Genomic DNA, 55,752 nt, shown 5'->3' on the forward strand with positions numbered 1-55,752 from the left:
CCCCGGACCGACCGGGGTGCCCGCCGCGGCGGCCGGGGGCGAGGTCAGCTGGACCCGCCGGTCGACGCGGTCGTGCACGGCGGGAGCGTCGACGGCAGGACGGTGGCGCAGGCCGCCGTCGCCGTCGTGGTGCCGGTCGCCGTACTCGTCCCGGTGGCCGTGGTCGTCGTCGTGGCCGTCGCCGTGGTCGCGGTCGCCGTCGCGGTGGACGGTTTCACGCTGGCCGAGGACGCGGTCGCCGAGGACGACGAGGCGGAGGAGGAGGCGGTGCTCGCCGAGGAGGACGGCCCGGACGGCGAGGCGGAGGAGGTGCTGGCCGAGGCCGAGCCGGTCGACGGGCCGGTCGAGCCCGAGGTCGAACCGGAGCTGGCGCCGGACGTGGTGGCCGAGGTGCTCGCCGAGGTGGCGCCGGAGGCCGACGGCGAGGCCGGCTTCATCGGCTCGGCCGGCGGAATGCCCGGCGCGAGCTCCTTCGGCGGCGGGACCGTCCGGTCCTCCACCTTGATCTGCCCGGTCACCCGGGCGAACCAGCCGCCGGTGGAGACGTCCACCAGGACGAACTCCTTCACCGGCTGCGGCGCGGCCACCACGATGATCAGCGCGGACGGCTGGAATCCCGTCCAGGTCTTGCCGGTGTACTTGGCGTCGGCGACCAGGACCGGCGGCTTCAGCGGGTTGCCGCAACCGCAGCGCACCCGGGGCACGCCCTGGGCGTCCACCAGGACGGCCGTGCCCGCCTGGAGCACCGACTGGTAGGCGACCGAGGCGCCGCCCTTGTAGCCGTGGTTGGTCACCCGGGTGTCCACCCGCAGGTAGGCCGAGGTCAGCGAGCGCAGGTAGCCCGGTACGGCGGACTGCTCGATCCCCTGGGCGGAGGCCCAGGCCCGGCCGGTGTCCCCGGTCGAGGTCATCGCGATCAGCCGCTCCGTGTCACAGGCCGGCTTGGACATCGCCCCGGCGTAGAGCCCGGCCGACGTGCCCTGCACGCTGTGCAGGCCGGTCGCCGTGGCGCCGGCCGTCGGCTGGGCGGCGGCCGAAGTCGGCGCCGGTGCCGTCACGGCGGCCGTTTCCACCGACTGGGTGTACGGGGCCGGCCCGGTGTCGCTCGACGACTGGGCGACCACCTCGTTGGCGGTGGGGATGGCGTCGCTGGACTTGCTGCCGCTGTTGCTGTTCACGATCAGCACCGTGGCCAGCACCGCCAGCGCCAGCGTTCCCCCGGCCAGCGCCAGCTTCTTGCCCGAACGCCACCACGGCGTCGGGCGCCCGCCCGGCCCACCGCCGGACGGCCCGCTGCCGGAGGGCCCGCCCGCGCCGGAGGAACCGCCCGGGCCCGAGGGGCCACCCGGGGGATAGGACGGCGGGCCGGGGTGCCCGCCCGAGGGCGGTCCGGCGAGCGGGCCGGACGGCGGACCGGAGGGCGGGCCGGACGGGGGACCGGAAGGCGGGCCGTACGGGCCCGAGGGGCCGGGGGGCGGTTGGGAACTCATCGAGGCTCCGTTTCGCAGGCGGCCGGCGCACGGCCGGCCCAGCAGGCTCCCCCACCGGATTCCATTTCTGCCCCCGCGGGCCGGAGGCCGCAACAGCAGGTGGAGCGGCGGTCGCCCACCGCATGCAGCGCGCGGCGGCCCGTCCTAAGGTCGACCTGGAGTCAGACGCGTGGGGGGCGGCCGAGTCCACCGAGTCCCCAGGAGCCCGCATGCACCCGGAGCCCCCCACCACGGCGGCCGGACCGCCCGGTGTCCTGCGCGGCTGGCTGGACGCGCTCGCGGTCGTCCTGGCCGGGCTCGCCGCGATGGCGGTGGTCGCCGCGCTCGGCCTCTGGGCGGCCGGCGCCGACGCGCTCCCGGGCGGCGGGTTCCCGTCCGTCCTGGCCGCCACCCTGGCCCTGGCCGTCGGCGGCTCGGTCCAGCTGGACGGCGGCGCGGGGTTCTTCGCCCACGTGGACGCCGGGATCACCGCCATGCCGCTGACCGTCGGCCTGGTCGGCGCGCTGGTGATGGCCGAGGTGTTCCTGCGCCAGCTGCGCTTCCGGGCCGTCGCCCACGGCGGCGAACTGCTGGGGCGGATCGCCCGGACGGCGGCCGTCTGGGTGGTGGCGCTGGTGCTGCTCACCGTCGGCGCCCGGCACACCTTCACCGTCACCCTGGGCAACGACCTCGTCCAGCAGCTCGGCGGTGCCCTGGGCCTGACCCCCGAGGTCGGCTTCCACGCCGAGGCGGCGAGCACCATCGGCCTGGGCCTGCTCTGGCTGCTGGTGGTCCTGGCGGCCACCTTCGCGGTCTCCCGCCGGGCACCGCTGCCGCGCCACCTGGTGCCGTTCCAGCAGGCCGTCCGGCCGGCGGCGTTCGCGATGCTGCTGGTGCTGCTCGCCTACGTGGTGATCGGACTGGTCGCCGGGCTGGTCACCGCCGCCGTGCACGGCAACGCCCGGCAGACCGCGGCCGTCCTGCTGCTGGCGCTGCCCAACCTGGTCTGGCTCGCCTTCGGCGTCGGGCTCGGCGCCCAGTGGCACGGACACCTGGTCGGCGCGGTCGGCCTGCCGGTGCCCAGGCCGCTGGCCGAGGTGCTGCGCGGGACGGACGGGCAGGAGGCCACCATCAGCCTGAGCACGCTCGCCGAGCGGGACGCCCGGGCCTGGTGGCTGCTGCCGCTGGCCGCCGTGCTGATGCTCGCGGCCGGGGTCCTGACGGCGTACCGCTCGCCGCGCGGGACGGGGCTGTGGCGGCACGCCGTCCGGCTGGGAGCGGCGTCGGCCGTCGCCATGCTGCTGGTGGGCGTCTGGTCGCGGGTCTCCGCCGACTACGGCCTGTCGGTGCTCGGCGTCGGCGTCGGGGAGGGCGGCCTCGGTGATCTGCTCGGGGCCGTCCTCGGCAACACCGGCACCAACCCGCTGGCCGACCTCGGCGGCGGCACGCTCACGCTGGACCCGGTGCTCTGGATCGCCGTCCCGCTGGCGGCGGGGTGGGGCCTGGTGGCGGGCTGGCTGGGCGGGCTGCTGGCGGCGGGACTGGGCCGGCGCGGTGAGGTCACCGAGGCCACGGCCCCGCCGGGCCGGCGGTGACCGGGCGGCGGGCCGGCGGGCTCACAGGAGGTCGGCGAGCAGGACCACCGCCGGTGGCACCGCCTGGCCGAGGGCGCCGCGCCACAGCTTCGGTTCGGAGACGAACAGGGTGATCCCGCCGGCGATCATGAAGGCGCTGACGTACACGATCAGCGCCCGTCCGGTCGCCTGGTGCCCGGTGTGCAGGGCGGTCACGCCGGCGCCCAGGCCGAGCGCCAGGAACAGGTTGTAGAAGCCCACGTTGAACCGCCAGAGCCGGACCTCGGGCGCGTCCGCCGTGCTGCCGGTGAGCAGGTAGCGGACCCGGGGGTGCCCGTACAGGAAGCTCTCCAGCGGCCACGCGATCACGTGGATCGCGGCGGCGATCAGGGCGAAGAGCTGGCTGACGGCGTTCATGGGGGCTCCGCGTTCGGGAGGGCGTGCCCTCGCGCGGGCGTGCCTTCGCGAGGGCGTCGGGCGGGACGGCAGGGAGGGGCGGGAGGGAGACGGTGGGCAGCCGCCGGCGGGGCGGCCGCCGCCCCGCTCAGCGCGGCGGTGGGTGCACGACCGGGGCCGCCCAGCGCGGGGGCTCCGGGACGACCGGCGGCGCGCTGGGCGAGGCGGGCGCGGCGGGCCCGCCGACCGGGACCACCTGGGTCGGCGGCCCGCCCGACTGCCAGGGATCGGCCGGGGCCCCCGCGGTCGCGCCGCCGGCGATCGCGGCCCGCAGCTCGGTCACGAACTGCAGGCAGTCGGCGTACCGGCGCGCCGGCTCCTTGGCGAGCGCCCGGGAGATGGCGGCGTCCACGGCGGGGGAGAGGTCGGGCCGGTGGTCGCGCAGCGACGACGGCGGGTCGTTGAGGTGGGCCCAGAGCAGCGCGAGGTCGCTCTCGCGGCGGAACGGCGGTGTCGCGGCCAGCATCTCGAACACCACGCAGCCCAGGCTGTACTGGTCGCAGCGGCCGTCCACCGGGTGGCCGGAGATCTGCTCGGGCGCCGCGTAGTCCAGGGTGCCGACGATCTGGCCGACGCTGGTCAGGCCGCTGAGCGAGAGCGACTTCTTGGTCAGGCCGAAGTCGGCCAGGTAGAGGTGCTCGGGGTGCTCACTGTCCGTTCCGGCGGCGACCAGCACGTTGCCGGGCTTGACGTCGCGGTGGACCAGGTCGTGGGCGTGGGCGGCGTCCAGCGCGGAGGCGATCTGCAGCGCCAGCCGGGCCGCCCGCTCGACCGGCAGCGGGCCGTCCCGGTTCAACAGGCCGCGCAGGTCGCCGCCCTCGACGTAGCGCATAGCGATGAACAGGATGCCGTCGGCCTCGCCCGCCTGGAACACCGGGATGATGTGCGGGTGGTCGATCGCGGCGGCGGCCTCCGACTCATGCATGAAGCGCTGCCGGAACACCTCGTTGCGGGCCAGCTCGGGCGCCAGCAGCTTCATCGCGACGGTGCGGCCCAGCCGCAGGTCCTTCGCCCGGTAGACGACCGCCATGCCGCCCCGGCCGATCTCGGACTCCAGCCGGTAGCCCGCGACCTGGCTGCCGACCATGCCGGACGGCAGGCTGGGGGCGGCCTCCGACCGCTCCGGGGGCCGTACCGGGCGCCGTTCCGGAGGTCGTTCCGGGGGGCGTTCCGTCGTCTGGTCCGGGGGCCGTTCGGGGGGTCGCTCCGTCGTCTGCGCCGGGGGCCGTTCGGGGGGCCGTTGCGGGGGCCGTTCCGTCGTCTGGTCCGGGGGTCGTTCCGGGGGCCGTTCCGTCGTCTGGTCCGGGGGCCGTTCCGGGGTGCGTTCCGTCGGTTGTTCCGGGGAGTTCACGGTTCACCTGCCCAGGTCGGCTCGAACGTGCCCGGCGGCACGCCCGGGGAGCCGCCGCCCGGCGTGGGCCGCGGCCGCCCGGACGCCGCGTAGGTCTGGAGCTGGAGGCCGTCGCAGTAGCACCAGCGGTCGTGCACCGCGTCGTACAGCCAGAGCTCCTCGCCCTCGACGACGAGCCCGAGCCGCAGCCCGTGGGCCCGGTCCCGGAAGGTCTCCAGGTCGATGGTGCCGGCCGCGAGGTCCTCCAGCAGCGCGCGGTACTTGGTGAGGGCGCCGTCCGCCTCGGCCAGCGCCGGGCGCGGGTCGGCGGTCCGGGCCGGCGGGCCGGTGGCGGCCGGCGGCGTCCCGGGGAGGGCGACCAGCAGCCGGCCGTCGACCCAGGTGGACCAGCCGTTGGAGCAGAGCACCTGCGCCCAGTCGCCCCGCCGGTCGACCAGCCGGACCGGCAGCAGCGGGTCCAGCGGGGTCGAGGGCAGGGACGGGTCCGGCGCCGCCCAGGTGGCCATCCCGCTCGGCGCGGCGACGTGGGTCGGGCGGAACGCGAACTCTTCCATGGGCGGCTGCCTGTCTCCCGGCTGCTTCCGATTCCTGCGCTGCCGACTCCGTCACCGCGCCTCCGTCGCGGTTCCCGTGTCACGGTCCTCCGTCACCCGCGCTACTTCCGCATGATCGCGGGCTCCTGCCGGCGCAGCAGCGCCAGCACGACGACGCCCAGCACGGCCGAGATGCCCACCAGCAGGGCCATGCAGCGCAGCCAGTGGGCACGGACGGGCCGGAACAGCGGGTCGGCCGTGATGGCGGTCGGGAAGACGGTGTGCAGGTCGATGGTCTGGGCCATCGCGGCCAGGCCCCACCGGGACGGCACCAGCCAGGCGAACTGCTCCAGGCCGGGCACCCCGTGCAGCTTCAGCATGGCTCCGCTGAACACGATCTGCACCACCGAGAGGAGCACCAGCATCGGCATGGTGGCCTCCTCCTTGCGGACCAGCGCGGAGACCAGCAGGCCGAGCATCATCGCGGAGAAGGAGAGCAGGGCGACGGCCAGGATCAGCTCCGCCAGCGGCGGCAGCACCACCCCGCTGTGCACCCGCACCCCTGTCGGCAGGAGCGGACCGAGGTCCACCCCGGCCAGACCGACGACGGTGAGCACGGCGGCCTGACCCACCGTGATCGTGCCGAGCACCACCACCTTGGAGACCAGGTACGCCGATCTGGACAGGCCGACCACGCGTTCCCGCTGGTAGATCGGTCGTTCCTTGACGATCTCGCGGACGGCGTTGGCGGAGCCGGTGAGCAGGCCGCCGATGCAGAGCGTGAGCACGACGTTGATGGCGTTGTCGGGGGAGATCCGGGCCCCGGCCATCGCCCGGCACATCACGCCGATGATGAACGGCAGGGCGATCATCACGGTGAGGAAGAGCCGGTCGGCGGCCAGCACGGCGGTGTAGCGGCGGACCAGGGTGCCCAGCTGGGAGAACCAGCCCTGTGGCTTCTCCGGGCCGATCGGGCTGACGCCGGGCGGGGCGGCGTACCCGGGGACGGCCGGCAGCGCGCCGGCGGCCACGTACCGCTGGTACTGCGGTGAGGCGCGGAACCGGCTCTGCCAGGCGGCGTGGTCCTCGCTCTCGAACGCCTCGAAGGCCTCCGGCCACTCGGTGAAGCCGAAGAACGACAGCGCCTCGTCGGGCGGGCCGTAGTAGGCGGTGCGGCCGCCGGGGGCCAGCACCAGCAGCCGGTCGCAGACGCCCAGGCTGAGCACGCTGTGGGTGACCACGACCACCGTGCGGCCGTCGTCGGCGAGGCCGCGCAGCATCCGCATCACCGAGCGTTCCATGCCCGGGTCCAGACCGGAGGTCGGTTCGTCCAGGAAGAGCAGGGACGGCTTGGTGAGCAGTTCGAGGGCGACGCTGACGCGCTTGCGCTGGCCGCCGGAGAGGCTGGAGATCACCAGGTCGGCCCGGCTGTCCAGGCCGAGTTCGTGGATCACCTCGTCGACCCGCGCCTCCCGCTCCTCCTTGGTGGTGTCGCCGGGGAAGCGTAATTCGGCCGCGTAGGCGAGGGCGCGGCGGACGGTGAGCTGGGTGTGCAGGATGTCGTCCTGCGGCACCAGGCCGATCCGGCGGCGCAGTTCGGCGTAGTCGCGGTAGAGGTCGCGGCCGTCGTAGAGGACGGTGCCGTCGTCGGCGGGGCGCAGCCCGGTGAGGGCGTTCAGCAGGGTGGACTTGCCGGCGCCGCTCGGACCGGCCACCGCGAGCAGGGCCTTCTCGGCGAGCGGGAAGCCGACGTCGTCCAGCAGCACCCGGTGGTCGGGGCCGACCCTGACCACCAGGCCCTGGACGTTGAGCGAGATCTCGCCGGTGTCGGTGTACTCGACCAGTTCGTCGCCGGACAGGCAGAGCGCCGAGTGGCCGATGCCGACGATGTCGGCCGGCCCGACCGGGGCGCGGTCCACCGGGCGGCCGTTGAGGTAGGTGCCGTTGTGGCTGCCCAGGTCGACGATCTCGTGGCCGCCGTCGGGCAGGGTGCGCAGTTCGGCGTGGTGGCGGGAGACCACCAGGTCGTCCAGGACGAGGTCGTTGTCGCCGGCCCGGCCGATCCGGACCGTCCGGCCGGGCAGCCGGATGACGGCGCTGGGCTGCCGGAAGACGCCGGAGGCCTGCGGGGCGATCAGGGAGGGCCGCTCGGCGGCGGCCGGGGTGGGCAGGCCGGCGAAGGTCGCGGACGGCCCGTCGGCCGGGTTGCCGAACCGCAGCCTGGTCCCGGGGCCGACGTCCTCCTGCCGGATCCGGCGGCCCTCGGTGAAGGTGCCGTTGGTGGAGCCGACGTCCTCCAGCAGCCAGTGGCCCTCGCTGGCGCGCAGCACGGCGTGGTGCCAGGACACCCGGGGGTCGTCGAGGACGATCTCGCTCGTCGGGTCGCGGCCGACGTGGTACGACCGACGCGGGTCCATCAGCTGCGAGTCCGTGTCGGTGACGAGAACCAGAGGCGGCGCGGCGGGCGCGCCTGCGCGCTCTCCCATGGTTCGGATTCTAGCCCGGGCGGGTCGGCCGGGCAGGGTGAGTGGCGGCCGGGCGGCGGCGGGGCGGCGGGACGGCGCGGGTGGGGCCGCGGGGCCGCGCGGGTGGGCCGCCGGGGTGGGGACACCGTGCGGCGCGGGCCCGCCGGGAACGAAAATTGGACTGGACCACTGGATCGGCGGCGGGCCGCTGCCCTATCGTTCGGGGTGCCGCCCGGGCGTCCGGGGCCCGGCGCACGACCCCACGCGAGCCCCGGGATGGACCCATGAGCGTCTGGCCGCAGTTGCGCGACTCCCGGCTCGTCCGGGCCGGCCGGGCCCCCGGGACCGTCCTGCGCTGCGGACTGATGGACACCATGCTGGCCGACCTCGCGGTCTCGGTGGTGCTCTTCTTCGAGCAGGCTCTGGACGAGGACCGGCTCGCCGCCGGGCTCGCCCGGGCGCTGGAGCGGGTCCCGGTGTTCGCCGGCCGGCTGCGCACCGTCGACGGGGTGCTGGAGGTGGTCTGCGACGACTCCGGCGTGCCGCTCACCCGTTACGAGGTGGACGGCACCCTGGCCGGGGCGATGGGCCGGGTCACCGCGGCCGGCGCCCAGCTCGTCGACCCGGTGGACGCGCCCGCCGCGCGGACCGGCGGCCTGCCGCTGCTGACCGTGCGGCTCACCCGGCCCTCGGCCGGCGGCACCGTGCTCGGCTGCTCCTGGCACCACGCGGTCGGCGACCTGCAGAGCTTCATGCTGCTGCTGCACGCCTGGTCCGCCGCGGTGGAGGGCGAGGAACTGCCGCAGGTCGAGCTGATCGAGGATCAGGACGCCCTGCTGGAGGAGGTGTTGCCGGCCGGTGACAGCGGACGGCCGGGCTTCCGGCTGCCCGCGCCGGCCGAGGCGGCCGTCCTGGCCCGCGAGGTCGCGGCCGGACCGCGCGCCAACCGGACCGTCCAGGTCTACTTCGGCGATGCCGAACTCGACCGGATGCGCCGCGAGTTCGCCACCGCGGCCGGCCGTCGGCTCTCCACCGGCGACGCGCTCCTCGCCCATGTCGCCACGGTGATCCGCGCGTTGGACGACGACCGGGAGGAGCGCCGGGTCACCGTCCCGGTCAACGTGCGCCGCCCGCTCGGCCTGCCGCCGGGTCTGGTCGGCAACCTGCTCAGCGAGATCCACCTGCCGCAGCGGCCGCAGGACGGGCCGGCCGCGCTCGCCGCGGCCCTCCGGACCGCCGTGGAGGACTTCACCACCCGACACCTCAACCTCCGCGCCAACCTCGCCTTCCTGGAGTCGCTCGGGCGGTCCCGGCTGCGCGAGTGCGTGCCGCTCGGCTTCGACCCGGAGCGGCGGCGGTTCAGCTTCTCCAACTGGAGCCGGTTCGGCGCGTACCGGGTCTCCTTCCAGGGGCACCGGCCGGTGTTCTTCAGCCCGACCGCCAACTACCCGCTGCCATGGGTCTGCTGGACCGTCGAGGGCTTCCACGGCACCGGGCAGCTCACCACCGTCGTGCTCCCGGCCCGGCTGGCCGCCCGGCTGCGCGGCACCGCGGGCCGGGCGGCACTGCACCGCTACCGCGACCCGGCGGACGTCCTCCCGGCCGTGGCCGCCACGGTGCCGAAGGTGCTCTAGGTACGCCGAGGCCCTAGATCCGCCGAGAGGCCGGACGGGCGGCCGCCCCCTCGGCGGGCCGAGGCGCGCCGCGATCAGGCCGGGAAGGCCTCCTCGATCGCCGTCCAGAGCCGCACCCGGGCCCGCAGGGCGAGGCGGACGGTCTCCGCGCAGGCGGCCCACTTGGCGTCGTCCTCGCCGTTCAGGTCGATCAGCATCTGCATCGCCATGGGCGTGTGCTGCTCGCCGTCCACCTCGATGTGCCGGGCCAGGTAGTCCTTGAAGACGGTCAGCCGGCCGTCCGGGTCCTCGATCCTGATGACCTGGGCGAACATGTCGGGGATCAGGTCCTCGCGGCCGAAGGCGAAGGCGGCGGCGCGGCAGTGCACCGGCGCGTTCTCGATGATCTCCCAGGTGGTCGAGGTGAAGTCGACGGCCGCCTGCGGCACTCCCGCGGCCTTCAGCGCCTCCGGCACCGCGGTGCCCGTCCGCAGCAGGTCGAGGAACGCCTCGACCGGCCCCGGGTCGGCGCCGGCCTGACGCATGCCCTCGACGTACAGCTCGAAGTGGCTGGTGTAGCCCTCGCCGAGCTCGTCGCTCTCCTCGACCAGCACGATCTCGTTGATCAGCCGGCGGCTGGCGGTCGGCCCGTTCGGGACCCACGGCACGTCGACGCCGGTCAGCTCGCGCTGCAGGCTCTTCAGCAGCGACATGAAGTCCCAGACGGCGAACACGTGCCGGTCCAGGAAGGCGCGGACCCGCTCGATGCTGTTCAGGCCGCCGTAGACGGTGTGGCCGACGACCTCGCGGCGCAGCGGGTCGATCGCCTGCTGGAGGCCGGTCAGGCCGGGGTGCGAACGGTCCCAGTGGTAGCGGTTGGTGGACATGCGGGGGCTCCTCACGGGGGAAGGGGATGCCCCGGGAGGAGGGGGTTCCTCCCGGGTCGGCGGGTGCCGCGGGCTACTTCATGACGGCGCGCAGGGCGTGCCGCAGCTGCTCCCGGCCGGGCTGGAGGGCGCGGTCGAGGGCGGGGGCGAAGGGGAGCACCGCGCCGTCCGGGCGGGTGACCCGGCGGGGCGGGGCGACCAGCCGCAGCTCCTCGGCGGCGGTCGCCAGCACCTCGGCGCCGATGCCGCAGCTGCGGTTGGAGTCGTCGACGACCACCAGCCGGCCGGTGCGCTCCAGCGAGGCGGCCAGCGCCGCCCAGTCGAAGGGGTACAGGGTGCGCGGGTCGAAGACCTCGACCGAGACCTCGTCGGCGAGCTCCTCGGCGACCGCCAGCGCGTCGTGCACCAGGTGGCCGACGGCGACCAGGGTGACGTCGGTTCCGGGCCGGTGCACGCGGGCCGAGCCGAGTGGGACGGGCACCAGCTCCCAGGTGACGGTCTCGCGGACCGGCAGCGCGGCGGCCGGCGCGAACACCACGACCGGGTCCGGGTCGCGGACGGCCGAGCGGAGCAGTCCGTAGGCGTCGGTCGGGGTGGCCGGCACCACGGTCTTCACCCCGGCGTGCGCGAACAGGCTGTACGGGTGGTCCGAGTGCTGGCCCGCCCAGCCGTCCCGGGAGCCGGAGCCCGGGACGAGGCAGGTCAGCGGGACGCCCGCCTGGCCTCCGGTCATCAGCGAGAACTTGTGGGCCTGGTTGACGAGTTGCTCGAAGACCAGGAAGAGCAGCGAGGGGATCTGGAACTCCAGCACCGGGCGGCGTCCGGCCAGCGCCGCGCCGACCGCCGCCGCGGTGAAGGCCTGCTCGGAGAGCGGGGTGTCGACGATCCGCCCGGGCCCGAAGCGGTCCAGCAGCCCGAGCGTGGGGCCGGCCAGGCCGGCGCCGATGTCCTCGCCGAAGACGCAGACCGCCTCGTCCGCCGCGAGTTCGTCGGCCAGGGCCCGGTTGAGCGCCTTGGTGTAGGAGAGCCTCATGCGACCGCCCCCGCCCGCGGCTGCCGCCCGTCGGCGTACAGGTACCGGGACGCCCCGGCCGGGTCCGGGTGGGCGGAGGCGAGCGCGAACCGTTCGGCCTCCGCCAGTTCGGCGGCCACCTCGGCGTCCAGCGCGGCGCTCGCGGCTCCGCCGATCGCGGCGGCGGCGCGCGGCAGCGGGTCGCGTTCGCGCCAGGCCGCCACCTCCTCGGCGGTGCGGTAGCCGAGCTTCATCCGGCGTTCCATGGTGTGGTGGCCCTCGAAGCGGTAGGTGCGGCACTCCAGGAAGGCGGGGCCGTCGCCGGCCCGCGCCCGGGCCACGGCCTCCTCGGCCGCCGTCCGGACGGCCTCGGTGTCCATGCCGTCCACTGCCGCGGCGGGGATGCCGAAGGCGGCCGCCCGGCCGAGCGCGCCGCCGGCCACCGCCGTGCCGGCGGGCAGCGTGGTGGCGTAGCCGTTGTTCTCGCAGACGAAGACCACCGGGGCCCGCCACATCGCCGCCAGGTTGAGCGACTCCAGCAGCACGCCCTGGTTGAGCGCGCCGTCGCCGAAGAAGGAGACCACCACCCGGCCGTCGCCGGCCTGCCGGGCGGCCCAGGCGGCGCCGACCGCGATCGGCGCGCCGGCGCCGACGATGCCGTTGGCGCCCAGGATGCCCAGCGACAGGTCGGCGGCGTGCATCGAGCCGCCCCGGCCCCGGTTCAACCCGTCGACCCGGCCCGCCAGTTCGGCCAGCAGCCGGCGCGGCCCGGCGCCGCGGGCCAGCACGTGGCCGTGCCCGCGGTGGGTGGAGGTGAGCCGGTCGTCGGGACCGAGCGCGGCGCACACGCCGACCGCGACGGCCTCCTGGCCGATGTACGGGTGGATGCCGCCGGTGATCACGCCGGACTTCACCAGCCCGAGCGCCAGCTCCTCGAACCCCCGGATCAGCCGCAGCATCCGGTACCGCTGCCCGGGGGTACGGAGGGGGGCGACCGGGGTCGGGGGCGGCGTCGTCACCGGGTGCCCCGCCAGACCGTCGGGCAGAAGTCCGGGTCGGCGTAGTCGGGCCGGCCGTCGGGGGTGCGGCGGACCACCACGTCGTGGTTGTAGACCACCGGGGCGCCGTCCGGCCGGGTGGCCGGGCGGTACTCGTTGGCGCCGTCCTGGAGGTGCAGCGATACCGCGCGGCGCGGTGTGGCGGCCAGGTTGGGGCCGCTGCCGTGGTAGGTGCGGCAGTGGTGGAAGCTGACGTGCCCGCGCGGGATCAGCATCGGCACCTTGCGGACCTGCTGCCCGTTGAAGCGGGCGTTCTCGGCGAGGATCGCGTCCAGTTCGGCGCGGTCGCGCTCGGCGAAGTGCCGGGTGGAGTCCTCGCCGGAGTCCAGTTCGCGCCAGCGGTGGCTGCCGTCGACCATGGTGATGGTGCCGTTCTCCTCGCCGCAGTCGTGGAACGGCAGGAACGCGGTCAGCATCCGGTCGGAGGTCGAGGTCTGCCAGTAGTGCTTGTCGAAGTGCCACGGCACGTGGTTGCTCGGCTCCTCGGGCACCGGCGGCTTGTAGATCAGGGTGGCCTGGAAGACCCGGATCTCCTCGGCTTCGGCGAGCAGCGCGGCGACGGCGCCGAGCAGCGGCTTGCGCAGGATCGCGCCTATCGCGTCGCTCTCGTAGTGCACGTAGTCGTTGTGCCGCTGGACCCGGCCGTGGGCGGGCTCCCAGGAGGCCAGGTGCGGCGGGCGGACCGGCAGCCGGCGGTCGCGGTGGCCCTCGTAGTACTTCTCGGTGGCGGCCTGCAGGGTGTCCAGCTCCTCGTCGCCGAACAGCCGGCGGGAGAGGTACCAGCCGTGTTCGAGGTAGCCGGCCACCTCCTCGGGGGTGGGCAGCAGGGCGCGTTCGGCCTCGGTGAGCCGGAACTCGGCGGCGGTGGCCATGGGGTGGTGCCTCCTTCGGTCGGGGGGGTGGGGACGGGCGCTCAGACGGAGGCGGTGGCGTTCTGCCGCTCGACGGCCTCGTACAGGGCCTTGATGTTGGCGGTGCCGAAGGTGCCCGCGCCCTGGCGCTCGATCAGCTCCAGGAAGTACGTCCGGCGGGGGTGGGTGGAGCGGGCGAAGATCTGGAACAGCTGCCCGCCGTGGTCCTGGTCGACCAGCACGTCGAGTTCGCGCAGCGTCGCGACGGGGATGGCGGTGCCGCCGAGCCGTTCGGCCAGCGCGTCGTAGTAGGCGCCCGGGGTGCTGAGGAACTCGACGCCGCGCTCGCGGATGGTGCGCACGGCGGTGGCGATGTCGTCGGTGCGGAAGGCCAGGTGCTGGACGCCGGCGCCGTCGTGGTCGGCCAGGAAGGTGTCGATCTGGCCGGGGCGGCGGGTGGTGTCGGGCTCGATCAGGGTGAAGGTGACCTCGCCGGAGGCGCTCTGCACCACGCTGGAGTCCATCGCCTGCTCGCCGACCTCGATGTACTCGCCGAAGACGCGGTGCAGGCCGAGCGCGGCCTCGCAGAACTTCACGGCGGGGGCCAGCTCGCCGGCCGGGACGCAGATCGCGGCGTGGTCGAGGGCGTCCAGCAGGGTGCCGGCGGGCGGTGCGGCGGGCGGCTCGGGCGGCTGCGGCACGAACCGCAGGGCCAGGTCGCCGAAGCCGGCCACCAGGCCGCCGGCGCGGTCCAGCACGCGGGCGCCGTGCCGCTCGGCGCGCTCCAGCGAGGCCTGCGGGTCGGTGCAGCCGAGGGCGATGACGGCGACGCCGTCGCCGTGCCGGGCCACGTAGCGGGCCACCGGGTGGGCGGGGTCGGCGGCCGAGAGGAGGTGCAGCCGGATGCTGCCCTGGCGCAGCCGGACGACGCGCGGGGCGGCGGGCTGCGGGGCGCTCGGCCGGGAGGCGTCGGGGTGCGGGGCGTCGGGCTGCGGCGTGCCGGGCCGGGCGGGGTCGGCGTGGGCTGCCTCGGGTGGGGCCGCGTCGGGTTGGGCGGTGAAGCCGAAGTCGGCGCAGAGGCCGGCCGCGGCCCGGTCGGCGTCCGCGCAGTGGAACTCGACATGGGTGATGGACTGGATGGACAACGGGATCTCCCCGGTGGTGGTGAAGGACGAGTGGCTGGGCGCGTGGCGGGGCGCGTGGTGGGGCCGCGGGCGGCCGGACACGCCTGATCCGGACGCGGGTCGGCGGTGCGCGTGCCGCGTGGGCGCCTACCGGGCGGCCCGGGTGGACGCCGGGCCGAAGACCAGGCTGACGTTGTGGCCGCCGAAGGCGAAGGCGTTGCTCAGGGCGGCCCCCGGCGGCGTGGACCGGGCGGGGCCGCGGACGTGGTCGAGGGCGCAGGCCGGGTCGGGGTCGGTGAGGTTCACGGTCGGCGGCAGCGTCCCCCGGGCCACCGCCAGCGCGGTGACGGCCGCCTCCAACGCCCCTGCGGCGCCCAGCAGATGGCCGGTGGCGCCCTTGGTCGAGCTGACCGCCGGCCCGTGCTCGCCGAAGACGGTACGCAGGGCGGCGGTCTCGGCGACGTCGCCCAGTCTGGTGCCGGTGCCGTGCGCGTTGACGTAGCCGATGTCGGCGGGCGCCAGGCCGGCGTTGGCGAGCGCGGCGCGCATCGCGTCGGCGGCGCCCGCGCCGTCCGGGCGCGGCATGGTCGGGTGGTGGGCGTCGGTGGACGCGCCCCAGCCGGTGAGGTCGGCGTAGCCGGCCGCGCCGCGGGCGTCCGCGTGCTCGGCGCGTTCCAGCACCAGGACGGCGCTGCCCTCGCCCAGCACGAAGCCGTTGCGGCGGGCGTCGAAGGGTCGGCTGGCCTGCTCCGGATCTTCCCAACCGGACGACAGCGCACGGGCGTTGGTGAAGGCGGCGGCGATCGTCGGGTGCAGCGAGGACTCGCTGCCGCCGCACACCACCACGTCGGCGTCGCCCGCCCGGATCAGCCGCAGCCCCTCGGCGACCGCCTGGGCGCCGGCCGCGCAGGCCGTCACGATCGCCGAACTGAAGCCCCGGATGCCGTGCTTGATGGCGATCCGGGCGGTGGCCATGTTGGAGAGCATGCCGGGCAGCAGGTACGGGCTGACGCCGGGCCGGCCGCGTTCCAGCCGCCGGTGCGACTGCTGTTCGAAGGTCTCCAGACCGCCGCCGCCGGTGGCGAGCACGACGGCGGTGCGGTGCGGGTCGGCGTCCCGGCCGACCACCAGGCCGGCGTCGGCGAGGGCGTCGTCGGCGGCGGCCAGCGCGAGCAGCACGAACCGGTCCACGCAGCGGGTCTCGGTCGGCGGCAGCACCTCGCGCCCGTCCACGGCGGGCGCGAGCCCGGCGGCGGTGAGCCAGCCGTGCGCGGCGTGGCCCTCGGGCAGTGCGCGGATGCCCGAGCGGCCGGCGGTGAGCGCGTCGAAGACCTCGGCGGGCTTGCGGCCGACCGGCGTGACCAGGCCGATGCCGGTGACGACGGCGGCCGGGCGGGTGGCGACGGCCGGGCGGGCGGCGGGGGCCGTCATCGGGCGGTCGCCGGGTCGAGGTGGCGCTGCCGCAGCAGCACCTTGCGGACCTTGCCGGTCGGGCCGAGCGGGATGTCCTCGCCGGCGACCACCAGCACCCGGCGGACGGTGGCCGCGGTGGCCGCGTCGAGCGCGGCGGTGACCTCCTCGGTGCGGTCGGCCGCCGGGTCGGCGCCGGCCGCCAGGATCAGCAGCACGTCCGTCACCACCCGGGCGCCGTCGCGGACCGCGACCACCGTGCAGTCCGCCACCCCCGGGCAGGCGGCCAGCACGCGCTCCTCCGACATCGCGGTGAACAGCCGCTCGCCGTCGCCGAGTTCGACCGAGTCGACCAGCCGGTCCACGTGGTACCAGTAGCCCTCCTCGTCCCGGTACATCAGGTCGCCGGTGAGGAAGCGGCCGCGGATCCTGGTCCGGAAGGTGGTGGCCGAGTCGTTCCAGTAGCCGAGCGCCAGGGTGGGGGAGGAGGTGGCGAGTTCGCCGACCTCGCCGGGCCCGAGCGGCTCGCCGTCCGGGCCGACCACCTCGCAGTCGACGAAGGCGTGCGGGCGGCCGACGCAGCGGCCGTACCGCTCGGTGCCGGGGCCGTGCGTGATGAAGAAGTGCGAGTGGCCCATCTCGGTGGAGCCCAGGCCGTCCACGAACAGCGAGCCGGGCAGCCGGACCCGGCCCTCGCGGGTCACCGCCTCGCGGCTGCCGGCCGCGATCAGCCGGCGGATGTGCACCTCGTGCGCGCAGTCGCCGGTGTTCCACCAGAGCGCGACCGACGCGAGGTCCCGGGCGGCCAGGTCGTGGTGGGCGAGGTCGGCCCAGGTCGCGGCGAAGCCGACCACGCCGCTGGGCCGCCAGCTCTCGATGGCGTCCAGCACGCCCGCGCCGGACTGCCCGGAGAGTACGGCGAGTTCGGTGTGCGAGCTGAGTGCCAGGTTGACCGCGATCAGGGTGGCCGCGTGCGGCGCCGGCAGGGCGCTGAGCATCCGCTCCTGCCCCTGCGGGCGGGGCAACCGGAGCCGGTGGCGGATCGCCGCGTACAGGCTCGCGTGCGAGTGGACCACGGCCTTGGGCATCCCGGTGGTGCCGGAGGAGTGGGTGATCGCCACCGGGTCGCCGGACCAGTGCCGGTAGGGCGCGGGCGCGGCGTCCGGGTCACCCGCGCCCAGGGTGGCGATCTCCGGGAAGGCGGGTGCGCCGGTGTCGTGGCCGGCCAGCGCCGCCAGGTGCGCGGGGTCGGCGAGGATGCCGACCGGGCCCAGCTTGGCGATGTAGCGCGCGGCCCGCTCGCCGTCGAGGTTGGGGTTGAGCAGCGCGGGGAGGGCGCCGAGCCGGGCGAGCGCGAGGAAGGCCAGCACGTGGTCGGCGGCGTCGCTCGCGTACACCACCACCGGGTCGCGGCGGGTGACGCCGAGCGCGTGCAGCGCCGCGGCCCGGGCCCGGACGGCGCGGTCCAGCTCGCGCAGGGTGAAGGGCTGCCAGGCGGCGTGGTCGTCCACCGGGGTGTCGAAGGTCAGCAGCGGTTCGTCCAGGCCGAGGCCGAGGGCCAGCCGGCTGGTCAGGACGTTGCCGGCGCCGACGTCCGGGTCGTCCGCGAGAAGGGCGCGGATACTGCGGATGCTCATGGTGGTGGATCCCTCCCTTGGTGCAGGGCGTGCTGCGGCGGGACGCGGCGTGTGGGGCCGCTCGCGCGGGTGCGGTGACGGTGGTGCTCGGGTGACGGTGGTGCTCGGGTGATGCTGGTGCTCGGGTGACGGTGGTGCGGGGATGAGACGGGGTCGGGCGGATCAGGCGCTGGTGACCAGGACGGCGACGGCCCGGTCGGTGCCCGCACCGGTGGCGTCGGCCGCTCCCGAGGTGTCGGCCTGTTCGGCGGCACCGGCGGCACCGGCGCCATCGGAGGCGTCGGCGGCATCCGCGGCTTCGGCGGCGATGACCAGGACGTGGTCGGCGTCGCCGTCCGCGAGCAGCAGGGCGGCGTGGTCGAGGGCGTCCTGCGGCACCGAGCCCGGCCGGGCCTCGGCGGGACTGATCGCCACCACCGGGCCGGTGAGGCCCCAGCGGGCGGCGATGTGCCCGAGGACGGCGTTCGGGTTGGACTGGAAGAACAGCAGCGGCGGCACCCGCCGGCCCGAGGCCGCCGCCTCGTCGATGGCCCGGGCGGTGGCGCGGTCGCCGCCGGCGCTGGCGAGCAGCAGGGCGGTGCGGCCGGGGGCCGGAGCGGTGCCGTGGTGGGCGCGCAGACAGCGTTCGGCGACCTCGGCCACCAGCGGGTTGAAGGTGGAGGCGGCGAACCCGGGGACGGGGGGCAGCCGGTCCTGCCCGGCCCGGCCGGCGTCGGGCCAGCGGGCCTCGGCGAGGATGCGCAGTCCGGTCATCGGGCGGCCACCAGGAGGGCGGTGTTGGCACCGCCGAAGGCGGAGTTGAGGGTGAGCGCGTAACGCGGCCGGGCGGCGCGCGGGCCGTCCAGGACGAGGTCCAGGCCGACGTCCGGGTCCGGACCGAGCCAGCCGGCGTTCACCGGTAACCGGCCGTCGCGCAACGCGGCGACGGTGACGGCGAGTTCGAGCAGCGCGGAGGCCTCCAGGGCGTGGCCGTGGACGGCCTTGCTGGAGCTCACCGGCAGCCGCTCGACGTGGCCGCCGAACACCCGGCGCAGCGCACTCGCCTCGGCCCGGTCGGCCAGTGGCGAGCCGGTCCCGTTGGCGTTGACGTAGCCGATCTCGGCCGGGTCGAGGCCGGCCCGGGCGAGCGCGGCCTCGATCGCCCGCACGGCGCCCGCGCCGTCGGGTTCGGGGCGGCACACGTGGTGGGCGTCACCGGCCCGGCCCCAGCCGGCCAGCCGGGCGAGCACGGGTGCGCCGCGCCGCCCGGCCGCGGGTTCGGCCTCCACGAGGACGGCGGCGGCGGCGTCGCCGAGGAGGGTGCCGGTGCGGCCGGCGCTGAACGGGCGCAGCTCGCCGTCGCGGGCCAGCGCCCGCCCGGCGTCGAAGGCCGCGAACACGCCCGGCTCGACCAGGTGCCCGGCCGCGACCAGGACCCGGGGGTACCGGCCCGCGGCGACCAGCGCGGCGGCGTCGGCCACCGCGGTCCCGGCCGCGACGCAGGCGCCGGTGTAGACCCGGGTGACGCCGGCGGCGCCCCAGGCGGCGGTCGCACCGGCGGCGACGGCGTCGGCCACCGCGCGGGTGCGAAGGTCGCTGTGCAGGGCGAGCAGCAGGGGAAGGCCCTGGTTCCCGTCGGCCGGGAGGCCGGCCCGGTGGCAGGCCTGGTCCACGGCGGCGAGCACCGCGTCGGCGAGCGGCACCGGCTCGGGCAGCAGGGCGGCCCGGGTGGTCCGGCGAGCGGAGACGTCGAAGCGGGTCACCGGGGCGAAGGCGGCCTTGCCGTGGGCGGCCGCCTCGGCGAGCGCGTCGAACCCGGTGCCGGCCGCGCTGAGTACGCCGACGCCGGTGATCACGGGCCGGACGGCGGGCGGGGCGTGGCCGGTCATGACGGCGCGGCCCCGGGTGCCGCCGGTGCGCGTTCTGCTGCTGCGAGTGCCGCCGGTACGGGGGGCGAGGTGCTCGCGGAGGCGGTCAGGACGGCCGCGCGGAGCACCTCGGCGGCGTCGTCCACGGTCCGGACCGCCTCGAAGCGCTCGTCGTCCAGCTCCAGCTCGACGCCGTAGCGTTGCTCGAACTCGGTAACCAGCCAGGTGAGTTCGAGTGATCCGAGCTCCTCGGGGACGGAGTCGGCGGCGCGCTGCCCGAACGCCGCCAGCATCTCCAGCACCTCGGCCCGGCCGGGGAGGGCGAGACCGGTCACGCCGGGCTGCCCGAGGTGGCCGCGGTGGCGGCGACGCGTGCGGCGACGTCCGCGGTGAACTGGTCCAGCGTCATCAGCGCGGTGCTCTCCATCTCGTCGAGGTCGAACGTGATCCCGAACTCGTCCTCGACCTGCACGGAGAGGTCGGCGAGGGCGAGCGACTCCAGGTCGAGCCCCGCCGGGCCGAGGTCGGTGTCGCCGGTCACCTCGGAGACGTCGTACTGCATCTCGGTCAGCGCGGCGAGGACGAACGCGCGGATGCGGTCCTGCATGGTGTGCTCCTTGTGCCTGCGCGCAGGCGTGCGGCGCGCGGGTGGTCGGGTGGTCGGGGAAGCGCCGTCCGGACACGGCGGGAATTCCGGGTCCGGCCGAACCGGTGGCCCGGGACGGGGTGCGGCGGGTGGTCACTCCGGCCCGATCGGGAAGTCGGCCCGGGTGGTGCGGGGTGCGGCAGGGAAGTGCCGTGGTGCGGAGCGGAAGAGCCGTGGTGCGAAGGGGAAGTGCCGTGGTGCGGAGGTGAAGTGCTGGGTAGGGGAACGCAACTGTCCTGAAGACGTGGGAAGGTGTGGTGACGATCGGTTCAGCGGGCGGCCGCGCGGAGGGCGGCCGGGTCGCGCAGCAGCTTTCCGGTGGCGGTGCGCGGAAGTTGCGGCAGGAAGGCCAGCCGGCGGGGCCGCTTGTAGGCGGCCAACTGCCGGGCCAGCAGGTCCTGGACGAGCGCGCGCTCGGTGCCGTCCTCGGCGGCCAGGTACGCCTCGATGGCGCCCTCGTCGAAGACCACCACGGCCTCGCGGATCCCGGGCAGCGCGGCCAGGGTCTGCTCGACCTCGGTGAGGTCCACCTTCAATCCGCCGATCGAGACCTGCGAGTCCCGCCGGCCGAGCACGGTGACCAGCCCGGTGTCCGGATCCAGGACGGCGGCGTCGCGGGTGTGCAGCCAGCCGTCCGACCAGCGGGTCGGGTCGTCCAGCCCGGGGTACGGCGAGGCGGCCGTCCGTAGCTGCAACTCGCCGTCCACCACCCGGAGTTCCATCCCGTCCACCGGCTGCTTGGCCGGGTGCAGCCGGCCGCTCGGGTCGGTGGCGATGACGCCGAGTTCGGTCATCCCGTACATGCTGCCCAGCGGGACGCCGTACGCGGCGGTGAACGCGGCCGGCAGGCCCGGGCGGAGCAGTTCGCCGGCCACCACCATCCGCCGCAGCCGGGGCAGCGGCGGAGGTGAGACGACGCCGGCCAGCAGTTCGGCGTGGAAGGGGACGCCGATGACGGTGACCGGTCGTTCCCGTTCCGCGTCGACGGCGGCGAGGATGCCCGCGGCCGTCATCCGCTCCGGCACGGTCAGCGGTGCGCGGGCGTGCAGGCTGTTCAGCAGTCCGCCGACCAGCCCGAGCACGTGCACCACCGAGGAGAGCAGCACCACCCGCTCGCCCTCTCCCGGGAACTCCGCCAGCCTTCGGTAGCAGGCGAGTTCGCGGACGAGGTCGCCGGCGGTGCGGGCGATGACCTTGGCCGGACCGGTGGATCCGGAGCTGAGCTGGACCAGCGCGTGGCCGGTCGCGGCCGGCCGCCCGTCCGGCCGTCGGACGGCCACCGGCTCGACCTCGGAGAAGCCGCGCAGCGCCGCCGAGGTCCGGTGCTCGGACCCTACCAGCACCTGCGGCGCGAGCCGCCCGACCGCCAGGCCGATCTCGTGTTCGGTCAGTCGGTGGTCCAACAGCGCGACGTGGGCGCGCAGTTGCCAGCAGGCCAGGAGAGCGGCGATGAAGCCCAGCGAGGGCGGCAACCGCAACGCGGCCGTACCCCCGGGAGCCAGGCCGGCCGCGGCGAGCCGCTCGACCTGCTCGGCGACCAGGGCGCGCAGCGCGTCGCGCTCGACGGGCGTGCCGAACCGCAGGCACTCCTCGTCCCCGGGGCCGGCCAGCAGCAGGCGGTCCACCCAGTCGTCGGGGGCGTCGGCGTGCGGCGGGGAAACGGGCGAAAGTGCGGAGAGGGAAATACCGGTCAACGCCACTCCACGCAGAGGAGATTTGACATGGACGCTGTTCTCAACCAATACGGTCAATTCCGTTGCCAGACCTTTGCACAGACGATTCGTCAAATCAAGGTCTATACCAATGTGGTTCAGACCTCCTACGCTGCCGAACCGGGACTGGTCCGAGCGCGGCCGTCCGGGAACGAGGATGCCCGTGGGACCACTCACGCCGGCCGGGATCGAGCGCGCCGCACGCGCCCAACTTCCACCGGAAATATGGGACTTCATCGAGGGCGGCAGCGAGGCGGAACGCACCCTCGCGGGGAACCGGGAAATGTTCGCCCGCTATGCACTGCGCCCCCGCGCGCTGGTCGACGTCTCCGGCTGCTCGACCGCCGTCGAGTTGCTCGGCTCCGAGCTCCGACTCCCGGTCGGGATCGCCCCGATGGCCTACCACCGGCTGGTCGACCCGGACGGCGAAACCGCGACCGCGCGGGCAGCCGGGCGGGCAGGCGCCCTGCTGGTCGCCGGCATCTTCGCCAGCCGCACCCTCGAAGCCATCGCCGCCGCGGCCACCGGGCCGCTCTGGCTCCAGCTCTACTGGCTGCGCCGCCGCGACGCACTCGCCGCGCTGGTCGAACGGGCCGAGGCGGCCGGCTTCACCGCCCTGATGCTGACCGTGGACGCCCCGCGGATCGGCCGCCGCCTGCGCGACCTGCGCAACGGCTTCGCCGTCCCGCCGCACATCCGCGCCGTCAACCTCGACCCGGAGCTGATGGCCGCCACCCACCGGGCCGACGCCGGCTCCTCCGGCATCGCCGATCACGCGCGGGAGCAGTTCGACCCCACCCTGAGCTGGTCCGACCTGGCCTGGCTGCGCGAACGCACCCGCCTCCCGCTGGTCCTCAAGGGCATCCTCACCGCCGAGGACGCCCGGCTCGCGGCCGAGCACGGGGTGGACGCCGTCGTGGTCTCCAACCACGGCGGCCGGCAGTTGGACGGCGCCCTGCCCGCGCTGGCCGCCCTGCCCGAGGTCGCCGCCGCCCTCCCGCCCGAGCTGCCGGTGCTGCTCGACGGCGGGGTGCGCACCGGCACCGACATCGCCGTCGCGCTGGCCCTCGGCGCCCGCGCCGTGCTGGTCGGCCGCCCCGTGCTCTGGGGGCTCGCCACCGGGGGAGCGGACGGCGTGGCCAGCGTGCTCGGCCTGCTCCGCGCGGAACTCGAGCACACCCTGGCGCTGCTGGGCCGCCCCACGCCCGCCGACCTGGACCGCTCCGCCCTGGCACCCTGGCCCACCGCCTGACCGCGCGCCCCACCCGGCGACGGGCCTCCGCCGGCCACGGCTCTCACCCGGCCACGGCTCTCGCCCGACCACCCCCGACAGAAGGACAGCAGGACCGACGACATGAAGAACCAGGACGCCTTCCCCGGCTGGGACTGGGACGACCCCGAGAGCCTCGCCGCCCGCCTCGACGCGGTCAGCGAGCAGGTCGCCACCTGCAAGACCCTCGAACCGGCCGAGCGGCTCCCGCACGACCACCACGACTTCACCGAACTCGGCCTCACCGGCATCGAGTTCGCCGCCTTCCGGACCGCCCACCCGACCGGCCTCGGCACCGACCTCACCGCCCTGCGCAGCCCCGACGCCGTCGCCGAACCCGGCACCCTCTACCGCGTCGACGGTGACCGCTGGTTCACCCGGCTGGACATCGCCCGCCCGTTGCCGTTCGCCGACGCCAGCGTCGACTGGGTCTACGCCGAGCACCTGATCGAGCACGTCACCCTGCCGGTCGCCGTCGGCTGGCTGCGCGAGGCCCGGCGGGTGCTGCGCCCCGGCGGCGTCCTCCGCCTCACCACCCCCGACCTGGCCCGCTACCTGGTCGGCTACGCCACCGGCGACGGCTTCCTCGCCAAGCACCGGCGCCGCCTCACCACCATGGGCTTCGGCCCGCCGATGCCGGACCGCCCGGCCTTCCTGGTCAACCAGATCTTCCGGTACTACGGCCACCAGTGGATCTACGACCTGGACGAGCTGCGGCACGTCCTCACCCTGGCCGGCTTCGAGCCCGGGCGGATCCGGCACTGCGGCTACCGGCAGGGTGCCCGCGCCGACGTGGCGGACCTCGACACCGCCTTCCGCACCGACGAGACGATCTACGTCGAGGCCGACCGCTGACCGCCGCCCCGCCGTAGCCACCGTCCCACACCGTGCCCGCTGCCCCTCCCGCCCGTGCCCGCCGCCCCGCACCGTCACCGGCCCCCCGCGCCGTCGACCCGCGGGCGTCGACCACGGAACGCCCGAGCCCCCAGCCCGATGGGAAGACCATGCCCCTGCACCCCCAGGCCCAGGCCCTGCGCGAGCGCCGCGCACGGGCCGGCACACCGCCGCTCTACACCCTGACCCCGGCCCAGGCGCGCGCCGCCGACCTCGCCGACATCCGGGCCGCCGCCGGCACCCCCGAGTCCGTCGCCGCCGTCGAGGAGCACCGCATCCCCGGCCCCGGCGGCGACCTCGCCCTCCGCCTCTACCGGCCCGAGCCGTCCGCCGCGCAGCCCGACGGTACGGCGGACGGCGCCCGCCCCGCGCTGCTCTACCTCTTCGGCGGCGGCTGGACCCTCGGCTCGCCCGACACCAGCGACGCGATCTGCCGCCGGCTCACCAACGCCGTCGGCTGCGTCACCGCCTCGGTCGGCTACCGCCTCGCCCCCGAACACCCCTTCCCCGCCGCCGTCCACGACTGCCGGGCCGCCGCCCGCTGGCTGGCCGGGCACGCCGCGGGCCTCGGCATCGACCCGGACCGCCTCGCCGTCGCCGGCGACAGCGCCGGCGGCAACCTCGCCGCCGCGCTCACCCTGCTCGCCCGCGACGAGGGCGGCCCGGCCCTGCGCCACCAACTGCTCGTCTACCCCAACACCGACCACCGGGCCGCCACCGCCTCGCTGCGCGAGTACGACGACCCGCTGCTCTTCAACCGCCGCTCGGTCGCCTGGTACTGGGGCCACTACCTGGCCGACCCGGCCGACGGCGACCACCCGCACGCCTCCCCGCTGCGCGCCCCGAGCCTGGCCGGGCTGCCGCCCGCCACCGTCATCACCGCCGAGTACGACCCGCTGCGCGACGAGGGCGAGCGCTACGCCGAGGCGCTGCGCGCGGCCGGCGTCCCCGTCGAGTCCCGGCGGTACGCGGGCATGCCGCACGGCTTCTTCGCCATGACGGGTGTCCTGGACGCCGCCGGCGAGGCCCAGCGGTACGCCGCCGAGCGGCTGCGCGAGGCCCTCCGATGAGCGCGCCCGCGACCGGGCCGGACATCGGGTGTGAGCCCGTGCGGCCGGCGCCCGTGCGGCCGGATGCGGTGCGGCCGCTGGAGCTCGCGGACCTGCACGCCTCGCTCGCCGACCCGCTGCTGGACGCGATGACCTTCCTCAACGAGGTCACCACCCGCTACCCCGGGGCCGTCTCCTTCGCCCCCGGCCGCCCCTACGAGGGCTTCTTCGAACCCGAGGACGTCCACGCCCACCTGGACACCTACCTGGACCACCTGGCCGCCCGCGGCCTCGACCGGGACGCCGTCCGCACCACGCTGTTCCAGTACGGGCCGACCAAGGGCATCATCCCCGACCTGGTCGCCCGCACCCTCGCCCACGACGAGGGCCTGACCGTCCCGCCCGAGGCCCTGGTGCTCACCATCGGCGCCCAGGAGGGCATGCTGCTGACGCTGCGCGCCCTGTGCGCGGGCCCGGACGACGTCCTGCTGGTCAGCTCGCCCTGCTACGTCGGCGTGACCGGTGCCGCCCGGCTGCTCGACCTGACCACCGTCCCGGTGCCCGAGGCCCCCGAGGGCGGCCCCGACGCGCAGGCCGTCCGCGCCGCCGCCCGCGCCGTCCGGGCCGGCGGCCGGCGCCCCCGGGCGCTCTACGTCGTCCCCGACTTCGCCAACCCCTCCGGCACCAGCATGCCGGTCCCCGCCCGGGCCCGGCTGCTGGACGCGGCCGCCGAGGAGGGCCTGCTCGTCATCGAGGACAATCCGTACGGCTTCTTCGCCCGTGAGCCCGGTGAGCGGCCCACCCTGAAGGCGCTGGACCGCCGCCGCCAGGTCGTCCACCTCGGCTCCTTCGCCAAGACCTGCTTCCCCGGCGCCCGGCTCGGCTACGTCGTGGCCGACCAGGAGGTGGCCGGGCCCGGCGGACGGCGCTCGCTGCTCGCCGACGAGCTGGCCAGGCTGAAGAGCATGACGACGGTCAACACGCCCGCGCTCAGCCAGGCGGTGATCGGCGGCATGCTGCTGCGGCACGACTGCCGGCTGCGCGCCGCCAACGCCCGGGCGACGGCCCACTACGCGGCCAACCTGACTGTCCTGCTGCGGGAGTTGGAGCGGCACTTCCCCGCGGCGGAGCGCCGTCGGCTGGGGCTGTCCTGGAACCGGCCGGAGGGCGGCTTCTTCGCCGTGCTGGCCGTGCCCTTCGAGGCCGACGAGGCGGCCATGGAGCGGTGCGCCCGCGACCACGGCGTGCTCTGGACGCCGATGGCGCCGTTCTACCCGGCGGGCGGGGGAGAGCGGCGGCTGCGGCTGTCCATCAGCGCGCTGAGCGAGCGGCAGATCGTGGACGGCGTCGCCGCGTTGGCCCGGTTCATCCGCGAGTCGGCCGCGTAGCGAGGGCACGGCCGAGGGGCGGGACCACGACGGTCCCGCCCCCTGCCGCACGCGCCCCGGGGCTCGGCGCACCCGGGTACCGGGGCGCACCCGGGAGCCTCAGCACACCCCGGAGGCTCAGCACACCCCGGAGGCTCGGCGCACCCCGGGAGGCTCAGCGCACCCGGGTGGAGAACAGCCGCGCCGACCAGTACACCGCCGCCACCGTCATCACCACGACGACCAGCAGCCCCTGCCAGACCGCGCTGTCCCCGACGTGCCCCGAGAACAGGGCCCGCATGCCCTCCACGGCCCAGTAGAAGGGGTTCCACTTGGCCATGGACTGCAGCCACACCGGGGCCAGCGCCAGCGGCAGCAGCACCCCGGAGAGCAGCGCGATCGGCTGCGCGATGGTGTTCACCACCGGCGCCATCGCCTCGTCGGCCGGCAGCAGCAGGGCGATCCCGTAGGAGATCGCCGAGGTCATCAGGGCCAGCAGACCGAGCAGCAGGTAGGCGAGCAGCAGGTCCACCGGGCCGACCCGGAGGCCGAACGCCAGCGCGATCAGCGTGATGATCACGGCCTGCACCAGCAGCGCCACCGTCTCCCGCAGCGCCCGGCCCAGCAGCAGTGCCAGCCGGCTGACCGGGGTCACCCGGGCCCGTTCGATGATGCCGGCCCTGAGCTCGCCGAGCAGACCGAACCCGGTGTAGAGGCCGCCGAAGATGCACAGCACCGCCAACAGGCCCGGCACGTAGATCTGGTAGGCCTCGGCGTAGGTGGTCGCACCCATCGGTGCCAGCACCTTCTTGAGCAGCGGCGCGAACAGCAGCAGGTAGAACACCGGCTGGATCACCCCGACGGCGATCCAGACCGGTGTCCGCCACATGAGCAGCAGCTGGCGCTGGAAGACCAGCCAGGTGTCGCGGGCGAGCTTCATGGGAGCCCCTCGGGGGAGTCGAAAGGTCAGGACTGCTCGATCGAGCGGCCGGTGCGGGCCAGGAACACGTCGTCCAGGCTGGGGCGTTGCAGCCGCACGGTGCCGGGCACCACGCCGGCCGCGTCGAGGGCGCGCAGCACCTGCGGGATCGCGGCGGCGCCGTCGTCCAGGTAGAGCCGCAGGCCGTCCTCGCCCTGCACCTCCAACCGGTGCAGGACGGCCTGTTCGCGCAGGGCCTCGGTGGCCCGCCCGGTCTCCCCGGCGGGCAGGCCGACCAGCAGCACGTCGCCGGAGATCTCGCGCTTGAGCGTCTCGGGCGTGCCCTCGGCGACGATCCCGCCGTGGTCGACGATCGCCACCCGGTCGCAGAGCGCGTCGGCCTCCTCCAGGTAGTGCGTGGTCACCACCACCGTCATGCCCTCGTCGCGCAGCCGGCGGATCTCCGCCCAGACCTGGCCCCGGCCGGCCGGGTCGAGGCCCACGGTGGGCTCGTCGAGGAAGAGCACCCGGGGTGCGTGGACGACGCCGAGCGCGATGTCGACCCGGCGGCGCTGGCCGCCGGAGTACGTGCGGCACGCGCGATCGGCGAACTCGGTGAGCCCGAAGGCCCGGAGCGCCTCCTCGGCGCGCCGCAGCGCCGTGGCCTTGCCGGTGCCGTGCATCCGTGCCTGGAGCACCAGCTCCTCGCGGGCGCTGACGGCGTCGGTGGTGCCGCCGCCCTGGGCGACGTAGCCGATCCGGCGGCGGACCTCGGCCGGGTCGGCGAGCAGGTCGGCGCCGGCGATCCGGGCCTCGCCGCCGTCCGGCCGGATGAGGGTGGCGAGCATGCGCAGCGTGGTCGTCTTGCCGGCGCCGTTGGGGCCGAGGAAGCCGAAGATCTCGCCCGCGGCCACGGCCAGGTCGATGCCGCGCACGGCGTCGACGGCGCTCTGGCCGCGTTTCTTGGAGGGATAGGACTTGCGAAGTCCCTTGGTCTCGATCAACCGGAACTCCCGTACGGGGATGCGGGAAGGAGTACTGCGGAAGGGGTGTGCGCGCCACCCTAGAGGCTGGGGCACCCCGGAAACAATGGCCTAGACCAATGGATTCCGACGGTCCGTCCCGCCCGCGACCAGCGCCTCCAGCCGGTCGGCCGCCGCCACCGCCCCACCGCCGGCCAGCAACGCCGCCCCGACCCGGGCGGCGGCCTCCCGGTGGGCGTCCGAGTCCAGCACGGTGCGCAGCCGGGCCGCCAGCTGCTCCGGTGTCACCCGGGCGAACGGCACCCGCAGCCCGGCGCCGGCCGCGCTGACCTGCGCCGCGACGAACGGCTGGTCGTGCCGGATGGGCGCGGTCACCAGCGGCAGCCCGTGCGCGAGCGCCTCGCCGACGGTGTTCATCCCGCCGTGGCAGAGCACCGCGTCCAGCGCGCCGCGCGCCATCAGCTCCAGCACCGGCGCCCGGTCCACCGCGACCGCGTGCTCCGGCAGTTCGGGCAGCAGCGCGCGCGGGGCCGCGATCACCGGCTGCACGTCGTCCCCGCACAGCGCGAGCGCCTCGACGGCCCGGGCGTGGAAGCCGGCGCCGAGTTCGCCGGCCAGCGTGCCCATGGTGACCAGCACCCGCCGCCGCCCGGGCGCCAGCCGCTCCCAGGGGAAGGACGGATCGGCCGGCCGCCCGGACAGCACCGGCCCGACCAGGGCGACCTGCGCCGGGAACGCCGGCGGGCCGGTCAGCGCGGCCCCGGTCGTCGCCAGGACCAGGGCGGGGGAGAAGCGCGGATCGGTGTACTCGTCCTCGGGCAGTCCGGCCCGCTGCCAGAGCCCGCGGAGCTGCCCGGTCATCCACGCCTCGACCTGCGGCAACGCCCGGAACGGCCGGCCCAGCTCCATCGCGCCCGGCGCCAGGCTCGCCCACGGCAGCCCGTGCCGGTGCGCGACCAGCGCGCCCGCCGGGGTGTGCTGGTCGACCAGCAGCGCGTCCGGCCGGAACTCCCGCACCACCGCGTCCAGCGGCTTCGTGGTGAACCGCGCGTACGGGACGATGAACCCCTCCCAGAGCGAACGCAGCGCGGCCAGCCCGTGCCCGCCCTGTGCTCGGAAGGCCCGGGTGCCGGTGCCCAGCACCCGCGCGTCCGGCCCGAGCAGGGGCCGCAGCACCGTCTCGGTGCCCGTCCAGGCCACCTCGTGCCCGCGGGCGGTCAGCTCCCGGGCGATCCCGACGGTCGGGTTCACGTGCCCGGTCAACGGCGGGACGACCAGCAGGAACCGGCTCACCGGGCCGCCTCCGCGGGCAGCAGTTGCTGCACGTCGGCGACGGTCAGCGCCTCCAGTCCGGGCAGGTCCAGCCCGGCGCGCAGCGCGGCCAGCCCGGCAGCGGCCCCGAACCGCTCGGTCAGCAGGGCGTCCAGCGTAGCGAGTTCGCACTCGTCGAGCAGCAGGTCGGCGTCCAGCCGGGCCCGCGGGGTGACCAGCGCGGCCCATCGCGGCGGCGCGTCGGCCGCCGCGACCAGCAGTTCGACCAGGTCGGGGCGGACCGGGGCAGGGGGGAGGGCGGGATCACGATCGGTCACGGGGAGGCTCCACCGGCTCGACGGCAAGGGGGCGAGGGGGACGGGAGTCCGAAGGGCCCGAGATCACTTGTGCGACCCGTCGGGCGTCGGAATACTAGCCCGGGTGACCGCACTGGAGGCAGTGGCCGTTCACCTCCCCCACCACACCGTGCCCATCGAGGCGGTGGGCGACCGGATCGGCCTGACCCCACGTCAACTTCGACTCTTCCGCCGCTTCCACGGCCTGGACCAGCTGCGGCTGGACCCGGGCGGGAAGCTGCCCGACCTGCTCGGCGCCGCCGTCGAGGCGCTTCCGGAGCTGCGCGGACGCGAACGGAACGTCCGCTTCGTGATCCATGCGCGCAGCATGCCGGTGGCGGTGCCGTACCCGCTCAACCCGCTGCACGACCTGCTCGACCGCTACGGCCTGGCGCACGCCAGCGCCTTCACCGTCACCCACCACGCCTGCGCGGTGGGCCTGTTGGCCGTCGACCTCGCCGGCCGGCTGCTGGCCGGCGCCGACGACCCGGAGGCGCTGGCGCTGGTCCTGGCCGGGGAGAAGACCTTCACCAAGGACGCCCAGGTGGTGCCCGAGACCGGGATCTTCGCCGAGGGCGCGGCCGCCTGCCTGGTCCGCGCGACCGGCGAACGCAACCGCGTGCTCTCCTACGCCGTCCGCCACCGGCCCGAGTTCGACGGCCGGCTCGCCGAGGACCCGGACCTGCTCGCCCGCTACCAGCGGGAGTACCCGACGGTGATGATCGAGGCGATCGAGGCCGCCCTCGACCAGGCAGGTCTGGACCTCTCGGACCTGGCCGCCGTCCTTCCGCACAACGTCAACCAGGCCTCGTGGCGGTCGATCTGCCGCCGGATCGGGTACCCGGTCGACAAGGTGGTGCTGGACAACGTGCCGTCGGTCGGGCACAGTTTCGCTGCGGACGGCCTCATCAATCTCCACACCGCCACCACACGGGGGCTGCTCCGCCGCGGCGACCGCTACCTGATCGCCGCCGCCGGCATCGGAGCCACCTTCTCCGCCATGGCCGTCGAGCACTGACGCTCCGTCGGGAACGGGAACCCGACGAAGCGCCGGCCCGGCCGTGGTTCGGCTCCGGCGCCCCCTCGGCGCCGCCCCCGGCCTCGCGAAGACGGCTGCCTCCCCCGTGGGGCCCCGGTCATCGCATCCACCACCTCTCACGCACGACGGGACGGGACATCCATGCCAGACCCCGCGGTCCAGACCACTGACACCGAACTGCGCGACCGGATCCTGCAGAGCCTCGGCGAGCTGCTGCCGCGCGTCCTCAAGCGCGACCTCCCGGAGATCCCGGAGAACGCCTGCCTCTTCGACGACCTCGGCCTCACCTCGGCCAGCACCATCGAGCTGATCCTCGAAGTGGAGGAGGCGCTGGACATTCAGGTCGACGTGGAGCAGATCGGCGAGGACGACCTGCGCTCGGTGACCAGCCTGGCCGACTACGTGGCCGGCCACGTCATCGCCGAGGACTGACCGGGTGCCCGCCGCTCCCGCTCCGGCCCTGACCCTCACCCGCGCCCTGACGGGCTACGTCGACGGCCGGTCGGAGACCTCGCTCGACCCGGACCTGCGGGTCTTCGTGTCGGACCTGGTCCGCCCGTACGGCCTGCCGCTGCGGGAGGACCTGCTCGTCGAGGGCGCCGGCCACTCCTACCAGGAGATGGCCGAGGGCCTGCTGGGCGCGGCGCTCTCCGACGGCCGGCCGGTCGACCTGCTGATCCTGGCCTTCGACTCCCCGGACGTCCGCCCGGGTGCGCCCAGCTCGCTGGCGCTCAGCCGGTCCTGCCCCGGCCGGCCGCTCTCCTTCGCCGTCTGCGACCAGGGAACGGCCGCCGCCTTCACCGCCCTGCGGATCGCCGACGAGTACCACCGCACCGGGGCCTGCCGGCGCGCGGTGGTGGTGCTGGCCGAGCAGACCGCGCTGCACTACCGGGCCGCCGAGCCCGTCGACCTGCCCGAGCGGCACTGCGCGGTCGTGCTGGTCTGCGACGAGACCGACGGCGGAGCGGCCCTGACCATCCGTCAATCTCCTTTGTGTCATACCCAACTAGTGGAGAAGGCCGTCCACGAGGAGGCGCGGGCGCTGGGTGAGGGGGTCGCCGTGCTGCTCGGCCCCGGCCTGGCAGCCGGCCCGGAGTCCGCCGGGGTGGTGACGGCGACCCCCGGACAGCCCTTCACCGGACTCTGGTCGGCGCTGGCCGAACAGCTCCCCGCCTGGCGGGCGGAGCGACGGGCGGTGCTGGCCGCCGCCCTCGACCGCCGGCTCGGCATCCTCAGCACCCTGACGCTCCGGGCCGGGCCATGACCACCGGGCGCGCGGTCGACGTCATCGACCTCTGGGTGCTTCCGACCGACCAACCGGGCGACGTGGCCGAGGAGTTGGGGCGACTGCTCGACCCCGCCGAACGCGCCCGCGCCGCGGGCCCCGACCCCGTCCTCGGCCACCGCTTCACCGTCGTGCACGGCGTCGTCCGGCTGCTCGTGGCCGAGCGACTGGGCGTGCGGCCGGACGAACTCGCCTGGCGGTACGGCCCGCACGGCAAACCCGAGCCGGCCGGGAATCCCGGGCGCGGCCTCGGCGTGAGCTACTCCGCCTCCGGCGGGCTCGCCGTCATCGCGCTGAGCGAAGGCCGCCCGGTCGGCGCCGACGTCGAGGAGATCCGCGACCCGCACGTCGCCGCCCGGATCGCCCAACGCTACTTCCCGGCGGCCGAAGCCGCGGCCCTGGTCGGATCCGCCTCGCCTGCCGTACTCGCCGAGCGGTTCACCGAGTTGTGGTGCCGCCGCGAGGCCTGCGTCAAGGCGTACGGCGGACGGCTGGTCCAAGGCTTCGGGCTGCCGCTGGCCGGCCCGGCGCCGCTCGTCCTCGCCGACACGGGCTCCCTCGGCGGCGGCCCGTGCCGGATCGCGGACGCCGTGGTGCCCGGGCCGTTCCGCGCCGCGGTGGCGGCCCTCGGCGACCGCCCGTTCCGGCTCCGGGTGTACCACTGGACCGCGCCTTCCCGGCTCACCACTCTTTCCGCTACTGGAGATTGACGGCGAGTCAGATCCTCTCGCCGTGCGCCGGCCGTACCACGGATCGGCTCGCCTTCTGGCAGCCCGACACTCCTGACACCACGCGACACCCCCCTGACAACCCCGGCAAGCCGAAGGGTACGGACGACGTGACAGAGACCACCCGGCGGATCACCGTCCGGTACGGCGGCGCGAGCAGTGGCTCCGGGCCGCTCACCCTCGGCCAGGACAACATGATCCGTTGCATCCGCAGTGACCCCCCGGAGCAGATCAACAAGGAGGCGGTCTGGCCGGTCCCCGACGGAACCACCCTGCCCGCCGCCCTCGACGCACTGCGGGCGCTGATCGAGCGGCACGACTCGCTGCGCACCGTCTTCCCGCCGGGCGACGGCCCGGACGCGTTCCCGGAACGCCAGGAGGTGCACGGCCAGGGCGAGTTCACCGTCGTCGTGCACGACCCCGGGCCCGGCCGGACGGACGCCGAACTCGACCTGCTCGCCGCCGAGGCGGGCCGCGTCGAGGTGGCCGTCCCGTTCGACCTCGCGGCCGCCCCCCGGCTCCGCTTCACCGTGCTGGCGGACGGCGACCGGGCGCTGCGGCTCATCGTGGTGGTCTGCCACGCCGGCGCCGACGGAGTAGCGACCACCCTGCTGATCCAGGACTGGCTGGCCCTCGCCGCCGGCAAGGAACTACCGCCCGCCACCGCGCTCACCCCGCTGCAGGTGGCCGCCCGGGAACGGAGCGACCAGGGCCGGCGCAAGGCCGCGGCCGCCCTCAAGCACTGGGAGAGGATCCTCACCACCGGCCCGCAGGCGGTCTACGCCGACTCGCGGATCACCGGCCCGGCGACCACCCTGTCCGCCGTGGTGCTGCGCTCCCGCTCCGCCGCCGCCGACCTCGCCGCCGCCGCCCGGCGCACCGGCGCGACCCCCTCGGTCGTGCTGCTCGCGGCCTTCGCCGCCCTGGTCGCCCAGCGGGCCGGCCGGACCGGGCTCGTCCTGGCCGCGCTCTCCGCCAACCGCCAGCGCGCCGTGCTGGCCGACCACATCGGCACCCTCGCCCAGGACGCCCTGCTCGCCCTGGACACCGGCACCACCGACCTGGACGAACTGATCGGCCGGGCGAAGGCGGCCGCCCTCGCCGGCTACTGGCACAGCACCCTCAACGCCGACAAGGTCTGGCAGCTGGTCGAGGACGTGGCCCACGTACGCGGCGTCCGCTTCGCCCGCCAGGTGGTCGTCAACGACCTCAGCCTGGCCATCCCCGAGGCGATGTCCGAGGCCCGCCCGGCCCCGGTCGCCGACCCCGAACTCACCTGGCTGCCCGACCAGCCGCTGCCGGTCCGCACCCTGCTCACCGTCCTGCGGACCTCGGGCAGCCTGGAGTTCGCGCTGCTCGCCTGCCCGCAGGTGCTCGACCGGGAGGAGACCGAACGCTTCGCGCTCGCCCTGCCCGCCGTCCTGAAGGCCGCCGCGAACGGCCCGCTCCCGCTGGCCGACCTCCCGGCGCTGGCCGGACTGCGGCCCGCGGTGCGCATCGGCGACTGGCACCTGGTCGACGACTGCTGGATCGACCTGGACGCCGTCCGGTCCCTGCTCGCCGACGCCCTCCCCGGCGCCGCGACCGACGTGGCCCTGCGGGACGGCCGCCTCTCCGCGCGGATCGCCACCCCCGACCCGACGCTCACCCCGCGCGCGGTCCACCGTGCGGTGATCGACGCGCTCCCCGGCCGTGACACGGCGATGGCGCCGCACCACTACACCGTGCACGCCGCGGTCACGGCCGTGGTCGGCCCGCCACTCTGGCGGGACTTGGCGGTGCTGGCCGAGGGCACCGGCCGCGACCCGGCGACCGCCGCCCGGCTCCCAGGCCTCGCCTGACCCGCGTGCCCCGCCCCGTCGGCGCGCTTCCCGGCCCGTCCGCGGATACCGGGACCTGCTGGACTGGATGCCCCCACGGCACGCCGACCGCGACCGGCGTGGAGGGCACCGGCGCCTACGGGGCCGAACTCGCCCGAGTGCTGGCCGCGGCCGGGGTCACGGTCGTCGACGTCGACCGGCCGGACCACGAGACGCGCCGGATGAGGGGCAAGTCCGACCCGGTCGACGCCTACGCCGCCGCAACCGCCCGTCCTGTCCGGCCGGGCCACCGGCATCCCCAAGAGCCAAGACGGCCTGGTCGAGGCCGTTCGGTGCTGCGCGCTCCACCGGCTTGACGGCCGTAGGAGCATCCCGCATGCCCTCGCCCGGTCGGTGCCCACTCCCCGTGGTTCGGGCGGTCGCGCGCCCCGCCGCCCGGGGCGCCCGGCCGCCGCCGGCCGGGGTGTGCGACGGGCGGGCCGGGAGACCAGACTGGTGGTGGATCCTGCCGCCGAGGCTGGGAGAGGCATGCTGCTCGGACTCACCACCGCGCTGGTCGCGACCGTCTGCTTCGGCTTCGGTTCGGTCTTCCAAGCGCGCGGCGCCCGGTCGGCGCCCCGGGCGGACCGGGTGCGGGTCGGGCTGCTGGCCGCGCTGGTGCGGTCGTGGCAGTTCCTGCTGGGCACCGGGCTGGACATCGCGGGCTTCGTGCTGAGCATCGTCGCCCTCCGCACCCTGCCGCTGTTCCTCGTGCAGTCCGTCACCAACGCCAGCCTCGCCGTCACCGCGCTCGCCGCCGCCCGGCTGCTCGGCGCCCGGCTCCGGCGCGGCGACCTGGTCGGCATCGCCGCCGTGGTCGTCGGCCTGACGCTGCTCGCGCTCGGTTCCGGCCGGGAGGGGCGCGACCACGCCCCACCCGCCTTCCACTGGGCGCTGCTCGCGACCACTGCCGTGATGCTGCTGCTCACCCTGCTGCTGGCCCGGCGCAGCGGCAACGTGGCGGCGGCCGGCCTCGGCCTGCTCGCCGGGGTCGGCTTCGGCGTGACCAGTCTGGCCGTCCGGGTCCTCGACGTCGGCGGGCCGCTCGACGTGTTCACCGACCCGGCGGCGTACGCGCTCGCCCTCGGCGGCCTCGGCGGCTACCTCGCGTACGCGCTCGCGTTGCAGCGCGGCACGGTGACGGCGGCGACAGCGGCCGGGACGGTGGCCGAGACCTTCGGCCCGGCGCTGGTGGGCGTGGCCGCCCTGGGCGACGCCGCCCGCCCCGGCTACGCCTGGTGCGCGCTGACCGGGTTCGCGGTGGCGGTCGGCGGCACGTTCGTGCTGTCGCGCTTCGGCGAGGTGGAGGCCGAGGTGGGCCGCGCCGACCGCCCGGCCGTGGACGAGGCCGCTGAGGCCGGCGAAGCCGCGCTGCCGCCGTGGTGCTGACGCCCTGACGGCGGGGGCGCCCGGCCCGGGGGCGTGGGCCGCCCGCGTCCTCCTCCTCGGTGCGCGGGTCGGTCAGGCGGCCGCCAGGACCGGGCCGGTGCCGGCGGCGCGGTGGAGGCCGGAGTCGGCGATGTACGCGGTGACGTCGGCCGGGCCGGTACGCCGGATGCACGTCGCCGGAGGAACCGAAGACCGGTGGACGGTGACCGACCGGCGGCGAACGTGCGCGGTCGGCACTCGTCGTGCCGCGCGTTCCTCCTCCTCGGTGCGCGGGTCGGTCAGGCCGCCAGGGCCGGGCCGGTGACGGTGGCGCGGTCGAGGTCGGAGTCGGCGATGTTCGCGGTGACGTCGGCCCGGCCGGTGCGCCGGGTGCCGTCGCCGGAGGAATCGAAGACCGGTGGACGGTGACCGACCGGCGGCGAACGTGCCCGGTCGGCACTCGTCGTGCCGCGCGCTCCTCGCCCGTGTGGTCGAATCCCCGAAGGCTCCGGCGGACGTCCGGAACCGCACCGCGGCCGCCCGTCGAGCCGGTGTCGGTGTCGGTGCGCGATTCGAGGGCGCGTCGCCGTTACCGTGCGTCCCTCGACGCCCGCCCGCGCCCGGACCGGACGGCGGGTGGGCCGGGGTGCCCCTTCGGAAACCTCCGCCCGGCCTGCCATGATCACCGGTACTGTACGAACGACCGCAAGGGTGGGGAACATGATCGGTTTGCTGCTGCTCGGCCTCCTGGTGCTCGTCATCGGCGGATGCGTCTGCGTGGTGTGGGCGGATCGCGGCGGCCCCGGCTGGGTGCGCCTCGTGGCGAACGCGACGCTGGGCGCGGGGGAACTGGTGCGCCGGGCCGAGAAGAACCGGCGCCGGCGCCGGCGCCGCAGCATCGGCTCGGGCGGCGACAGCGGCAACGGCGGCGGCAACGGCGGCGGCGACGGGGGCGGCAACGGGGGCGGCGACGGCGGCCAGTAGCCGCCGGCCGACACCCCTGCCCGCCCTGCCCGCCCGCCCGGCCCGTCCGGTCGCCCGAACGGCGCGACCGTGCGATGGTGACTTGCCGGACCAACTCGCCGGGCCGACCGCCTCGACCGGGACGTCTCGCACCACCCGGGCGGGCACTCGGCACGGCGCGCACAGAGCGGCAGGAGCCATGACGGACGACGCCCACCGACCCGCCCGACGTCCCGGGTACACCCGGCGCCCCGCGGCCGACCCGCCGGTGGCCCTGGTCACGGGAGCCTCCTCCGGCATCGGCGCGGCCACCGCCGACCGCCTCGCAGCGGCCGGCTGGCGGCTGCTGCTCTCCGGCACCGACCGCGCCCGGCTGGAGGCGGTCGCCGCCCGCACCGGCGGCCGCGCGCTGCCCGAGGACCTCGCCAAGCCGGACGGCCCGCAGCGCCTCGCCGAGGCCGCCCTCGCCGCCGCCGGCCGGCTGGACGCGCTGATCGCGAGCGCGGGACTCGGCTGGCGCGGGCCCTTCGCCGAGACGCCCACCGACACCCTGGACCGGATGCTGGAGGTCAACCTCGCCGCCCCGCTGCGGCTGGTCCGCCTGCTCCTGCCCGGCATGCTGGAGCGCCGCCGGGGCCGGATCGTGCTGCTCGGCTCGATGGCCGGCCAGGTCGGCGTCCGCGACGAGGCCGCCTACGCGGCCACCAAGGCGGGGCTGGCCATGTTCGCCGAGAGCCTCTGGTACGAGCTGCGCGGGACGGGCGTCGGCGTCCGGATCGTGCTGCCCGGCGCGGTGGACACCCCGTTCTTCGAGCGGCGCGGCACCCCGTACCAGCGCGAACGCCCCCGTCCGGTCACCCCCGACCAGGTCGCCGACACCGTGCTCGCGAGCATCACGACGGCCGCCGACCGGCCGTTCGTCCCCCGCTGGCTCGGCCTGCCGGCCCGCATCCACGGCGTCGCGCCGGGCACGTTCCGGCGGATGGCCTCCCGCTTCGGCTGAGGCGGGCGCCGATGGACCGGGCCCGCACGGCCCGCACGGCCCGCCGGGCCGCCCTGGCGGCGGCGGGCGTCGAGTTCCTCCACCTGGCACCGGCCGCCGTCCGCCTGAGCGCCGTCCGCCGTACGGTGGCCCGCGGCACCGCCGGCTACGGCGGCGAGGACGACCACGTGGCGCTCACCTTCGACGACGGCCCCGACCCGCGCAGCACCCCGTACATCCTGGACGCCCTGGACGGGATCGGCGCCCGGGCCACCTTCTTCCTGCTCGGCGCCATGCTGGAACGCGCGCCCGGCCTCGGCCGCGAGCTGGTGACCCGCGGCCACGAGGTCGCCGTCCACGGCTGGCACCACCGGCAGCAGTGGTACCCGGCCCCCGCCCGCGACCTGCGCGAACTGCGCCGCGCCACCGAGGCGGTCGCCGGGTTCTGCGGCGCCCGTCCGCGCTGGTACCGGCCGCCCTACGGCGTCCTCACGGCCGGCCCGGCCCTCGCGGCCCGCCGCCTCGGTCTGCGCACCGTGCTCTGGACGGCCTGGGGGCGGGACTGGACCGACCACGCCACCGCGGACTCCGTCTACGCGACCGCCCGCCCGGGCCTCACCGGCGGCGCCACCCTCCTCCTGCACGACTCCGACTGCACCTCGGCGCCCGACTCCTGGCGCGCCACCCTCGCCGCCCTCCCCCTCATCGCCGCCCACTGCCGCACCCGCGCCCTCACCCTCGGCCCGATCCGCGACCACGGCCTGCGGTGACCACCTCTGACGACGGTTCAACGGTTCGTCAGTCAGAAAGCATGATCACCGTATACTTCTGCGGCTCGACAACCACTGAGTCGTCGGCGAGGGAGCACGCGGGGGGCGTCATGGAGCTGCGGGACATCGAGATCTTCCTGGTGCTGGCCGAGGAGTTGCACTTCGGCCGGACCGCCGAGCGGTTGCGGGTTTCGCAGGCGCGGGTGAGCCAGGCGATCAGGAAGCAGGAGCGGCGCATCGGTGCCGCGCTGTTCGAACGCACCAGTCGCACCGTGCGGCTGACCGACGTCGGCCGGCAGCTGCGCGACGACCTGCAGCCGGTGTACGCGGGCCTGCACGAGTCCCTGGAACGCGCCCGGCTGGCCGCGCGCGGTGTCACCGGCCGGCTGCGCGTCGGCATGATGCCGTTCAACCTCGTCGACCTGCACTTCTACTGGAGGGAGTTCCGCTCGCGGCACCCGCGGTGGGAGCTGGAGATCCGCCAGCTGGACTACGTGGATCTGTTCGGCCGGCTCCGCGCGGGCGAGATGGACGTCCTGGTCGTCTGGCTGCCCGTGGACGAGCCGGACTTCACGGTCGGCCCGGTCCTGCTCACGGACCCGCGGATCCTCGCGGTGACCGCCGACCACGAGCTCGCCCGGCGGACGTCGGTGCGGCTGGAGATGTTCGCCGACTTCCGGCACCCCATGCCACCCGGCCTTCCGGACTACTGGGAGGACGGCTACGTGCCCTTCCGCACGCCGCGGGGGCGGACGATCGAGCGCGGGGGGCAGGTGACCAACGCGGAGGACCTGATCAACCAGGTGGGCATGGGCGAGATCATCCACGGCTTCCCCAGCCACGTCACCCGGCACTGGGGCATGCCGAACATCCGCTGGATACCCGTCCCCGACCTGGCGACCCTGTCCTACGTCCTGGTCTGGCGGACCGACGCGGAGAACGAGCCGATCCGCGCGCTCGCCGACGTCGTCCGCGATCTCGGCCCCTACCGGTTCTGACCGGCTCTCCCGGCGCTCAGAGCCCCACCCGGGCCAGGGCCGCGGCGAAGCCGGTGCGCCAGGGGCCCGGGGAGGCACCCGGGGAGGGGGCGGGCGAGGGACGGTCCAGCGCGGCGAGTGCGTTGCGGACCACCTCGGCCGGGCGGGCCGAGGTCACGTCGGCGTGCCCCAGTTCCAGCTCGTGCTGCAGGTTGTCCCGGCCGTGGCCCTGGACGACGTCCAGCAGGAGCAGCCGACGGCCGAGCGCCCGCGCCTCGCTGCAGGTGTCGCCGGAGCTGGTCACCACCAGGTCGGCGGCGGCCATCAGCGCGGGGATCCGGTCGGTGTACCCGAAGGGGTGCAGGTTCGGCCGGCGCGCGGCGGCCCGCCGCAGGCGCCGCTCCAGCTCGCGGTTGCGCCCGGCGACGGCGAGCACGTGCGGGCCGGCGTCGGCGAGGTCGGCGGCCGCGCGGGCGAGCGGGCCGAGGCCCCAGGAACCGGACATCAGCAGCACGCACCGGGCGTCCGGCGGTACCCCGGCCCCGGCCCTGGCCTCGGCCCGGCCGGGCGGGCGGTAGAACGGTTCGCGCAGCGGCGCCGGCAGCACGGCGACCGCCGCGTCCGGCCGGTAGCGGCGCACCGCGCAGGCCGCGACCTCCGAGGTGACCAGGAACAGGTCGGTGCCGTCCTGCACCCAGAGCCGGTGCGGCGTCACGTCGGTGCACAGGACGAGGTGGCGGAAGCCGGGCCCGCCGTCCCCGCGCAGCCGGTTCACCGCCGAGGTCGAGGTGGCGAACACCGACACCACCAGCTCCGGCCGCTGCTCCGCGACCAGCGCCCGCAGGGCCGGCACCAGCCGGCTGCGCGCCGCCGCGTCCGCCAGCAGCGCGATCCGGGCACCGGGCCGCAGGGCCGAGAAGTGGAAGGCGTCGTAGACCCCGGGCAGGTCGAGCAGCCGGCGGAAGACCGCCTCCCCGGCCGCGCCCGCGCGCTGCCCGAGCAGGGCCATGGCGTCCACCGTGGCGGTGGTCCAGCCGCGCTCGCGCAGCGAGTCCGCGCAGGCCTGGGCCATCACGTCGTGGCCCTGGCCGAGCGAGCCGGAGACCAGCAGCGCGTGCGGCACCGGCGCCGCCTCAGGAGGCGCCCGACGCGGGCCTGGGCGCGGGCTTCGGCGCGGGCTTCGGCGAGGGCTTGGGCGCGGGCGCCGCGGCGGCCTCGTCCCGGTACCAGTCGGCGTACCGCCGCACCCCCTCCGCGAAGTTGGTCCGCGGTGACCACCCCAGCAGCCGCTTCGCCTGCGCGGCCGAGATGCGGCGCCCGGTGAAGTCGGCGGCCCGCGCCTCGATGTGCTCGATGCTGACCGGCCCCAGCAGCCGGTCGACGGTGTCGGCGATGTCCCGCACCGAGATCGCGGTCGAGCCCTCCAGGGCGAACGTCTGGTCCTCGGCGGCGGGGGAGAGAGCCCGGACGTGGGCGTCCGCGAGGTCCTCGACGTAGACGAAGTTGCGGCTCTGCCGGCCGTCGCCCGCGATGGTGATCGGCCGTCCCGCCAGCGCCGCCTGCACGAACCGGGCGACCACCAGTTCGTCCCGCATCCGCGGCCCGTACGGGATGCCGTAGCGCAGGATGGTGAAGTGCCGCCCGTACAGCTCCCGGTAGCTGTGCACCAGCATCTCGGCGGCCAGCTTGGTGGCGACGTACAGGTGCCCGCTGCGCTCCAGCTCGATCGGCACGTGCTCGTCGAGCTCCAGCTCCTGCTCCGCGCCGGCCATGCCGGCCTCGGTGAGCGCCGCGCCGTAGACCCAGACCGTGCTGGCCAGCACGGTGCGGCTGAGGCCGCTGCGCCGGGCGGCCTCCAGGACGGTCTCGGTGCCGTCGATGTTGGCCCGGACGGCCCCGACCGGGTCGGCGGCGACCTGTTCGACGTCGGCCATCGCGGCCAGGTGGAAGACCACCTCGCTGCCGTCCAGCGCGGCGGTGAGGGCCGAGAGGTCGAGGATGTCGATCCGGGCGTGCTCGGCGCCGGGGTTGAGGTACTTGTCGGTGGTATCCACCGCCAGGACCTCGTGCCCGGCCGCCAGCAGCCGGTCCACGACGTGTGAGCCGATGAATCCGCATCCCCCGGTGACGGCTATGCGCACGTTCTCTCTCCTTGTCCGGTTGTCCGGCTCGGGCCTGCCCGGGTCCGGTGGTCCGGCCGGGCCCTCCTGGGCGGACGCCGCCCGCCGGCTTCAGCCCGCGAGCCGCCGGTGGACGGCGGTGACCGCCGCGATCACCCGGTCGGTCTCGTCCTCGGTCATGTCGGAGTGCACGGGCAGGCAGATCTGCCGGGCACAGACGTCCTCGGCGACCGGCAGCGGGCCTCGCCGGTGGTCGGCGAGCACCGGTTGCAGGTGCAGCGGCAGGTCGTACACCTCCCCGGCCAGCCGGACGCCGTGCTCCTCGGCCACCGCCCGCTTGAACGCGGCCCGGTCGACTCCGGCGGGCAGCAGCGCCACGTACTTGTAGTAGTTGCCGCGCGAGCCGGCCGGCTCGGTGACCGGCTCCAGGCCGTCGAGCCCGGCGAGCGCCGCGTCGTACCGCTGGGCGACCCGGCGCCTGGTCTCGACGAACTCCTTGAGCCGCCGCAGGTGCACCGTGCCGACCGCGGCGTTCAGTTCGCTCATCCGCCAGGAGGCGCCGAACCGGACGTGGTGGTTGGTGGTGAACGCGCCCTTGCCCTGGTCACGGTAGATCCGGGCCTCGTCGCGCAGCTCGGCCGACTCGGTGAGGATCATGCCGCCCTCGCCGCTGGTGGTGACCTTGGTCGGGTAGAACGAGAAGGCACCGGCCAGGCCGAAGGTACCGGCGGCGCGCCCGGCGTAGCTGCTGCCGTGGGCGTGCGCGGCGTCCTCGACCAGCGGGACGCCCCGGCGGTCGCAGACCGCGCGCAGGTCGTCCACCTCGGGGGTGATCAGGCCGCCGATGTGCACCAGCACCACGGCGGCGGTCGCCGGGGTGAGGGCGGCCTCGAGCGTGGCGGGGCTGAGCGCGAGGGTGCGCGGGTCGACGTCGGCGATCACCGGTCGGCCGCCCGCGTGCACGATGGCGCCGGCGGTCGCGTAGAAGGTCACGGCGGGGACGACCACGTCGCGGTCGCGGACGTCGACGGTGCGCAGGACGATCTCCAGCGCCGCCGTGCCACTGGCGACGGCGACCGCGTGCGAGGCGCCGTGCTCGGCCGCGAACGCCTGCTCGAACCGCTCGGTCCAGGGGCCGAGGGTCAGCGCACCGGTCGCGAGGATCTCGGTCACCGCGTCCGCGACGGCCGAACGGTCGCTCTCGTCGAACACGATGCGAGCGGCTGGCACGTCCATCGGGCCTCCTCGGCGGGCTGGAACACAGCATCGGGCGGGTCGTCTCCGGTCGGACCGGGCAAAACGGTCGGGCCAGGCACATCACGCTACTTCGCCCGGGCGGCCCCGGCCCGTCGTCGCCGCCCGCCTGGGTGATCCGGGCCCGCACGTCCTGGACCCCGGGCAAGTCGTTCGCATCCGTCCCAGGTGTCGGTGTGGCGCGGGAGGACGCGCCGGGCCGCCACCCGCAGCCGCCGGCTCCGCCGTCCCGCGCACCGGCCGGGTGCACCGACCGGCGGCGGCGCCCCGACGGCGCGGGCGCAGCGGCCGAGCGACAATGGACACGGTCCGTCTCGACCCGTACGGCCCGCCGGGGCCGCTCCCGAGGGAGGTCCGCGATGGTTCGCTCGGTCGGAATCGATCTGGGCACCACCAACTCGGTCGTCTGCGTCCTGGAGGGCGGCGAACCCGCCGTCGTCCCCAACGCGGAGGGCGCGCGCACCACACCGTCGGTGGTGGCGTTCGCCAAGGGCGGCGAGGTGCTGGTCGGCGAGGTGGCCAAGCGTCAGGCGGTGACCAACGTGGACCGCACGGCCCGCTCGGTGAAACGGCACGTCGGCGACGCGAACTGGCGCTTCCCCGAAGCCGGTGACGTGGACGGCCGGCGGTACACCGCGCAGGAGATCTCCGCCCGCGTGCTGCAGAAGCTGAAGCGCGACGCCGAGGCCTACCTGGGCGAGGACGTGACCGACGCCGTCGTCACCGTCCCGGCGTACTTCAACGACTCCCAGCGCACCGCGACCAAGGAGGCGGGCGAGATCGCCGGCCTGCGGGTGCTGCGCATCGTCAACGAGCCGACCGCCGCCGCGCTCGCGTACGGGCTGGACAAGGAGAACGACCAGACCATCCTGGTCTTCGACCTCGGCGGCGGCACCTTCGACGTCTCCCTGCTGGAGATCGGCGACGGGGTCGTCGAGGTGAAGTCCACCAACGGCGACACCCACCTCGGCGGCGACGACTGGGACCAGAAGGTCGTCGACCACCTCGTGCGGCAGTTCCACAACGGCTACGGGATCGACCTGTCCAAGGACAAGATGGCCGCCCAGCGGCTGCGCGAGGCCGCCGAGAAGGCCAAGATCGAGCTCTCCTCGGCGACCGAGACCACCGTCAACCTGCCCTACGTCAGCGCCTCCCCCGAGGGGCCGCTGCACCTGGAGGAGAAGCTCACCCGCGCCCAGTTCCAGCAGCTCACCGCCGACCTGCTGGAGCGCTGCAAGGTCCCCTTCCACCAGGCCGTGGCGGACGCCGGGATCGAGGTCTCCGACATCGACCACGTGATCCTGGTCGGCGGTTCCACCCGGATGCCGGCGGTCACCGAACTCGTCAGGTCGCTCACCGGCAAGGACCCGCACAAGGGCGTCAACCCGGACGAGGTGGTGGCGGTCGGCGCCTCGCTCCAGGCCGGCGTGCTGAAGGGCGAGGTCAAGGACGTCCTGCTGCTCGACGTCACCCCGCTGTCCCTCGGCATCGAGACCAAGGGCGGCATCATGACCAAGCTGATCGAGCGCAACACGACCATCCCGACCAAGCGCTCGGAGATCTTCACCACGGCCGAGGACAACCAGCCGTCGGTCCAGATCCAGGTCTACCAGGGCGAGCGCGAGATCGCGGCGTACAACAAGAAGCTCGGCATGTTCGAGCTCACCGGCCTGCCGCCCGCGCCGCGCGGGCTGCCGCAGATCGAGGTCACCTTCGACATCGACGCCAACGGCATCATGCACGTCGCGGCGAAGGACCTCGGCACCGGCCGGGAACAGAAGATGACCGTCACCGGCGGCTCCGCGCTGCCGAAGGACGACATCCAGCGGATGATGCGCGACGCCGAACAGCACGCCGAGGAGGACCGCCGGCGCAAGGAGGCCGCCGAGACCCGCAACCAGGCCGAGCAGCTCGTCTACTCGACCGAGCGGCTCCTCGCCGAGAACCCCGACAAGGTCCCCGCCGAGGTCAGGACGGAGGTGGAGACGGCACTCACCGACCTGAAGGACAAGCTCAAGGGCGAGGACACCGCCGCGATCCGCACCGCCCTGGACCACGCCGCGCTCATCGCCCAGAAGATCGGCACCGCCCTCTACGCCGCCCAGCCCCCCACCGACCCCACCCCCACCGACGCCACCCCGCCCGACGAAGACGTCGTCGACGCCGAAATCGTGGACGACGAAAAACCGAAGAACCCCAACACCTGACCCGCCCGGGCCGCTGTCCCGTCCAGCCGTTGCAGGGGACGAAGCCCGCCTCGACGCTGCCGCGGAACGCCAGTGCGTCGCGGCCGATGCCGAGAGCGCCGAGCAGGACGTCGAGAGCGGCGTCCACATTCCGGACCGAGCGGCTCACCCAGCCGAAGGTGTATCGGACGGGCACTCCTTCGAGCTCGCTCAGGGCGTCGGCAGTCGGTGAGGCCCCCTCCCATGCCGACCGCGCCGCAGGGTGCCGGCCCGCGGCTGCCGCGGAGTCGCTGGCCCGCTCGGGGCGAGGCGTGCTTCGAGCACATCCGGGGGATTCTGCTGCAGAATTCTTCCCGGCCGGGAGTAGCGACATCGAGGGGGAGGAACCGCGGTGGACCGACCGTCGGCTACGGGGGGAGTGCCCGCGTCCGTCGCACCCGACTCCGCGATCCCCGCGCCCGGACCGGACTCCACCGCACCGGAGGCGGCGTCGGGCCGGCCCGCCCGTGCCCCGGCGGGTGGTGCGTGGGTGGTCGGCATCGACGTGGGCGGCACGGGGGTGCGGCTGGCCCTCGCACCGGCCGAGCAGTGCGACGACCTCCGTGCCGCGCGGACCCGCGAACTCCCCGCCCCCGCGCGGATCGTCGCCTCCGGCCATGACGCCGACGCGCTGCTCGGCCGGCTGCTCCCCGCCCTGGAGGCACTGGCCGCCGACCTGCCACCCGGGGCGCGCGTCGCCGCGGTGGCCGTCGGCGCCACCGGCATGGCGCTGCTCGGCCGCGACCTCGCCGCCAAACTGCCCGGCCCGCTGGTCCGGGCCACCGGGGCGCGGCGGCTGGTCCTGGCCGGCGACGCCATCGCCGCCCATGTGGGCGCCCTCGGCGCCCGTGCAGGCGTCACGGTCGCGGGCGGCACCGGACTGGTCGCGATCGGGTACAGCCCGGACGCGGGCTGGCGCCGGGCCGACGGCTGGGGCCAACTGCTGGGCGACTGCGGCAGCGGCGGCTGGATCGGCCGGGCGGGCCTGGAGGCGGCGCTGCGCGCGTACGACGGCCGCGCCGGGGGCTCGCCCGCGCTCCTGGACCTGGCCGAGCGCCGTTACGGCCCGGTGACCGGCCTGCCCGCCGCCCTCCAGCCGCGCCCCGACCGGGCCGGCCTGCTCGCGGCCTTCGCACCCGACGTGGCGGAGGCGGCCGGCGCGGGTTGTCGGGTGGCCGGGGCGATCGTACGGCGGGCCGGCGAGGAGATCGCCGTCACCGCGACGGCCGCCGCCACCGCCGCCGGCCTGACCGGGCCCCGACTCGCACTGACCGGAGGCCTGTTCAACCTGCCGAGCCTGCGATCGGCCACCGAGGCCGCACTCTCCGCCCGCCTCCCCGCCGCCCGCCTCCACCACCCGGACGGCCCGCCCCTCCTCGGCTCCCTCCGCCTCGCCGCCGCCGACCCCTTCCCCTGGCCCCTCGACCCCCCGCTCCTCGACCTCCACCACCCCGACCCGGCGTGACACCTCGACCCCTGCCCGCCGCACAGGAAGTCGATCGGGCCGACTTCCTCTGCGGGTGGTTGGTGGGGAAGGTGTGATGGTTCGGTCTCGGGCCGCCTACAGCGAACCGCTCCCGGTAGGTCCGGGCGGTCAGTTCGATGACGGCTCGACCGTCGCTCGGACGGAATGGTGTCGGAGCCGGGCGGCCAGGAGTTCCATCTCGACGCGCGTCCCCACCAGGCCGGTCGTTCTCAACTCGTCGGCCATGGCTCGTGCTTGTGGCAGCGCCAGGCGGCCGTGCACCTCGCGGAGGGCGCGCAGGACGGGCACCGGGCTCGGCTCGGTCTCCGTCAGCCGGAGCCGGGCCGGGCCGTGTTCGGCCAGGAGGGCCTGGCGGATGCCCTCCGGAGACGCGTCGCCGCTGTCCTCCTCGCACCAGGCGGTGCGACAGTCCCGGCAGTGTCCCTCGCTGCCCCACCACAGGCGTCCTTCGCGGATGAACTGGCCGGTGTTGAGGACGAACACGCCGCCGCAGCCCTCGCAGCGCGTGGTGACGTCCACTCCCTGGCTGATCATCGTTTCTCCTCCTCATCGTCGGACCTGGCTCCCCGCATTGGGGGAGCACGTGAGGTCAGGGGCGGCGCGCGAGGAAGACGAACTCCTTGCCCGGGCGGTCGGGTGCGTCGCGGACCTCCTGCAGTCGGTAGCCCTGCGCCGTCAGGTCGGCCTCGACCTCCCGACGTTCCCGGAAGCGCAGGGTCGAGTCGGAGGTGAGGTGCTGGCCGTCCGTGGCGAAGACGTGGTTCCAGCGGAACGTGACGAGCGGTGGGCTCACCTCGACCAGGTCGACCCAGCTCTCGACCGCGCCGACGTCCGGGATCTCGGTGACCCGGTGCGAGGCCGCGCGGTTCCAGGTCTCCCAGGCGCGCGCAGCCGGGTTCCTGGTCTCGAAGGCCAGGTGCCCGCCCGGGCGCAGCGCCTCGTGAGCCCTGGCCAGCGTGTGCCGCCACGCGTCCGGGTCGACGATCGCCTGCGCGACGTTCGCGGTCATGGTGACGAGGTCCACCCGCAGTGGTGGAAGCACGGTCGCGTCACCGTGGATCCAGCGCACGCGTTCGCCGCCCGGCTTCGCCCTGGCCACGTCGAGGGAGGCTCGGGCGGGATCGACGCCGACCACCTCGACCCCACGGTCGGCCAGCAGGAGCGCGAAGACGCCGGTGCCGCACCCGATGTCCAGCACCCGTTGCGCGCGGAGCTGCCGGGCGAGGTCGAGATAGGTGTGGAGGTCGGTGCGATCCGGATCGAGCGGGTCGTGGATCGCCGCCAGCCGCGGGTCTCCGAAGATCTCGTCAGCCATGTGTCCGAAGGTGGGGAGGGAGGAAAGTGGGGAGGGGTGACGGCCGGTCGGCTGCCGTCTCCCGGAGCGGCGGCTTCACCGGCCTCAGGGCTGGCGGGCCACGGCCCCGTACATGCTGACCCGGTCGGCGCCGGGGGCGGGGGTGGCGTCGGGGCGCCAGAGGGGGACGGTGACCACGCCCGGGTGGAGGACGTCGAGGCCGTCGAGGAGGGCCCGGACCTGGTCGCGGGTGCGGCCGACGAGGGGGGCGGTGGCCTTGTCGTAGACACCGGTGACGCGGTCGCGGACCTCGGCGGGGATGAAGTCCGCGGTGCCGTGGGAGAGGATCAGGTGGCTGCCGGGGGCGAGGGCGGCGAGGAGTTCCCGCACCACCTTGCCCGGATCGTCCTCGTCGCGGAGGAAGTGCAGGACGGCGCAGAGCACCAGGGCCACCGGGCGGTCGAAGTCGAGGAGTCGCTCGGCGTCGGCGGCGGCCAGGACGCCGGCCGGGTCGCGCAGGTCGGCCTGGATCACGGTGGTGCGGCCGACGGCCGTCCCGGCCATCAGGGCGCGGGCGTGGGAGAGCACGATCGGGTCGTTGTCGACGTAGACGACCCGGGCGCGCGGGTCCACGGACTGGGCGATCTCGTGGGTGTTGCCGGCGGTGGGTATGCCGGTGCCGATGTCGAGGAACTGGTCGAGGCCGAGGCCGGCGACGTGCCGGACGGCCCGGCGCAGGAAGGCCCGGTTGGCGCGGGCGGTGGAGCGGAACTCCGGGTTGGCGGCCAGGGCGCGCTCGGCGGCCTCGCGGTCGGCGGGGAAGTTGTCCTTCCCGCCGAGGTAGTAGTCGTACATCCGGGCCGGGTGGGGGATCTCGGGCCGCAGGTCGGCGGCGACGGTGGCGTCGCCGGGCTCCCACATGCTGTCGTAGCCCACTGCCGCCTCCGCCCGTTGGTGACCCGCGGCCGATCTGATGATCCGTCCGACGTTCTCCGCGGACAGCCTAGACGCCCGGCCCGGCCCCCGGGGGCTGGGGGTCGGCTCACCCCCTCTTGCCGGGCAATGACCGGATTCCTGCCCGTTCGGCCGGTTCGCCGGTGCCCTCGCGGACCCGCCGTCCGGTGTCGGCCGCCCGATTCCGGGCCCGTACGATCCGGACGCCCGTGCGACCCGGATGCCCGCGCCCCGCCGGGCGGAGCGGCCCGGAGCGGAGCACCATGGAAGTTCCCGGACACCACCACCAGGACAGGCGGGCCAGGCCGGGACGGACCGGGACGCGTCGGCCGGCGATGGGAGGCCGTGATGATCGGTGCGGCGGACATCAGGGAGTGGCGTGGCCACGCCGTGGTCGACGAGAAGGGCCGTCGGATCGGCACGCTCGAATCCGTGTACGTGGAGACCGTGAGCGACCGGCCGTTCTTCGCCACCGTCACGGTCGGCGTGGTCTCCCGGCGCCGGCTGGTGTTCGTCCCGTTGGACGACGCCGTGCTGGGACCTGGCTACGTGCGGGTCGCGTTCCCCAAGGCACTGGTCAAGCAGGCACCCTCGATCGACACCGACGGCGTCCTGCCGGCCGAGGAGGAGCCGGCGGTCTTCGCGCACTACGGGCTCCCGTACGCCCCGGGCGCGGGCGGCGAGCGCCGGCTCGCCCGCCGCTGACCCGCCCGGCGCCGCCAAGCCCCCGCGCCCACGCCCTCGCCCACGATGTCACTCCGCCGTTCGGGTGGAATCCGGCGTGCTCGCCGCGCCCGGCGCCCGGCGGCGCGGTTCCGCACGCCCGGGAGTTCCCGGACCGCCCGACAGTCCGTCATGCGTCGTTCACGCCAAGGTCGCTGACCTCCGGATGAATGGGGCCGCCCGCAGTTGTACAGCCAACTGCGGGCGCCTCCCTCCCGCCCTCCGTGACCAGCCGCCGACGGCGCCGGCCCGCCCCGCCCTCCTCCCGCACGGGGCAGGCCCGCCTGCCCGAGCGCGGCGGACAGGACAACCGTGGCCACCGGCAGCGCCCTGACCCTCACCACGCCCGCCCACCCCGTCGAAGGCGACAAGCTGACCTTCCACTGGACGACCGACGCCCCCGACACCAAGAACTGGGTCGGCGTCTACGACGGCACCCGCCGACCGGGCAACGGCAGCTCCCTGCTCTGGAAGTACACGCCGGGCGGCTCCGGCGACGTCCAGCTCGACACCTCGGCGCTCACCGGCGGGCCGTACACCGCCTACCTGCTGGCCAAGGACGGCTACGGCATCCTCGCGCAGACCGCGCCGTTCGACTTCCGCCCCGGGCCCGCCGTGGTCCGCCCGCACAGCGCCGTCGACGCGCTCACCGCCACCGCCGTCGCCCCGGGCGCCGCGGCACCCTGCCCACCATCTCCTGGCTGGTCGCCCCCTACCTGTTCTCCGAGCACCCGGAGGCCGGCCCGGCGTACGGCGCGCACTGGGTGAACACCGCGCTGCAGTCGCTGATGTCCAACCCGGCGGTCTGGCGGCACACCGTCTTCCTGGTGATGTACGACGAGAACGACGGCTACTTCGACCACATGGTCCCGCCCACGCCCGAACCCGGCACGCCCGAGGAGTACACCCAGGGCCGGGCGATCGGCCTCGGCAACCGCGTCCCGCTCTGGGTCATCTCGCCGTGGTCCCGCGGTGGTTGGGTCAACTCCCAGGTCTTCGACCCCACTTCCGTGCTGCGCTTCATGGAGCAGGTCACCGGCGTCGCCGAGCCCAACATCTCGGCGTGGCGCCGGGCCGTCTGCGGCGACCTCACCAGCTGCTTCGACTTCGCCGCCCCCGACCACTCGATACCGCGGCTCCCGGACACCGGTGCCCTGATGGCCCGGGCCGACGCCGGGACCAAGCTCCCGGCCGTCCAACTCCCCGCCGTCGGCGCCCAGTCGATGCCCGTCCAGGAGCGCGGCGAGCGCCCGCACCGCCCCCTGCCGTACCAGCCCTGGGCCGACGTCGACGTGGACCGGAGGACCGGCCGGGTCACCTGCACCATGGCCAACGACGGCACGGTGGCCTTCCCCTACACCGTCTACCCGAACATCCTGCTCCCGTTCGCGGGCACCCCGTTCACCGTCGCCCCGGGCGCCACCGCGAGCTACGTCTGGGAGGCCGCCAGGACCAACGGCCGCTACGACTTCACCGTCCACGGCCCGGACGGCTTCGTCCGCCGCTTCGCCGGCACGGTGATCCGCGACGGCCGTGACGGCCAGAACGACATCGGCGTGCCGATCGTGACGGCCGACCTGAGCGGCTCCTCCCGGCTCACCCTCCAACTGGTCAACGACGGCATGACGGAGGTGGCCTTCGCCGCCGCGCCCAACGACTTCGCCGGCACCGCGCAGACGGTCCGGGTCAAGCCCGGCAAGCGGGTCGACCTGGCCTGGCCGCTGGACCGCCAGGGCCGCTACGACGTCGTCGTGACGGCCGCCACCGGGCTGCGCTTCACCCAGCGCTACGCCGGCTGGGTGCACTGACCCCGAGCCGGCACCCGCGGGCCGCACGCGGCCGGGCGCGGCGAGGGGGCGCCGAACTGGTGACCCCCGGCCGTGGCTCGGCCGTCCGGCGCGACCCCGCCGCTACCGTCGGGCCATGCAGAAGATCAGCACCTTCCTCTGGTACGACGACCAGGCCGAAGAGGCCGCCGCCTTCTACACCTCGCTGTTCCCCAACTCCCGGATCACCGGCACCACCCACTACGGCGAGGTCGGCCCCGGCGAGGCGGGGAGCGTGATGACCGTCGAGTTCGAACTCGACGGCCGGCGCTTCACCGCCCTCAACGGCGGCCCCGAGTTCACGTTCACCGAGGCCGTCTCGCTCCAGGTGGACTGCGAGGACCAGCAGGAGGTGGACCGGCTCTGGGCCGGGCTCACCGCGGGCGGGGGCGAGGAGGGCCCGTGCGGCTGGCTCAAGGACCGCTTCGGCCTCTCCTGGCAAGTGACCCCCCACGTCCTGCTCGAACTGATCGCGGACCCGGACCGGGCCAAGGCCGACCGCGTCATGGCGGCGATGCTGCGCATGGGGAAGCTGGAGATCCAGCCGCTGCTCGACGCCGCGCGCGGGTGACGCCGTGACCGAGACCAGCTACCGCGCGATCGTCTACGTGCACGCCACCCCCGAGCACGTCTGGCACGCCCTCACCAACGCCGACGAATCCGGCGTCTACTGGGGCCACCGCAACGTCTCCACCTGGCTCCCGGGTGCCCGCTGGGAGCACCAGCGCAAGGACGACTCCGGCATCGCCGACGTGGTGGGCACCGTCGAGGCCGCCGACCGTCCGCACCGCCTGGTCACCACCTGGGCCGGGCCGGACGAGCGGCGCCCGGGCGGACCCTCGCGGGTGACCTTCGAGATCCAGGGGTACCGCGACCTCACCCGGCTCACCGTCACCCACACCGACCTGGCGGACGAGGCCGAGCGCAGCGAGGCGGAGGCCGGCTGGTCGGCCGTGCTCTCCAACCTGAAGACCTACCTGGAGACCGGCCGGCCCCTCCCGCAGGAGCCCTGGTCGATGCCCTGACCGGCCGGACGGCCCGCAGCGGCCGTCAGCCGGCCCGCCCGCCCGGCCGGTTCCGGCGTCCGCGCCAGAGCCGGGCGGGCCGCAGCCGCCCGGCGCGCAGCCGCTCGCCGCGGGCGAGACGGCGCAGCCAGGCGAACCGGGAGAACCGCTCCCGGTTCGCCACCGACGCCCGGTCCAGCTCCTCCATCAGCCGCCGGCCGCGGTGTTCGAGGTCCAGTTCGTCCAGGATCCGGTCGATCTCGGCGAGCAGCGCGCCGTGCAGCTGCCAGGCCTCCGGGTGCTCCTGCACCTGTCGCAGCAGCAGCTGGGCGACGTTCTCCCGGCTCGCCCAGGCGGAGGCCAGCTCGGAGGTGAGCCGCCGCTCGGCCTCCTCGGCGTTCCGCCTCACCTGGGTGGTGACCAGCACCGCGAAGCTCACCAGGGCCCCGCCGACGTGCTCCAGCAACTCCTCCAGCTCCGCCGCGACCTCGGCCGGGAACAGCCGTTCGCCCGGCGCGCGCCGCTTGGCCAGGTCGGTGAGCGAGCGGGCCAGCACCCGGATCACCACGACGCAGATCTCCAGCGTGTCCAGGCCGGTGCGCAGCACCAGCCGGGAGAGCAGCCCCTCGCTGATCCGCGGGTTGAGCCGGAGGCTGTCCTCGGCCTGCCGCAGGGCGCCGTCCACGTCGGCGATGGCCTGGTCGAGCCGGCGGGCCTCGTGCAGGCGCTCGGCCGCGCGCGCCACCGGGGTGGGCCGGCCGAGCTCCTCGGCGATGCCGTTCAGCAGGTGGCGGGCGCGCCGGGCGAGGTCCTCGATCGACTCGCCGGCCGTGTCGACCCAGACCGGCGGCGCGAACAGCAGGTTGAACAGCAGCCCGACGACGGCCCCGATCAGCGTCTCCAGCACCCGGTCCCAGGCCTGCGAGGTGACCTGCGAGACGCCCAGGATGAGCATCGCGCTGATCGCCACCTCCTGGACGAACTCGTCCACCCGGACGAACCGCCCGATGGTCAGCGAGGCCAGGATGATCAATCCGAGGCTCCACCAGGACAGCCCCACGACGGAGCTGAACCCGATCGCGATCAGCACCCCGACGACCACCGAGTTGACCCGGCGGATGCTGGTGGTCAGCGTCGAGTAGACGGTGACCTGGACGACCAGCAGGGCCGTGAGCGGCGCGGTCAGCGGGGCCGGCTCGCTGCTCAGCTGGGTGGCCACCGCGTACGACAGGGTGGCGGCCACGGTCGCCCGGATCGTCTGGACGACGAAGGGTTCTCGGGCGCCGCGGCGCAGCGCGGTCGCGAGGGACTCCGGGAGAAGGGCCATGTCGCCCTTCTTTCCCCGTGGCGGCCGTTCCCACCGCACGTCCGCCGGACCGCTACCCGAAAGAGCCCCGCGCCCGGCCGTGCCCGGGGTCCCGCGCGCCGGTGCCCGGCGGGCGGGACCGCCCGGAGGACCGTCCGGAGGCTAGGACCGCCCGCGTCCGCCGCGGAGCAGCTTCCACGGCGCGAGCGCCGACTCGACCTGCACCGCGAGGCTCATCTTCGAGGCGCCCTTGACCCGCTCCTCGAAGCGGATCGGCACCTCGCGGATGGTCAGGCCCCGCTGGACCACGCGGTGGTTCAGCTCGACCTGGAACGAGTAGCCGTTGCTGTGCACCGAGGGCAGGTCGATCGCCCGCAGGGTCTCCGCCCGCCAGGCCTTGAACCCGGCGGTGGCGTCCCGGACGCCGAGGCCGAGGATCGTGTTGACGTAGAGGTTGGCCCAGGCCGACAGCGCCTTGCGGTGCCACGGCCACTCCTCGGCGGTGGAGCCGCCGGGGACGTAGCGGGAGCCGAGCACCACGGCGGTGTCGCCGGCCAGCAGGGTCTCCAGCATCAGGGGGATCACCGAGGCGGGGTGCGAGAGGTCGGCGTCCATCTGGATCACCACGTCGGCGCCCTCCTCCAGGGCCCGGGTCATGCCCGCGACGTACGCCCGGCCGAGGCCGTCCTTCTCGGTGCGGTGCAGCACGCCGACGGTGCCGGGGGATTCCAGCGCGAGCTTGTCCGCGACGTCGCCGGTGCCGTCGGGCGAGTTGTCGTCGACGACCAGCAGGTGCAGCCCGGGCAGCCCGAGACCGGCGAGCAGCCCGGCCAGGACCGGGAGGTTCTCCCGCTCGTTGTACGTGGGCACGACGACAACGACCTTCGGGGAGGCCTCGACCATGTTCTGTCCCTCGCGTGATCCCCGGCCCGTGCCCGCGCCGCGTCGGCGCCCGCACCCGGCCGGGCGGTTGTCCACTTCTGTTGTCCACTCCGGTCGGGCGAGTCTAACCGCGTTGGTACGTGCCCGGACCCGCCGTCCCGGGGAAGGGCGCCGAGCGGGCGACGCGCCGGGGCACGCCCACCGTGCTCCGCCCCGTCGGAGGTCTCGTCACATAGCCTGACCGGGCCGTCCGTCCGGCGGCCAGGGTGGTCCGGAGCCGCGTGCGGCGGGTGGCCGGCGTCGTGGACAGGGGTGTGCGTGGGCTCGTCAGCTTCGTCCGGTACGGGAGCTCCGGGGGCGGCCCCGTCGGCCCGGCAGCGCTTCCGCGCGTGGCTGCTCGAAGGCCTGACCGACATGGCGAAACAGCACCCCGGGCCGCACGCGCAGGCGCCCGTCGAGCACCAGGGCGCGCGCTGGTGGCGGGTGATGTGCCTGACCGGCCTGGACTACTTCTCGACCCTCGGCTACCAGCCCGGCATCGCCGCCCTGGCGGCCGGCCTGCTGTCGCCGGTGGCGACCATCGTGCTGGTGATCGTCACCCTGCTGGGGGCGCTGCCGGTGTACCGGCGGGTGGCGCAGGAGTCGCCGCACGGCGAGGGCTCGATCGCGATGCTGGAGCGGCTGCTGTCGTTCTGGAAGGGCAAGCTGTTCGTCCTGACGCTGCTCGGCTTCGCCGCCACCGACTTCATGATCACCATCACCCTGTCGGCCGCCGACGCCACCGCCCACCTGGTGGAGAACCCGCACCTGAGCAGCGCCCTCACCGGCAGGCAGGTGCTGATCACCCTGGTCCTGATCGCCCTGCTGGGCGGCGTCTTCCTGAAGGGCTTCAGCGAGGCGATCGGCCTGGCCGTCGTCCTGGTCGCCGTCTACCTCGCGCTGAACGTGGTGGTGGTCGCCACCGGGCTGTGGG

General features: G+C 75.2%; 53 protein-coding genes (1 of these 53 only partly in view). 24 read left to right on the plus strand and 29 right to left on the minus strand.

Going from position 1 to position 55,752, the window contains the following annotated elements:
• Positions 1-44: 44 nt before the first annotated feature.
• Positions 45-1,490, minus strand: a complete 1,446-nt coding sequence (locus ACFVHB_RS08130) for a DUF6777 domain-containing protein (RefSeq protein WP_380316932.1) — start codon at positions 1,488-1,490, stop codon at positions 45-47.
• Between the two features lie 209 nt (positions 1,491-1,699).
• Here ACFVHB_RS08130 and ACFVHB_RS08135 point away from each other — a divergent pair, with 209 nt between their 5' ends.
• Entirely contained in the window at positions 1,700-3,064 is a 1,365-nt protein-coding gene (locus ACFVHB_RS08135) for a streptophobe family protein (RefSeq protein WP_380316935.1), read from the plus strand.
• Between the two features lie 21 nt (positions 3,065-3,085).
• Here ACFVHB_RS08135 and ACFVHB_RS08140 read toward each other — a convergent pair whose 3' ends face one another.
• The 4 genes from ACFVHB_RS08140 to ACFVHB_RS08155 form a co-directional block, all read right to left on the minus strand.
• Positions 3,086-3,460, minus strand: a complete 375-nt coding sequence (locus ACFVHB_RS08140) for a DUF1304 domain-containing protein (RefSeq protein ID WP_380316938.1) — start codon at positions 3,458-3,460, stop codon at positions 3,086-3,088.
• A 127-nt stretch (positions 3,461-3,587) separates the two neighbouring features.
• Positions 3,588-4,586: a serine/threonine-protein kinase gene (locus tag ACFVHB_RS08145; protein WP_380316941.1), complete on the minus strand. Its 999-nt coding sequence runs from the start codon at positions 4,584-4,586 to the stop codon at positions 3,588-3,590.
• A gap of 260 nt (positions 4,587-4,846) precedes the next feature.
• Entirely contained in the window at positions 4,847-5,404 is a 558-nt protein-coding gene (locus tag ACFVHB_RS08150) for a hypothetical protein (protein WP_380316944.1), read from the minus strand.
• 101 nt (positions 5,405-5,505) lie between these two features.
• Complete coding sequence (locus tag ACFVHB_RS08155; RefSeq protein WP_380316947.1) at positions 5,506-7,869, minus strand: FHA domain-containing protein; 2,364 nt, start codon at positions 7,867-7,869, stop codon at positions 5,506-5,508.
• Between the two features lie 263 nt (positions 7,870-8,132).
• Between ACFVHB_RS08155 and ACFVHB_RS08160 the strand changes: the two genes are divergently transcribed.
• Complete coding sequence (locus tag ACFVHB_RS08160) at positions 8,133-9,482, plus strand: acyltransferase (RefSeq protein WP_380316950.1); 1,350 nt, start codon at positions 8,133-8,135, stop codon at positions 9,480-9,482.
• A gap of 74 nt (positions 9,483-9,556) precedes the next feature.
• Here the strand turns inward: ACFVHB_RS08160 and ACFVHB_RS08165 are convergent, their stop codons facing one another.
• From ACFVHB_RS08165 to ACFVHB_RS08220, 12 genes are all read right to left on the minus strand, one after another.
• Complete coding sequence (locus ACFVHB_RS08165) at positions 9,557-10,348, minus strand: DUF3050 domain-containing protein (protein ID WP_380316953.1); 792 nt, start codon at positions 10,346-10,348, stop codon at positions 9,557-9,559.
• Between the two features lie 73 nt (positions 10,349-10,421).
• Positions 10,422-11,381 (minus strand): alpha-ketoacid dehydrogenase subunit beta, encoded by a 960-nt coding sequence (locus tag ACFVHB_RS08170; RefSeq protein WP_380316956.1) that lies wholly within the window; start codon positions 11,379-11,381, stop codon positions 10,422-10,424.
• A complete protein-coding gene (locus tag ACFVHB_RS08175; RefSeq protein ID WP_380316959.1) occupies positions 11,378-12,379 on the minus strand; it encodes a thiamine pyrophosphate-dependent dehydrogenase E1 component subunit alpha in 1,002 nt (333 codons plus the stop codon). The genes ACFVHB_RS08170 and ACFVHB_RS08175 overlap by 4 nt, the downstream gene beginning before the upstream one ends.
• A complete protein-coding gene (locus tag ACFVHB_RS08180) occupies positions 12,376-13,290 on the minus strand; it encodes a phytanoyl-CoA dioxygenase family protein (protein ID WP_380316962.1) in 915 nt (304 codons plus the stop codon). Before ACFVHB_RS08180 ends, ACFVHB_RS08175 begins: the two co-directional genes overlap by 4 nt.
• Positions 13,291-13,331: 41 nt before the next feature.
• On the minus strand, positions 13,332-14,414 hold the full coding sequence (locus ACFVHB_RS08185) for a VOC family protein (protein ID WP_380316965.1): 1,083 nt from the start codon (positions 14,412-14,414) through the stop codon (positions 13,332-13,334).
• Positions 14,415-14,540: 126 nt separating this feature from the next.
• Positions 14,541-15,824 carry a beta-ketoacyl-[acyl-carrier-protein] synthase family protein gene (locus ACFVHB_RS08190; RefSeq protein WP_380316968.1) on the minus strand — a complete coding sequence of 428 codons (1,284 nt, stop codon included), beginning with the start codon at positions 15,822-15,824 and terminating at the stop codon, positions 14,541-14,543.
• On the minus strand, positions 15,821-17,440 hold the full coding sequence (locus ACFVHB_RS08195) for an AMP-binding protein (RefSeq protein ID WP_380316971.1): 1,620 nt from the start codon (positions 17,438-17,440) through the stop codon (positions 15,821-15,823). The genes ACFVHB_RS08190 and ACFVHB_RS08195 overlap by 4 nt, the downstream gene beginning before the upstream one ends.
• 162 nt (positions 17,441-17,602) lie before the next feature.
• Positions 17,603-18,193, minus strand: a complete 591-nt coding sequence (locus ACFVHB_RS08200) for a beta-ketoacyl synthase N-terminal-like domain-containing protein (RefSeq protein WP_380316974.1) — start codon at positions 18,191-18,193, stop codon at positions 17,603-17,605.
• The gene (locus ACFVHB_RS08205) at positions 18,190-19,308 is read right to left on the minus strand and encodes a beta-ketoacyl synthase N-terminal-like domain-containing protein (RefSeq protein ID WP_380316977.1); all 1,119 of its coding nucleotides are present in this window, start codon (positions 19,306-19,308) and stop codon (positions 18,190-18,192) included. The genes ACFVHB_RS08200 and ACFVHB_RS08205 overlap by 4 nt, the downstream gene beginning before the upstream one ends.
• Positions 19,305-19,622 carry an acyl carrier protein gene (locus ACFVHB_RS08210; protein WP_380316980.1) on the minus strand — a complete coding sequence of 106 codons (318 nt, stop codon included), beginning with the start codon at positions 19,620-19,622 and terminating at the stop codon, positions 19,305-19,307. Before ACFVHB_RS08210 ends, ACFVHB_RS08205 begins: the two co-directional genes overlap by 4 nt.
• Entirely contained in the window at positions 19,619-19,894 is a 276-nt protein-coding gene (locus ACFVHB_RS08215; protein ID WP_380316983.1) for a phosphopantetheine-binding protein, read from the minus strand. The genes ACFVHB_RS08210 and ACFVHB_RS08215 overlap by 4 nt, the downstream gene beginning before the upstream one ends.
• 308 nt (positions 19,895-20,202) lie before the next feature.
• Positions 20,203-21,627, minus strand: a complete 1,425-nt coding sequence (locus ACFVHB_RS08220; RefSeq protein ID WP_380316986.1) for a class I adenylate-forming enzyme family protein — start codon at positions 21,625-21,627, stop codon at positions 20,203-20,205.
• 175 nt (positions 21,628-21,802) lie between these two features.
• Here ACFVHB_RS08220 and ACFVHB_RS08225 point away from each other — a divergent pair, with 175 nt between their 5' ends.
• The 4 genes from ACFVHB_RS08225 (at position 21,803) to ACFVHB_RS08240 (ending at position 26,246) form a co-directional block, all read left to right on the plus strand.
• Positions 21,803-22,897, plus strand: coding sequence for an alpha-hydroxy acid oxidase (locus tag ACFVHB_RS08225; RefSeq protein WP_380316989.1), 1,095 nt, complete (start codon positions 21,803-21,805; stop codon positions 22,895-22,897).
• A 102-nt stretch (positions 22,898-22,999) separates the two neighbouring features.
• Positions 23,000-23,770: a methyltransferase domain-containing protein gene (locus ACFVHB_RS08230; RefSeq protein WP_380316992.1), complete on the plus strand. Its 771-nt coding sequence runs from the start codon at positions 23,000-23,002 to the stop codon at positions 23,768-23,770.
• A gap of 149 nt (positions 23,771-23,919) precedes the next feature.
• On the plus strand, positions 23,920-24,879 hold the full coding sequence (locus ACFVHB_RS08235) for an alpha/beta hydrolase (protein ID WP_380316995.1): 960 nt from the start codon (positions 23,920-23,922) through the stop codon (positions 24,877-24,879).
• 38 nt (positions 24,880-24,917) lie between these two features.
• Positions 24,918-26,246 carry a PLP-dependent aminotransferase family protein gene (locus ACFVHB_RS08240; protein WP_380316998.1) on the plus strand — a complete coding sequence of 443 codons (1,329 nt, stop codon included), beginning with the start codon at positions 24,918-24,920 and terminating at the stop codon, positions 26,244-26,246.
• Positions 26,247-26,400: 154 nt separating this feature from the next.
• Here the strand turns inward: ACFVHB_RS08240 and ACFVHB_RS08245 are convergent, their stop codons facing one another.
• From ACFVHB_RS08245 to ACFVHB_RS08260, 4 genes are all read right to left on the minus strand, one after another.
• The gene (locus ACFVHB_RS08245) at positions 26,401-27,165 is read right to left on the minus strand and encodes an ABC transporter permease (protein ID WP_380317001.1); all 765 of its coding nucleotides are present in this window, start codon (positions 27,163-27,165) and stop codon (positions 26,401-26,403) included.
• Positions 27,166-27,191: 26 nt separating this feature from the next.
• Positions 27,192-28,148 carry an ATP-binding cassette domain-containing protein gene (locus tag ACFVHB_RS08250; protein WP_380317004.1) on the minus strand — a complete coding sequence of 319 codons (957 nt, stop codon included), beginning with the start codon at positions 28,146-28,148 and terminating at the stop codon, positions 27,192-27,194.
• 90 nt (positions 28,149-28,238) lie between these two features.
• On the minus strand, positions 28,239-29,420 hold the full coding sequence (locus ACFVHB_RS08255; protein WP_380317006.1) for a glycosyltransferase: 1,182 nt from the start codon (positions 29,418-29,420) through the stop codon (positions 28,239-28,241).
• A complete protein-coding gene (locus tag ACFVHB_RS08260; RefSeq protein WP_380317008.1) occupies positions 29,417-29,716 on the minus strand; it encodes a hypothetical protein in 300 nt (99 codons plus the stop codon). Before ACFVHB_RS08260 ends, ACFVHB_RS08255 begins: the two co-directional genes overlap by 4 nt.
• 103 nt (positions 29,717-29,819) lie before the next feature.
• On the opposite strand from ACFVHB_RS08260, the gene ACFVHB_RS08265 reads away from it, so the two are divergent.
• The 10 genes from ACFVHB_RS08265 to ACFVHB_RS08310 all read left to right on the plus strand — a co-directional run bounded on the left by ACFVHB_RS08265 (position 29,820) and on the right by ACFVHB_RS08310 (position 39,726).
• Positions 29,820-30,752, plus strand: coding sequence for a 3-oxoacyl-[acyl-carrier-protein] synthase III C-terminal domain-containing protein (locus ACFVHB_RS08265; RefSeq protein ID WP_380317011.1), 933 nt, complete (start codon positions 29,820-29,822; stop codon positions 30,750-30,752).
• A gap of 162 nt (positions 30,753-30,914) precedes the next feature.
• Complete coding sequence (locus tag ACFVHB_RS08270) at positions 30,915-31,205, plus strand: acyl carrier protein (protein WP_380317013.1); 291 nt, start codon at positions 30,915-30,917, stop codon at positions 31,203-31,205.
• 4 nt (positions 31,206-31,209) lie between these two features.
• Positions 31,210-32,037: a hypothetical protein gene (locus ACFVHB_RS08275; protein ID WP_380317016.1), complete on the plus strand. Its 828-nt coding sequence runs from the start codon at positions 31,210-31,212 to the stop codon at positions 32,035-32,037.
• Positions 32,034-32,768: a 4'-phosphopantetheinyl transferase family protein gene (locus ACFVHB_RS08280; RefSeq protein ID WP_380317019.1), complete on the plus strand. Its 735-nt coding sequence runs from the start codon at positions 32,034-32,036 to the stop codon at positions 32,766-32,768. The genes ACFVHB_RS08275 and ACFVHB_RS08280 overlap by 4 nt, the downstream gene beginning before the upstream one ends.
• A gap of 128 nt (positions 32,769-32,896) precedes the next feature.
• A complete protein-coding gene (locus ACFVHB_RS08285; RefSeq protein WP_380317021.1) occupies positions 32,897-34,627 on the plus strand; it encodes a condensation domain-containing protein in 1,731 nt (576 codons plus the stop codon).
• Positions 34,628-35,134: 507 nt separating this feature from the next.
• Entirely contained in the window at positions 35,135-36,034 is a 900-nt protein-coding gene (locus ACFVHB_RS08290) for a hypothetical protein (protein ID WP_380317024.1), read from the plus strand.
• Positions 36,035-36,733: 699 nt separating this feature from the next.
• Complete coding sequence (locus tag ACFVHB_RS08295) at positions 36,734-36,997, plus strand: hypothetical protein (protein ID WP_380317027.1); 264 nt, start codon at positions 36,734-36,736, stop codon at positions 36,995-36,997.
• Positions 36,998-37,175: 178 nt separating this feature from the next.
• The gene (locus tag ACFVHB_RS08300) at positions 37,176-37,979 is read left to right on the plus strand and encodes an SDR family NAD(P)-dependent oxidoreductase (protein ID WP_380317030.1); all 804 of its coding nucleotides are present in this window, start codon (positions 37,176-37,178) and stop codon (positions 37,977-37,979) included.
• An 11-nt stretch (positions 37,980-37,990) separates the two neighbouring features.
• Positions 37,991-38,728: a polysaccharide deacetylase family protein gene (locus ACFVHB_RS08305; protein WP_380317033.1), complete on the plus strand. Its 738-nt coding sequence runs from the start codon at positions 37,991-37,993 to the stop codon at positions 38,726-38,728.
• A 110-nt stretch (positions 38,729-38,838) separates the two neighbouring features.
• Complete coding sequence (locus ACFVHB_RS08310; RefSeq protein WP_380317036.1) at positions 38,839-39,726, plus strand: LysR family transcriptional regulator; 888 nt, start codon at positions 38,839-38,841, stop codon at positions 39,724-39,726.
• A gap of 16 nt (positions 39,727-39,742) precedes the next feature.
• Here ACFVHB_RS08310 and ACFVHB_RS08315 read toward each other — a convergent pair whose 3' ends face one another.
• The 3 genes from ACFVHB_RS08315 to ACFVHB_RS08325 all read right to left on the minus strand — a co-directional run bounded on the left by ACFVHB_RS08315 (position 39,743) and on the right by ACFVHB_RS08325 (position 43,061).
• The gene (locus ACFVHB_RS08315) at positions 39,743-40,828 is read right to left on the minus strand and encodes a hypothetical protein (protein ID WP_380317039.1); all 1,086 of its coding nucleotides are present in this window, start codon (positions 40,826-40,828) and stop codon (positions 39,743-39,745) included.
• 10 nt (positions 40,829-40,838) lie between these two features.
• Positions 40,839-41,846, minus strand: coding sequence for an NAD-dependent epimerase/dehydratase family protein (locus ACFVHB_RS08320; protein WP_380317042.1), 1,008 nt, complete (start codon positions 41,844-41,846; stop codon positions 40,839-40,841).
• Between the two features lie 90 nt (positions 41,847-41,936).
• On the minus strand, positions 41,937-43,061 hold the full coding sequence (locus ACFVHB_RS08325) for a DegT/DnrJ/EryC1/StrS family aminotransferase (protein ID WP_380317045.1): 1,125 nt from the start codon (positions 43,059-43,061) through the stop codon (positions 41,937-41,939).
• 377 nt (positions 43,062-43,438) lie between these two features.
• Between ACFVHB_RS08325 and dnaK the strand changes: the two genes are divergently transcribed.
• Both dnaK and ACFVHB_RS08335 read left to right on the plus strand, forming a co-directional pair.
• Complete coding sequence (gene dnaK, locus ACFVHB_RS08330; RefSeq protein WP_380317048.1) at positions 43,439-45,286, plus strand: molecular chaperone DnaK; 1,848 nt, start codon at positions 43,439-43,441, stop codon at positions 45,284-45,286.
• A gap of 508 nt (positions 45,287-45,794) precedes the next feature.
• Complete coding sequence (locus ACFVHB_RS08335) at positions 45,795-46,769, plus strand: N-acetylglucosamine kinase (RefSeq protein ID WP_380317051.1); 975 nt, start codon at positions 45,795-45,797, stop codon at positions 46,767-46,769.
• Positions 46,770-46,898: 129 nt separating this feature from the next.
• Here ACFVHB_RS08335 and ACFVHB_RS08340 read toward each other — a convergent pair whose 3' ends face one another.
• The 3 genes from ACFVHB_RS08340 to ACFVHB_RS08350 form a co-directional block, all read right to left on the minus strand.
• Positions 46,899-47,324, minus strand: coding sequence for a hypothetical protein (locus ACFVHB_RS08340; RefSeq protein WP_380317054.1), 426 nt, complete (start codon positions 47,322-47,324; stop codon positions 46,899-46,901).
• 55 nt (positions 47,325-47,379) lie between these two features.
• Positions 47,380-48,105 (minus strand): class I SAM-dependent methyltransferase, encoded by a 726-nt coding sequence (locus ACFVHB_RS08345; RefSeq protein ID WP_380317057.1) that lies wholly within the window; start codon positions 48,103-48,105, stop codon positions 47,380-47,382.
• 84 nt (positions 48,106-48,189) lie between these two features.
• The gene (locus ACFVHB_RS08350; protein WP_380317359.1) at positions 48,190-49,005 is read right to left on the minus strand and encodes an SAM-dependent methyltransferase; all 816 of its coding nucleotides are present in this window, start codon (positions 49,003-49,005) and stop codon (positions 48,190-48,192) included.
• A gap of 381 nt (positions 49,006-49,386) precedes the next feature.
• On the opposite strand from ACFVHB_RS08350, the gene ACFVHB_RS08355 reads away from it, so the two are divergent.
• The 5 genes from ACFVHB_RS08355 (at position 49,387) to ACFVHB_RS08375 (ending at position 52,612) form a co-directional block, all read left to right on the plus strand.
• A complete protein-coding gene (locus ACFVHB_RS08355; protein WP_380317065.1) occupies positions 49,387-49,743 on the plus strand; it encodes a PRC-barrel domain-containing protein in 357 nt (118 codons plus the stop codon).
• A gap of 330 nt (positions 49,744-50,073) precedes the next feature.
• Entirely contained in the window at positions 50,074-50,529 is a 456-nt protein-coding gene (locus tag ACFVHB_RS08360; protein ID WP_380317370.1) for a hypothetical protein, read from the plus strand.
• Positions 50,478-51,569, plus strand: coding sequence for an alkaline phosphatase family protein (locus ACFVHB_RS08365; protein ID WP_380317362.1), 1,092 nt, complete (start codon positions 50,478-50,480; stop codon positions 51,567-51,569). Before ACFVHB_RS08360 ends, ACFVHB_RS08365 begins: the two co-directional genes overlap by 52 nt.
• A gap of 115 nt (positions 51,570-51,684) precedes the next feature.
• Complete coding sequence (locus ACFVHB_RS08370; protein ID WP_380317068.1) at positions 51,685-52,158, plus strand: VOC family protein; 474 nt, start codon at positions 51,685-51,687, stop codon at positions 52,156-52,158.
• A 4-nt stretch (positions 52,159-52,162) separates the two neighbouring features.
• Positions 52,163-52,612 (plus strand): SRPBCC domain-containing protein, encoded by a 450-nt coding sequence (locus tag ACFVHB_RS08375; protein WP_380317071.1) that lies wholly within the window; start codon positions 52,163-52,165, stop codon positions 52,610-52,612.
• Positions 52,613-52,637: 25 nt separating this feature from the next.
• Here ACFVHB_RS08375 and ACFVHB_RS08380 read toward each other — a convergent pair whose 3' ends face one another.
• Both ACFVHB_RS08380 and ACFVHB_RS08385 read right to left on the minus strand, forming a co-directional pair.
• Entirely contained in the window at positions 52,638-53,918 is a 1,281-nt protein-coding gene (locus ACFVHB_RS08380; protein WP_380317074.1) for an aromatic acid exporter family protein, read from the minus strand.
• Positions 53,919-54,059: 141 nt separating this feature from the next.
• Positions 54,060-54,800: a polyprenol monophosphomannose synthase gene (locus ACFVHB_RS08385; protein ID WP_380317077.1), complete on the minus strand. Its 741-nt coding sequence runs from the start codon at positions 54,798-54,800 to the stop codon at positions 54,060-54,062.
• A 393-nt stretch (positions 54,801-55,193) separates the two neighbouring features.
• Between ACFVHB_RS08385 and ACFVHB_RS08390 the strand changes: the two genes are divergently transcribed.
• Positions 55,194-55,752 carry the 5' end (the start) of an amino acid transporter gene (locus ACFVHB_RS08390; RefSeq protein ID WP_380317080.1) on the plus strand. 1,325 nt of this gene lie beyond the right edge of the window, so the window shows 559 of its 1,884 coding nt (coding positions 1-559); the start codon lies at positions 55,194-55,196; the stop codon falls past the right edge of the window.

Origin of the sequence: Kitasatospora sp. NPDC127111 (genome assembly GCF_042677465.1) — a bacterium.
In the GTDB taxonomy this organism is placed as follows: domain Bacteria; phylum Actinomycetota; class Actinomycetes; order Streptomycetales; family Streptomycetaceae; genus Kitasatospora.

Excerpts from the sequence above, each read along its gene's own strand:
- ACFVHB_RS08130 (WP_380316932.1), bottom strand. The coding sequence starts at position 1,490 with ATGAGTTCCCAACCGCCCCCCGGCCCCTCGGGCCCGTACGGCCCGCCT.
- ACFVHB_RS08135 (WP_380316935.1), top strand. The coding sequence starts at position 1,700 with ATGCACCCGGAGCCCCCCACCACGGCGGCCGGACCGCCCGGTGTCCTG.
- ACFVHB_RS08140 (WP_380316938.1), bottom strand. The coding sequence starts at position 3,460 with ATGAACGCCGTCAGCCAGCTCTTCGCCCTGATCGCCGCCGCGATCCAC.
- ACFVHB_RS08145 (WP_380316941.1), bottom strand. The coding sequence starts at position 4,586 with ATGGTCGGCAGCCAGGTCGCGGGCTACCGGCTGGAGTCCGAGATCGGC.
- ACFVHB_RS08150 (WP_380316944.1), bottom strand. The coding sequence starts at position 5,404 with ATGGAAGAGTTCGCGTTCCGCCCGACCCACGTCGCCGCGCCGAGCGGG.
- ACFVHB_RS08155 (WP_380316947.1), bottom strand. The coding sequence starts at position 7,869 with ATGGGAGAGCGCGCAGGCGCGCCCGCCGCGCCGCCTCTGGTTCTCGTC.
- ACFVHB_RS08160 (WP_380316950.1), top strand. The coding sequence starts at position 8,133 with ATGAGCGTCTGGCCGCAGTTGCGCGACTCCCGGCTCGTCCGGGCCGGC.
- ACFVHB_RS08165 (WP_380316953.1), bottom strand. The coding sequence starts at position 10,348 with ATGTCCACCAACCGCTACCACTGGGACCGTTCGCACCCCGGCCTGACC.
- ACFVHB_RS08170 (WP_380316956.1), bottom strand. The coding sequence starts at position 11,381 with ATGAGGCTCTCCTACACCAAGGCGCTCAACCGGGCCCTGGCCGACGAA.
- ACFVHB_RS08180 (WP_380316962.1), bottom strand. The coding sequence starts at position 13,290 with ATGGCCACCGCCGCCGAGTTCCGGCTCACCGAGGCCGAACGCGCCCTG.
- ACFVHB_RS08190 (WP_380316968.1), bottom strand. The coding sequence starts at position 15,824 with ATGACGGCCCCCGCCGCCCGCCCGGCCGTCGCCACCCGCCCGGCCGCC.
- ACFVHB_RS08195 (WP_380316971.1), bottom strand. The coding sequence starts at position 17,440 with ATGAGCATCCGCAGTATCCGCGCCCTTCTCGCGGACGACCCGGACGTC.
- ACFVHB_RS08200 (WP_380316974.1), bottom strand. The coding sequence starts at position 18,193 with ATGACCGGACTGCGCATCCTCGCCGAGGCCCGCTGGCCCGACGCCGGC.
- ACFVHB_RS08205 (WP_380316977.1), bottom strand. The coding sequence starts at position 19,308 with ATGACCGGCCACGCCCCGCCCGCCGTCCGGCCCGTGATCACCGGCGTC.
- ACFVHB_RS08215 (WP_380316983.1), bottom strand. The coding sequence starts at position 19,894 with ATGCAGGACCGCATCCGCGCGTTCGTCCTCGCCGCGCTGACCGAGATG.
- ACFVHB_RS08225 (WP_380316989.1), top strand. The coding sequence starts at position 21,803 with ATGCCCGTGGGACCACTCACGCCGGCCGGGATCGAGCGCGCCGCACGC.
- ACFVHB_RS08230 (WP_380316992.1), top strand. The coding sequence starts at position 23,000 with ATGAAGAACCAGGACGCCTTCCCCGGCTGGGACTGGGACGACCCCGAG.
- ACFVHB_RS08235 (WP_380316995.1), top strand. The coding sequence starts at position 23,920 with ATGCCCCTGCACCCCCAGGCCCAGGCCCTGCGCGAGCGCCGCGCACGG.
- ACFVHB_RS08245 (WP_380317001.1), bottom strand. The coding sequence starts at position 27,165 with ATGAAGCTCGCCCGCGACACCTGGCTGGTCTTCCAGCGCCAGCTGCTG.
- ACFVHB_RS08270 (WP_380317013.1), top strand. The coding sequence starts at position 30,915 with ATGCCAGACCCCGCGGTCCAGACCACTGACACCGAACTGCGCGACCGG.
- ACFVHB_RS08280 (WP_380317019.1), top strand. The coding sequence starts at position 32,034 with ATGACCACCGGGCGCGCGGTCGACGTCATCGACCTCTGGGTGCTTCCG.
- ACFVHB_RS08290 (WP_380317024.1), top strand. The coding sequence starts at position 35,135 with ATGCTGCTCGGACTCACCACCGCGCTGGTCGCGACCGTCTGCTTCGGC.
- ACFVHB_RS08295 (WP_380317027.1), top strand. The coding sequence starts at position 36,734 with ATGATCGGTTTGCTGCTGCTCGGCCTCCTGGTGCTCGTCATCGGCGGA.
- ACFVHB_RS08300 (WP_380317030.1), top strand. The coding sequence starts at position 37,176 with ATGACGGACGACGCCCACCGACCCGCCCGACGTCCCGGGTACACCCGG.
- ACFVHB_RS08305 (WP_380317033.1), top strand. The coding sequence starts at position 37,991 with ATGGACCGGGCCCGCACGGCCCGCACGGCCCGCCGGGCCGCCCTGGCG.
- ACFVHB_RS08310 (WP_380317036.1), top strand. The coding sequence starts at position 38,839 with ATGGAGCTGCGGGACATCGAGATCTTCCTGGTGCTGGCCGAGGAGTTG.
- ACFVHB_RS08325 (WP_380317045.1), bottom strand. The coding sequence starts at position 43,061 with ATGGACGTGCCAGCCGCTCGCATCGTGTTCGACGAGAGCGACCGTTCG.
- dnaK (WP_380317048.1), top strand. The coding sequence starts at position 43,439 with ATGGTTCGCTCGGTCGGAATCGATCTGGGCACCACCAACTCGGTCGTC.
- ACFVHB_RS08340 (WP_380317054.1), bottom strand. The coding sequence starts at position 47,324 with ATGATCAGCCAGGGAGTGGACGTCACCACGCGCTGCGAGGGCTGCGGC.
- ACFVHB_RS08345 (WP_380317057.1), bottom strand. The coding sequence starts at position 48,105 with ATGGCTGACGAGATCTTCGGAGACCCGCGGCTGGCGGCGATCCACGAC.
- ACFVHB_RS08350 (WP_380317359.1), bottom strand. The coding sequence starts at position 49,005 with ATGTGGGAGCCCGGCGACGCCACCGTCGCCGCCGACCTGCGGCCCGAG.
- ACFVHB_RS08355 (WP_380317065.1), top strand. The coding sequence starts at position 49,387 with ATGATCGGTGCGGCGGACATCAGGGAGTGGCGTGGCCACGCCGTGGTC.
- ACFVHB_RS08370 (WP_380317068.1), top strand. The coding sequence starts at position 51,685 with ATGCAGAAGATCAGCACCTTCCTCTGGTACGACGACCAGGCCGAAGAG.
- ACFVHB_RS08380 (WP_380317074.1), bottom strand. The coding sequence starts at position 53,918 with ATGGCCCTTCTCCCGGAGTCCCTCGCGACCGCGCTGCGCCGCGGCGCC.
- ACFVHB_RS08385 (WP_380317077.1), bottom strand. The coding sequence starts at position 54,800 with ATGGTCGAGGCCTCCCCGAAGGTCGTTGTCGTCGTGCCCACGTACAAC.